Source organism: Ezakiella massiliensis (assembly GCF_059862345.1).
The window spans coordinates 287,174-344,844 of record NZ_JCBCEO010000001.1 but is presented as its reverse complement, the minus strand read 5'-3'; the positions used below and the strand labels follow the sequence as shown (position 1 = coordinate 344,844).

Here is a 57,671-nt window from a genome sequence, read left to right as displayed (position 1 = left end):
AAATATTAAATGGCTTTACTAAATAATCATCAGCACCATATTCAAAAGCTAAGATTTTGTTTATCTCATCTTTATTTTTAGTTGTTACTAAAATTGGTATATCCGTTATTGACCTTAATTTTTGAACTAAAACTAAATCAGATGAACCTTCGCTTTCTGGCTCCAAAAGAATCATGTCAAAAGTATTAATTGAAAGCCTATGCTTGGCCTCTTTAAAGGAAGCAGATAAATCTACAGTATAATTATCCTGTGTCAATGAATATTGAAGATTTGTGCTAGAAATAACATCATTATCAACTATTAAAATCCTCAAATCTATACCCCCTTCTTTATAAGAATTCTTTCATCACCAACTCTTTTTGTAACTTTCTTTGAATCAAAATATTCCAATAAAGCTACAGCTGTCTTCCTGTTTGTATCAAGTGCATCACGAAGCATTTTTACATCAATCTTTTCATTGCTATTGAATAATTTTACTAAATCATCCTGAGCTTTTAAAAGATCAGAGTATAACAATACTTCTCCATCTAATTCCACTAATATTTTATCGAAAATAATAGCGGCAATTAAATCCATACCAACTCCCAGCTCATCTTTTTTATAAGTCCTATATTCTTTAGACATTAGTTCTTTTATAGACTCAATTTGCTTATTTTGAGCCTCAGTATATTCACGAACAAACTTAGTTAATTTTATAACATTGCCCACTCTTTCAATCTCAGAGTCATTAATAATTAATTGAATTAGAGTATCTTGATTTTTTGTATCAATTCCCTTAAAAAATCTTGTCCTAATTTCCTCAATTGAAACACCGACATTTAGAGGATTGCTATCATGGAATTTTTCAAGATACTCTATAATATCACTAGTTTTTTGAACAATATAGTTCTTTGCAACTATTATATTATTTACAAAAACAACTAAACCATTATCTTCCAGTTCTTCTACAAGCTTGAAGGAATCTTCATTGTTAACATTTAGAGATTTCGTAAACATATCAAATTCTATTTCGTTTCCATGCTCTTTGATAATAGCAAGAGCAGTTTTAGATAAATCTTCACCTGCTTTATCTTCAAGTAACCTAATGCCTTCTTCTCTAAATCTACGTTTTCTCTTAGGCTTTACTTCAAGAATTTCTCCGCCACCTATAGTAATTACAGGGCTAAAAAATCTTATTATAAATTTATCTTCTCTTCTTGCAACAATTTCTTCTTCAAGTTGCAATTGGCAAAAGCATTCTTCTCCAGGCTTTAGTTCATCCCTATCTAAGAGATTTACTCTAGCAAAAGTTTCCTTGCTTGCTACATGAAATCTAACTCTGGATTTATTTTTTACAGTAAATAAAGAATCTTTTAAGACCTTCAGCTTAACATCAATCAACCTGCTCACAAGCAAATGATCTTTAATAGATATTACTGATCCTCTACTAATATCATCTTTTTTGACATTATTTAAATTTATAGCAACTCTTTGAGAGCTATAACTCTTATCAGTATCCTCACCGTGAACTTGAATTGAGCGAATCTTGCTCTCAATATTTTCCGGATAAATAAACACATCTTGGTTTACTTCAAAAGTTCCTTCAATTTGAGTTCCCGTAATAACTGTACCAATACCTTTTAAGACAAATACCCTATCTATTGGGATAATTCCTGGAGATTCAGATGTAATATCTTCGATAAGCTCAGATTTTTTAGATATCATTTCTTTAAGCTCATCAATGCCTTCATTAGTTTTCGAACTAACCACAACTACTGGTGAATCTTTTAGAAAGGACTCTGAAAGTTGGTCTTTAACATCATCAACAACTAATTCTAGCCAGTCTTTATCTACCATATCAGACTTGGTTATTACAACGATTCCCTCTTTTACTCCCAATAAATCTAAAATATTGATATGCTCAATCGTTTGAGGCATAATTCCTTCATCTGCGGCTATTACGAGTAAAACCATATCCATGCCATGTACACCAGATAGCATATTGGTTACAAACTTTTCATGACCGGGAACATCGATAATGCCGACTCTTATTCCAGTATTTGGATCATCATAATAGGTAAAACCTAAATCAATGGTAATACCTCTCCTGGTCTCTTCTTCCAGCCTGTCTGTATTCCTACCTGTTAAAGCCCTAATTAAGCTCGTCTTACCATGATCGATATGGCCGGCAGTTCCTATTATAAAATGTTTCATAATCTATCCCTCATATCCTCGAAAGCCTTGCAAATAATTTCAATATCATTATCCAACAACGTTCTAGGATCTATAATATATTTGCCATCATTAACTCGTCCAACAATTCCAATTTTATAGTTTCTCATGAATTCATCAATTTTATGTTCAGATATATTTGATGCTGAAATTTGAACTACAAATGTTGGCAATTTTTCAGTTGGAAGACTTCCGCCACCAACTTCACTGTAATCCTCACAAATATTTGCTTGTAATCCTTCGAATTTTAAAGCATCAATCTTATTCTTAATATCTGTAGATCTTTTCTTTAATTCATCAATTGGTAAAGTAAGCATATTTAATGTTGGAATATTTTTATGAGCCTTATCCCTATCAATATATTCTTTCAATACCTCTTCTAAAAGTTTTAAAGTCATCTTATCAACTCTTAGAGCTCTGGTCATAGGATTCTTTTTTAAAGCGTCAATATATTTTTTCTTTCCAACAATTATACCAGCCTGTGGACCACCAAGTAATTTGTCACCACTAAACGTAATGATATCAATTCCAGCATTTATAGAATCCATTACAGTCGGCTCATGCATCAATCCATACTTTTCTAAATCTACAAATACCCCACTACCTAAATCTTCTATTAATGGCAGATTATATTTATCAGCTAATTCTTTTAGCTCAGTTGAAGATACACCCTCAGTAAATCCAACTACCTTGTAGTTAGAAGTATGAACTTTTAGGATAACTTTTGTATCTTCGTTTATTGCTCTTTCGTAATCATATAAATGAGTTTTGTTAGTTGTTCCAATTTCTTTAAGTTTACATCCACTAAATTCCATTACATCAGGAATTCTAAATGATCCACCAATCTCAATTAGCTCACCACGACTAATTATGGCTTCTCCGCCTTTAGCGAATTCAGACAAGACTAAAAATACAGCCGCAGCATTATTATTAACGACCAAAGCAGCTTCTGTACCAGTAATATTTGTAATAAGCTCTTCGATATTGGTATACCTTAATCCTCGTTTACCAGTATGAATATCGTACTCAAGATTAGAATAGTGAGTTAATATATCAACTAAAGATTTCGCCATCCTCTCACTTATAACAGACCTACCTAAATTGGTATGAATTACTGTTCCAGTTGCATTAACAAGCCTTCTAAGCCTTGGAGCTAAATAGTTATTGCAATCATTTACAATATTTACTTCTAAATTTCTAATCTCGGCTTTAATTTCATCCTCACTTTTATTATCCTTGATCATATTTCTTATTCCATTGAGTCTATCATTTATTATCGATTTGATAAACTCAACTGAATATTGATCAGATAGTTTTTTTACTTGATTATTCTCAAGAATCTCATCCATTTTTGGAATCAACCTATACATTAAACTCTCCTTTTATTTTAAATAAATCCTCTTATCAGATTTTGGTATGACTTCACCAATTACTGAACCCTTGTATGGTGAATCATTTAAAACCTTCAAAATCTCTTTAACATTTTTTTCTTCCGTTGCAATTAAGAGGCCACCACTTGTCTCAGGATCAAAAACTAAATCGTCAGTTGTATCTGTGTATAAAGATTCATAGCGATTTGAAAAATATTTCTTATTATCGTAAGCTCCCTTAGGAACAAGTCCCATGCTTGCAAAGGTTCTGGCAGAAGTCATAACATTTAAATCATCAGCATAAAGGTTGCAGGATAAATCTGCTCCCTCCATCATTTCTATTAAGTGACCACCAATACCAAAACCTGTTATATCAGTAAGAGCATTTGCTCCTCCGCCTCTTCTTATAGCATTTAATCCAAATTCATTTAAGGTGCTCATGGACTTTACGGCCTCTTCAATATCAGACTCGTTAGCAATTCCACCCTTTATAGCAGTATTAATAATACCAGCACCAATTGGTTTAGTCATAATTAATAAATCACCAACTTTTGCACCGCTATTAGTAATTAATTCTTCTTTTTTGCAAAATCCATTAACACTAAGTCCATATTTAGGTTCATCATCTTGAACTGTATGGCCACCAACAACCAAGCAATTAGCTTCCATAATCTTGTCATAACCGCCACGTAAAATTTCAGCCAAAATTTCAGGGTCTAAGCAAGATGGGAAGCAAACTATATTCATAGCCATCTTAGGATATCCGCCCATTGCATAGACGTCACTTAAAGAGTTTGCGGCAGCAATTTGTCCAAACAAATATGGGTCATCAACTATCGGTGTAAAAAAATCAAGTGTTGTGATTAAATATTCTCCATTTTGTAAATCGTATACAGCAGCATCATCAGATGTTTCAATACCTACAACAAGTCTATTGTCATTAATCCTATTTTTATTTATACCGCTCAAAACCTGAGCGAGAATGTCTGGTCCGACTTTAGCGGCTCATCCGCTAGTCTTAGCATATGAAGTTAATTTAACATCAAATTTACTCATAAATATTTCCTCCTATTGAAATCATTCCTTTAAAAGAATCAAGTTTTTTCTTTCCTATTCCCGGAACATTTAATAGATCATTAAAATCCTCAAATTCATTCTCTTCCCTATATTTAATAATTGAATCAGCAGTTTTTTCGCCAACTGACGGAAGTTTCATAAGCTCTTCTTTGGACCCAGTATTTAAGTCAACAATAACTTCACTATCCGATGAGCTTGACGAAAGGCTTTTTATATTTACCTTGTCATCCTTATTTGGAATGTAAACTTTACTTCCATCTCTTAATTTTTCAGCTAAATTCACTGCCTCTTGATTGGCATCAACAGTAAATCCTCCTGCTTCATTGACAAGATCTATTACTCTTGAACCAGACTCCATTTCATAAACACCACTCCTTAAAACTTCTCCAGTAATATGGACAAAAATTTTAGAGTTTTCATTATCGGATACAGAATCTACAGATTTGTTATCATTTAAATTAAGTTTTAAATCATATTCGCTTAGGTCTTCTTGATTAGAACAAGAACTAAAAAGAAAACATAATAATAAAATAAATAACCTCTTCATCCGCTATCCTCCTAGTTTTATAATAGCATAATTATGAATAAATTGCAATAAATTTTCGATTTATATTCGACTATATAATTCATAAAAATGATATCTTTATCGTTTCAAAATTATTTTTTAATATTTAAATTAATAAATAATTTTTTTATTTTAAAAGATTTTATTGTTAATTTACGCAAAATATTTATTGACTTACAATAAATATAGGTGTATAATTATTTAAAACAAGGAGGTTATTATGGAAATAAGAAAACTGTCTAAACTTTTAAAAATTATATTAACAGGCTTGTTCATATTAAGCATTATCCTCTATGCTTTTGTCATACCATTGATTGGTAAAACAATTGCAGAGGCAAACCTTGAATTTTCTAGCTGGTACCTACCCTGGCTTATATTTCTAAGTCTTACCGGTGTACCTGTGTTTATGGCATTATTTTATTCAGCAAAAATATCAAAAAATATTTCTAATGACTTAGCTTTTACTGAAGAGAATTCGAAATATTTAAAGCATATTTCAAAGCTAGCCCTAATAGATTCAATATTCTTTTTTCTAGGAAATATTGCCATGCTTTTGTTCAATATGAATCATCCATCTGTCCTTATACTATCTTTTTGGGTGTCTTTTCTTGGCCTAAGCCTATATGTAATATTTTTACTTCTATCATATTTTGTAGGTAAAGCTGCTATACTAAAAGATGAAAACGATCTGACTATTTAAGGAGGACTTATGGAAGGAGAAATCATTTTCAATATCGATGTTATGTTGGCAAAAAGAAAAATGTCTGTAACTGAATTATCAAATAAAATTGGAATTACAATGTCAAATGTTTCAATACTAAAAAATGGAAAGGCTAAGGCAGTAAAGGTCTCAACTCTTGCTAAATTATGCGAGGCTCTAGACTGTCAACCAGGTGATTTATTGGTATATAAAAAAAATAACGAATAAATTTAATGGCTAGAATAACTCTAGCCATTTTATTTTTCTTTTAAATATCCAGTACATACAATATATAAAAGCCATATTTTAAAAAATGCTTTGTGAAGTTATATTTTAAATCTGCAAACAAAAAAAGAAGTGCTTAGAACACTTCCTTATCTTTCTGGTGGAGATGATGGGAGTCGAACCCATGTCCGAAAACCCCTTCTAAAGAACTTCTCCGAGTGCAGAGAATTTTAAAAGTTCTTTTCTCAATATAAATCCACAAAATATTTAAGAATATAGCTTTTATAATAAATTAATATGCCAAAAGCAATGCATATTAATTCAACTCGTCATAATTAAGATCTCAAAACTCGTACGAGAGATAGAGAGTGAGATTCGCCGCAATTAAACTAAGCAGCTAGTGCAAAACTTCTATTGTTGTCTGCATTTAAATTTAGGTGCTCTTTTTTAACGTAGTTTCGCGAACTACGACTCGCTTTTCCTTAGAACAAGATCCCCGTCGAAGCCAAGTCATCCCCAAATAAAACAGAAATTATTCTTCTGTTTTAATGCTGTTACTCATTTGAGCTAGTTGACGTCTGTTGTCATTTAAAGTTTCTATAACTTTTTTTAACTCTTCTTGAGTTTCTAATAACAACTTATCTGAGTAATTTATACTACCAAGAGTCATTTGTTTTGACTTATCTTTTGTTTCGGTCATTAATTTTTGTGCTTGGCTCTTTGCTTCAACCATAACACTATCTTCACTTAAGAGTTTGCTCAATTCGACCTTAGCATCATTGATAACCTTTTCGCCATCAAGTCTTGCTTCATTTAAAATTCTTTCTCTTTCTTCTTTGATCCATGTTGCTTGCTTTATTTCATCAGGCAATTTTAACCTAAGTTCACTAATTAGTTCTAAAATTTCTTCCTTGTCAACAGCAACTTTATTGCTTAAAAATGCTGTTTTTGCACCTTCAACCACATCTTCAATTTCGTTGATAATTTCAATAACGTCCATTTTATACCTCCTTCGAGAATTTTTCTTTGAGTTTTATATTTACATTGACTGGCACAAAATCTTGAAGATTGCCATCAAAATGTGCAATTTCTTTTACAAGACTTGAGCTTAAATAAGAATACTTACTATTAGATACTAAAAATATAGTCTCTATTTCATCATATAATTTTTTATTAGCTAGAGCCATCTGAAGCTCATACTCATAATCACTTACAGCTCTTAAACCCCTAATTATAACATCAGCTTTAACTTCTTTTGCATAATTAATTAAGAGTCCATCGAATGGTTCAACAATAATATTATCATATTCTTTTATATTTTCTTTAATCATTTCGATTCTTTCTTCTGAGCTAAAAAGCGATTTTTTTGATACGTTATTCAAAACAGCTACTCTTAGCTCATCAAAAAGCTTTGCACCCCTAAAAATAATATCGAGGTGACCATTTGTAATTGGATCAAAGCTACCTGGATAAACTGCTCTCATTATTTACCTCTAGAATTATTACCTTTCGTTTTCCATATTTACGAAACTTAATCAATTGGTAACCTTCAAAAGATTCGTTTAAATCATCTACCGTTTCTATAATAATTTTAGTATTATTATCTATTATATCAGATTTATTTAAAAATTCCAATACATCATTTAATAATTCTTTATCATCGTATGGTGGATCAATATAAATATAATCAAAAGCATGGCCAGTATAAGACTTTATAAATCTTAGTGCATCTAATTTATAAACTTTTTGATTGATTATTTTTAGCTTTTCTAGATTCGCATTTATGGACTCTATAGCCTTAAAATTTTTATCAACAAATACTGCCTCTGATGCACCCCTACTTAAAAATTCAATTCCAATTTGTCCACTGCCAGCAAATATATCTAATACACTTGATTGATTTTTTATAGGTCCAATCAGATTAAAAATATTTTCTTTTAGCATATCATCCGTCGGCCTTGTCGTTAGACCTTTTGGTGCACTTAGTTTTGCTCCTCTATGTTTTCCACTTATTACCCTCACTAGCTAATCTCCTGGGCATAATCGCCAATAAATTCTTTGTTATTTACTAATATTTGTTTCCATTCAGTATCATCTTTTGACATTGCATATTTTTCATAATCTCTCTTCGCAATTAATATAAGATCCATGTCTCTTTCAAAGTCCAAGAACTTTAATTTTTGTCTGCCGTGTTGCCTTAAACCTAAAAATTCTCCTGGTCCTCTTAGTCGTAAATCTTCTTTTGCAATTTCAAAACCATCATCAGTCCTCTCCATAGTTTTAATTCTTGCATAGGACTCCTCAGATTTAGAAGTGTTGATTAATAAACAATATGACTTATGCTCGCCTCTGCCAACTCTTCCCCTCAATTGATGGAGTTGTGACAAGCCAAATCTTTCAGCATTCATAATTACCATACAAGTTGCGTTTGGCACATCAATTCCTACCTCGATTACAGTTGTGGATACCAAAATATTTATCTTTCCCTGATAAAATTCAGACATAATTTCATCTTTATCGTCAGTTTTTGTCCTGCCTGTAACAAGGTCTACTCTATAATTTGAAAAAATGTCTTTAAGATCAGCGTGTAAATCTTCTGCTGATTTTAAATTTGTTTTCTCGCTTTCTTCTATAAGAGGACATACAAAATATACCTGTCTGCCTTTTTTTATTTCATTTAATACAAATTCGTATACAGAAGATATTTGACTTTCATTTAAAGCATATGTTTCTATTTTTTGCCTACCCTCAGGCATAGTACGTATTTCGCTGATCTCCATCTCGCCATACAAAATAAGAGCAAGACTTCTAGGAATAGGGGTAGCGCTCATTAATAGTAAATTTATTCCTGCAGTTTTCTCAGCCAATATTCTTCTTTGCATAACTCCAAAACGGTGTTGTTCGTCAATGGCAACAAATCCAATATTTTTAAATTTCACATCATCACTCAGTAGAGAATGTGTCCCAACAATAACATCAATATTTCCCGCTTCAAGTTCTGATAATATTTTTTCTCTTTCTGACTTCTTTATCTTTGATGTTAAAAGAGCTACATTAAAACCAAATCTATCAGTTAAAGCTTTTAACTTTACATAATTTTGCTCAGCGAGAATTGCTGTTGGCGCCATAAAGGCAGCCTGGTAACCAGAGGCTACAGTCTTTACAATTGCATATTGGGCAACAACAGTTTTACCACTTCCGACATCGCCTTGAAGTAATCTTGACATTTTAATGTCTGATTCTAAATCCTCTTTAATTTCTACAAGGCTAGATTTTTGGCCGTCTGTAAGTTTAAATGGTAAAAATCTTAAAAAGTCTCTCTCCTCTTCAGTGTCTTTTAAAGAAACACCAGGATTATTTTTAAATAATTTATTCCCATCTGAAGTTGAGACTAAAATTGAAAAAGCTTCTACATAAGCCATCAATGACATAGCCTTGTTGGCTTCATCCATCGATTCTGGAAAATGAATCATTCTAAGTAGTGTTTTCATTGGCGGAATGTTGTGAGCATCCCTTAATGATTTAGGAGCAAGCTCAAACTCTTGCCACTGATCTAAAGCCTGCGAAATATATGATCTTAAAACTTTGTTGGTTAAATCTTTGGTAAGCGGATAAACTGGTACAATCGATCCGATGTTCTCATCAATTTTTGAAGAAAAAATTGGAGAATTCATCGTAATCTCTGATTTAAAAGTTTTTATCCTTCCAAATAGATAATACCATTCTCCAATTTTAAAATTATTTTTGGCCCAATACTGGTTAAAAAAAGAAATATTAATAACTTGATAACCGTCACTTGCAACAAAATTTACAATAGTCATTTTATTGTTGATACGTTTAATTGGCTCTCTACGTGTTATTTTTACATGAATCAAAGCATCCTCGCCGTCTCTTACTTGATCCAAATTAAGTACAGTTTTTCTATCCTCATAATAATTAGGAGCATAAAAGACAAGGTCATTTAAGTTATTAATATTCAATTTCTCAAGTAACTTAATACGTTTAGGCCCAAGTCCCTTTATGCTCCCAAAGCTCATTATTCAATACTCAACAAATAATAATATACAGGTTGGTCTCCCCTTGCAGATTCAATATCTATATCAGGATAAGCTTCTGAAAGGTTCGCAACATCTTCTTCTAAAGTCGCATCATCAATTTCATCTCCCGCAAATAAAGTTACTATAGATGTATCTTCATCAACAGCTGATTCGATTGCTGCCTTTAAAACGCCATATCTATCGCTATCACTTGCCACAATATCCTTTTCTATTATAGCCATGTAGTCGCCTTTTTTAATTTCCCTTCCATCAATAACTGTATCTCTTACAGCATAAGTTATTGCACCACTTTTAACTTCTTCCAATGATTTGGTCATAGTTTCAGTTATTGTATTCAAATCTAAACTATCATCGTAATTGATGAGAGCTTGTATACCCTGTGGGATTGTCCTTGTAGGAATTACAATTATATTCTTATCAGAAACATCGCAAACATTTTCTGCAGTTAAAATTATATTGGAATTATTTGGCAATATAAAAATATTATCTGCATTGATACTATCAACAGCCTTGATAAAATCCTCAACACTTGGATTCATTGTTTGTCCACCCAATACAACCTTATCTGCACCAAGGTCTAAAAATAAATTTTTAATACCTTCACCTGCAGCAACAGCTATAAAAGCATTCTCCTTGTGTTCTAAGTCTCCAGGATTGATCATTTCTTCTTTAATATGGTCATCATGTCTAGCCCTTACTTCAGCATTTTGAAGCCTCATATTATCAGCTTTAACACCGGTTATATAACCATATTCAAGACCTATTTCAAAAGCCTTGCCTGGATGATTTGTATGAACGTGAATTTTTATAATATCATCATTTTTTACACAAACTAACGAATCACCAAAATCTAAAAGTCTGTGTTTTAATAAATCAAGGTCATCAAAATCCGTATGAATCATAAACTCAGTACAATAACCATACTTAATGCTTTCATCAAACTCTAAATTGATTGTAGGCTCAATAACTGGTGCAGCAATTTCATAATCAATCTCTTTTCCAATAAAACCAAAATAGAATCCTTCCAATATGACCATTAAACCCTTACCACCTGAGTCAACTACGCCAGCTTCTTTTAAAACTGGTAGCAAATTAGGTGTATTATCCAATGATTTTTGTCCTACATCAAGGCAAGCTTTAAAAAATTCAACTGTATCATCAAATTTTCTATGAGATTTTTCAGCGTATTCAGCTATCTCCCTAATTACAGTTAATATTGTTCCTTCTGTAGGCTTCATTACAGCCTTATATGCAACTTCTTTTGCACTTGTTAATGCATGGCTCATTGTACTGACATCTATAGTTTTTTTATCAGCTATACCTTGTGAAAGTCCACGTAAAATTTGAGATAAAATTACGCCTGAGTTTCCTCTTGCTCCCATTAGAGCACCCTTGCTTAATGCTTTTGCAATATCACCACAGTTATCGCTATCTTCAGAGAGAGCATGCTCACTTGCAGATTTTATAGTCAAAAACATATTAATACCAGTATCTCCATCTGGTACTGGAAAAACATTAAGAGCGTTAACCAAATCCTTATTCACATCAAGATTAGCAACAGCATTCTTAATGCCATTTTTAAACATATTTGCATCTATATACTTCATAATACCTCCTATTTGTTCGTTCTTATTCCTTGAACAAATAAGTTTACATCCCTAACTTCTAAACCAGTTTGCTTTTCAACATTAAATCTTACCTTTTCAATAAGATTTTCAGATACAACTGCGATATTTATCCCATATTGTATAATAATATGAATATCTATATTAACAAATGTTTCTTCTGATGTAACTTTAATGCCCTTAGAAAGATTCTTAAAACTCAAAAGTTCAAAAATTCCATCTGTCGCATTTTTAGCAGCCATTCCAACAACTCCGTATGTCTCCATTGCAGAAATACCTGCAATTATAGCAACTGCATTGTCAGAAATAGTAATTTTTCCATAATCGGTAATTATTTTAGCACTCATAATAGACTCCTTTATATGATATTCTTCCCCTCTATTTTATAATATTTTAATATATTATTCAAGTTATTAAAAATATAGCTTGATTTTTAGCTAAATATATTGTAGAATATATATGTTAAATAAGAGGAGGTGTAATTATGGCAAGAGTATGTGATGTATGTGGAAAAGGCAAAGAATTTGGTAACAAAGTTAGCCACTCCAAAAGAAACTCTCGTAGATCTTGGGCTCCTAATCTTAGAAGAATTCGCGTCGTTGAAGACGGAACAGCTAAGAGAATTAAAGTATGCACAAGTTGCTTAGGAAAAGCTGAATTTTAAGAAATTTGAAGAGAGCTATAAGCTCTTTTTTTCTTGCCTAGTTTTATGTTCTAGTGGTTCTATAATAACCATTAAAACCTCGCCATATACTTTTATAAATCCACAATCAATTGTTTCATTGCTCAACGTTAGGCTGCTGTATTTAGATACAGGAGCCTTATTTAAATTCCACTTAAAACCCTTTAGGCTGACTTTACTTTCCATATCTTCACTTGGAACAATACTTACTCTTAGCCCCTTTGGAACTTTTAATAGGTCGCCATCTTTTAAGAACTCAACCCTAGTATTAGGTTCTCTTATTGAAACTTTATAACCTTGTTTCTTAAGATTAACTAATAGATTAATATTAAATAACTCATGAGAAAGTTTTCCACCAAGCACGCCAGAAAAATCAATCCTATCAAAGTTTTTTGCTTCTTCTATAGCAAGTTCTAAGTCAGATTTGTCCTTATCTATTTTAAATTTTTTTAAAGAGGCGCCAGATGATTCAAATTCATTTAATATAGTTTGATTGATTGAATCAAAATCTCCAAGCATTAAATCTGGCATTAGCTTTGCTTTATAAAAAGCTTCCGCTCCTCTATCAACTGCTATCTTAAAATTATATTTATCATAAATTTTTAAAAGATAATTATAATCCTTAAGCATTGCTCCAACAATTAAAGCTTGCATAATTGATCTTTAAAAGCTTTAAGGTTGCTTTTAAAATCACCTTTTAATAATCCAGAGCCACTTACAACCATATCAGCTCCAGCCTTTGTTACATCAAGTACATTAGATGCAACTATTCCTCCATCCACTTCAATTAAAGCATTTGATCCAACTGAATCCAGCATTTGTCTAAGCTCTTTTATCTTTTGAATAGCAGATGGGATAAATTTTTGTCCACCAAAACCTGGATTTACACTCATTACTAAAACCATATCAACAACATCTAATACATATCTAATTGTTTCTGGAGAAGTGCCTGGATTTAAAGCAAGACCAGCTTTCATGCCTAATTCTTTTATTTTATTTAAATCTCTTTCTAAATGTGTTGATGCTTCAGCATGTATTGTTAAATATTCCGTTCCTGTATCTTTAAAAACATCAAAATACCTGTTTGGTTCCATTATCATTAGGTGAGTATCAAGAGCAATATCGTATTTGTCCTTAATTTGTTTAAGAATCATCGGTCCATAGCTAATATTTGGCACGTACATACCATCCATAATATCCATATGCAAGATATCTATGCCTGAATCCATCATCATCTCGATATCATCAGCTAAATTTAGAAAATCACAACTCAGCACACTTGGCGCAATTCTTACCATCTGTTTACCTCCATGTTTTTAACCTCTTCTGCTAATCTTAAATAATTCTCATACCTTCCTCTATCAATAAAGCCATCATTGAGTGCTTTTTTTACTGCACATCCAGGTTCATTAATATGTTTGCAGGTATTGAACTTACATGATCCCTTATATTTTAAAAACTCGGGAAAATAATTCTGCAAATGCTCTCCTTCATTTAAAAGTGGTATATCTAAAGAAGCAAAGCCAGGCGTATCTATTAATTTAAATTCACCAAAATCAAAAATTTCTACATGCCTTGTGGTGTGTCTGCCCCGCCCTAATTTTTTGCTCGTCTCCGCTGTTTTTTGAATGGTGTCCTTGGCCAACTGATTTAAAAAAGTACTTTTGCCTACCCCGCTATTACCTACTGCCATAACCAGCTTTCCTTTAAATCTCTCTTCAATATCACTATAAGACTCATGGTCAATACCAGAAATATATATATCAATTCCGCTCTTTTTATACATATCTTTTATTTCCTCTGTCTTACTTAAATCCAAATCAGATTTTGTTAATAAAACAATAGGCTCACAATTATGAATAAAAGAGTAAACTAATAACTTATCCGTCAAATATTGATCAAATTGAGGATCTTCTATTGATGAAACTATCAAAAATATATCTATGTTTGCAGCCTGGGGTCTTATGAAAGAATTTTTTCTTTCATAAACTTTAGTTATTATGAAGTCATCATCCTGCTTTTCAAATTCAACAATATCTCCAACCAACAACTTCTGTACTGATTTTATTTTTCCAGGGCTATGGAGGATGTATTCTTCCCCATTGTAATCAGCTAAGAACACACCTCCCGCCACTCTTTTAATTTGTGTTTGCATTTACAGTAAATGTCTGTTTAATAACATCATCAAAGTATAGTTCAACTGTTGACCCAACTTTTAAATCACTAAAATCAAGGAATACAAAACCCTTGTCGCTTGGATACACATCCTCATGAATAACAGTTCTCTGGCCATCTACAATATTTACAACTTTAACAGCTGTCTCTTCCTTATCTTCAGGCACATTAAAGGAAAGATTGAAATTAGCTGCATCTTTATTTGTTTCTGTATTTTCCGTCTCAGTTTGTTCATCTTCATCTTCGGTTTCTTCTTCGCCTTTTGATACCACTAAAGTAATTATTGTTCCAGGAGAAAACTCAACACCTTCATCATGAGATTGTGAGATAACAACATCTTTTTTTACATCCTTAGAAGCTTCATAGGTTATATTACCAACTTGAAATTCATTTGCTATAATTAAAGATTTCGCATCTTCTACATTTAATCCCACTAGTTTTGGAACCTTCCTTACACCAAAACTACCTGTTTCTGGAACTGTAAAAACAATAATAGTTTTATCCATAATTTCCGTCCCAGCTTTAGGTGATTGTTTTATAATTACATTCTTTTGACCTTTTGAATCCTTGTCGTATTCAATTTTATATCCTACACCAAGATTTTTTATCTCATCTTCGATTTCATCAAGGCTCTTGCCAACATAATCTTTCATAAATTTGCCAGTAGATTTTGATTCCTCCGAATTATCTTTTTCTGGAGAATTTATTGTAACATAAATTGTAGAACCTTCTTTAATATTAATTCCAGGTTGAGGACGTTGATTTAATATTCCAAAAGCGCGGCTTGTTTCATTAGTTACTCTTTCAATTTCTAAGTTCACTTTAATTTCTGATACTTTTTCCCTGGCCTCTTCGTCTGATAAACCAATTAAATTTGGTGCTGGATGTTCACCAATTCTATTTTTTATATTTGTTTCTCTGATTTTGTTAAAGCCAATATACAAACCTGTAGTTAATAAAAATGCTAACAATATACCAGCAAAAATAGGTAATAAATGAAGCTTCTTAAATATGCTTACGCCTTCATCGTCATAATCATCATATTCATCATCGTCATCTTGATCATAATCATAATCGTAATCTTCATCATCGTCATAGTCGCTGCCATCATAAGCATCTGAAATAGTTTTTTTCTTTTTGCTCTTCATCAATTGTTCAATTTCATCTTTTGGTATTACCCTTGTCATATCAAGCTGCTCATCAATTTCTTCATTTGATAAAAAACTGCGCTTAGAATCGAGTATCCTATTTAAATCTGTGATTATTTCATCGACATTTTGGTATCTTTCAGCCTGACGTTTTTTTACGCATTTTAAAATAATAGCCTCTAAACCATCTGAAATATTAGGATTAAACTTAGATGGCGGAGTTATTTCTTCTTCTAAATGCTTCATGGCAATGGTAATTGGATTTTCCCCATCATATGGTCTCTTTCCAGTAACCATCTCGTATAAAAGAATACCGAAAGAATAAATATCTGTTCTTTGATCAGTATATGCACCGCGGGCTTGTTCTGGTGAAAAATAATGAACAGATCCCATAGCATCCATAGTTGTTGTCATAGTTTGATTTGATGTTGCCCTTGCAATGCCAAAATCAGTTACCTTTACTATTCCATTTTTTGTAATCATAATATTGTGAGGTTTGATATCCCTATGAATAACACCATGTGAGTGAGCTTCTTTTAAAGCTGCTAAAATTTGTCCAGCAATTATAAGAGCTTGATCTTGTTCTATAGGACTTTTTTTAGCGATTAAATCTTTTAATGTCTCCCCATCAATGTATTCCATTATTATAAAATAATGATCTACACCGTCGATTTCTACCTTATGAAAATCATAAATACTAACAATATTTGGATGATTTAATTTTGCTGCAGCTTGGCATTCGTTCATAAACTTCTTAACGAATTCCTCATCGCTTGCATACTCATCTTTTAGTTCCTTGATAGCAACAAGTCTATCAAGTGTATGACACTTGGCTTTATAAACAGTTGCCATACCGCCAACGCCTACAACTTCAAGTATCTCGTATCTATCTAATAACATTGAACCTATTTCCATACTATTCTCCTATCTTAGTCAAAATACAAGTTATATTATCCTTGCCTCCTCTTTCGAGGCACTTGTCAACAATAATATTAACAGTTTCTGAATCATTATCATTCTTAAGCTCTTCTTCTAATTCATCATCAGACAGATATTTTGTGACGCCATCTGTGCATAAAAAAACTTTAAAAGGTACACTTGATTCTATTTTACCAAGGTCTGGTGTTTCTATTGAAGATACACCAACCGCTCTTGTAATATAATTTGAATACGATTCTTCATTGACATCAACACCATTTTTAATTAATTCAGCAGTTAGTGTGTGATCACTTGTAACTTGTTTAAGCTCATCATCATATATATAAATTCTCGAGTCACCAACATGAGCATAATATAAGATATTCTTTTCAATAACTGCTATAGAAAGGGTTGTACCCATTCCCGATAAATCTTCAGATGATTTAGATTTTAAATATATATTTATATTAATATCTTCTACCAACTTCTTCAGTGATTTTAAAATATCTTCGTCCTTGTTAGGTCTCCATTTTTCCACAGCTTTTACAGCCATGCTACTGGCAACTTCACCAGATTTGTGACCACCCATTCCGTCGCATATTGCTAAAATTAATAAATCATCAAATTCCTTTATAAACAATGAATCCTCATTGTTTTTTCTAATATTACCCTTATCTGTTCTTGAGAAATACTGCATATTAATCCTCGCATATAAACTTTCTTCTTAATTGACCGCATGCACCATCAATATCTTGGCCCATGCTATGCCTAAACGTGGCATTTACATTTAAATCATTTAACTTTTGAGTAAATAATTTCGCTGCACCATCTTCGCCCTTATTATTGTATTCTTTTATTGGATTTAATTCCAGTATGTTTATGTGAGCGTGCGTTTTATTTACAAATTCTTTTAATTTTTTAGCGTCTTTATTGCTATCATTCTCACCGCCAATTACCATGTATTCAAAGCTAGGCCTCCTGCCTGTTTCTTTATAAAAATAGGAAACCGCATCCATTAATTCATTTAGTGGATATTTTTTATTTATAGGCATTAACTTTGACCTTTCTTCATCCGTTGTCCTGTGCAAAGAAAGAGCAAGTGTTACTGGCAAGCCTTCATGGGCTAAATCAATTATTTTATCTGTGAGCCCACATGTTGAAACAGTAATCTTCCTTAAAGATTTATTGGCACCCTTTTCATCAGAAATAGTTTTTAAAAATCTAATAAGATTATCGTAATTATCAAGAGGTTCACCCTGACCCATAATAACAATATTATTTATATACTTGCCCTCAAGCTTTTCAATTTCATAAATTTGCCTAATCATTTCGCCAGAACTTAAGTTTCTTGCCTTGCCACCTTTTGTAGATGCACAAAAAACACAACCCATCCTGCACCCAACCTGTGATGAAATACATATGGAATTTCTATCCTTATATTCCATATATACTGACTCAACAAAATTACCATCGCCAAGTTTAAATAAGTATTTTTTAGTCTTACTATCCTTGCTCGTTAAACTTGTTACTGTGCTAATTTCTGTGAAGTTATACTCATCTTTAAGTTTAGCCCTAAGATCCATTGGCAGTGAACTTATTTGATCAAAGCTTTCAACTCTATTCTTATGAATAGCCGAAAAAATTTGACTAGACCTAAATTTCGGCAAATTGAATTGATCTAATTCTGACTTTAATTCTTCATGTGTAAAATTATCTATATCTTTTTTAATAAGCAAGCGTAAAATCCCTCACTATCTTTACTAGGAAAAACTGTTGTATCTTTGATGATACTTAAATTATTTTCTCCTGCTACCCTATCTACTATATCTCTATTTTCTCTTTTTAATATTGAACACGTCGAGTAAATTATATATTTATCTTTTTTAGTTTGATTTACAGCATTCTTGAGTATTTCAATTTGCTTGACATTTAACTCTTCAATCATTTTATAATTTATCTTGTATTTTAACTCTGGCTTCCTAGAAATAACACCTGAGCCGCTGCACAAAACATCACATAAAACTAAATCGTATTCATTACCATCAAAATTTCTGGCATCATGAACACCACAAGTCACATTTGTTAGTCCCCAGCGTCTAATATTATTTTCCAACAAAGTAACCCTATTCTTATATATATCACTTGCTTTTATCTTGGCATTTGGAAACTTATCAGCTAGCAAAAGGGTTTTACCGCCCGGCGCTGCGCACATATCAAATATTGTCTCAAAATTATTATCAGGTGCAAGTTCCCTTACTGCTGATGTAGAATAGTCCATAATTGTGTAATCGCCATTTCTAAAAAAATTTGTAAGCACGCTGTGTCTATAGTTTTGTATTATTAAAAAATCCTCTTTTTCTTTGAATTTTATCTCATTAGATTCAAGCCTAGATTTGATTTTAGCCATATTTTTTCTTACATAAATATGCACTTTTGGCGGAATAAAAGTTGCCTTTAAAATTTCAAGCGTGTTTGCCTTATTTTCCTTAATCATTGACAAGAGCTCGCTATTAATAGAGTACTCATACTCCCAACCCCTGTCATAAACTTTATTTAAAAGGTCATCTCCCATTCGCTGAGCTGATCTTAAAATCCCATTAACAAAGCCAGCAGCTCCTTTATTTAACATTTTTTTAGCTAATTCAACAACTTCATATATAGCTGCATAATCTTTCGTATTGGAATAAAATAACTGATAAAGGCCCATATAAATTAAAATAATAGCTTTCTCATCTATTTTTTTTATATCTTTATTTGATAAAATTTTTAGCATTTCTTCCAGGGTAAATTTTCTTTCAATAACTCCATAAACCAAATCTGTTACAAAAGGTCTTGAATCAAGCTGGTTGTTTTTTAATAATAAATTAGAATAGCCATCATCATAAATGACTCTATATATGATATCAAAAGCAACTTCTCTATCGTTTATTTTCAAATCTTCCTTCAATATTATTTCCTCTTAAAAAATCAGATGTTTTCATTTTCTTTTTACCTGGAGCTTGTATTTCATCAATTATAACTGATCCATCACTTGTTCCTATATGCAAATTGCCATCAGAAACTTTAATAAATCCTGGATCTAATTTAAGTTCAGAAAGCCTAGCTGAAAATAATTTATATCTATCATCTCCATTATAAGCATAAGCACCAATGTGTGAGCTCAAGGCATTGATTTTATTTTTTATATCCTTACTTTTAAAATTAAAATCGACCAGTGCATCCTCTTTAGAAATTTTACCTACATAAGTTTCACCGGGTCCTTGTGGTTGCGCCTTTAATTCTCCACTCTCTATCCCAGATAAAACATTTACAATAGTCTCTTTTGATAAATTACACAGTCTTTGATTTAAAGAGTCAAAAGTTTCATTTTCACCAATACTTAGTTCAAAAACTTTATAAATATCACCCGCATCAAGAGCTTTAACCATTTTCATATATGTTATTCCAGTCTTATCTTTACCATCCTTTATAACACTTTCTATTGGACTAGCTCCCCTGTATTTGGGCAAAAGCGATGCATGAATATTAATAGGAGCAAGCTTTGGAAGGCCCAAAATATATTGAGGCAAAATTGCTCCATAAGCTACGACTACAAAAAAATCTGCGTTCAAGTCTTTAATCCAGGACTCATCATTTTGACTTAAAAAATCTTTTTCAAAAACCTCGATATTGTTTTCTTCAGCATATTTTTTTACTGGAGTGCTTATAATTTTATTTCCCCTGCCTCTAACTTTATCAGATCGTGTTATTACACCAACGATTTCGTTTTTAGATTCGTGCAAAGTTTCTAAAATCTCCGCCCCAAATTGTGTTGAAGAAAAAAATAAAATTTTACTCATCTATAAATCACTCTCTATTAAATCTTCATCATCAAAAAGTTGATTTTCATAAATTTTATCTGTATAGAGGATACCATTGGTGTGATCAACCTCATGACAAATAATTCTTGCCACAAAGTCTTCAGCTTCGAAATCAAGGTCTTTGCCATATGCATCCATAGCTTTAACTTGGATCTTTTGAGGGCGTTCAACTTTTCCGTGTTTACCAGGAACGCTCAAGCAGCCTTCTAGTCCAACTTCTGCGCCATCGCATTCAACGATTTCAGGATTTATTAAAACCATTGCCTCTTCATCTTCTTCTGGCTTTACAAGTATAATTCTTCTTAATGCACCAACTTGAACAGCTGCAAGGCCTACTCCATTTGATTCATCAAGTGTTTCTCTCATATCTTCTATTAATGTTATAATATTTTCATTTATATCTTTTACTGTCTTTGATTGTTTTCTTAAAATAGGATCTCCATCAATCCTTAATTTTCTAATTGCCATGTAACCTCCTACATCATACTAATTGGGTCAACACTTACATTTATTTCTTTACTATTAAAATTTCTTAAAAATTCTATAATCTTACTTACATATTTATCTGTCGACTTAATAATAAATTGCCAGCGATATTCATTTTTTATTTTCGCAATTGGCGAAGGATTCGGATGCAAAACCTTTGCTGTGATATCATTATCAATAACAAATTTTGTGAGTTTATGATATACATCCATCAGATCATTATGAGCAATCATATTATCCGTTGAATTTTTTTGCACCAATATGATTTTGGTAAAAGGAGGATATAGAAACTCTTTTCTTACCTTCATCTCCGTCTTAAAAAATTCTTCATATTCACCATTTACGCTTAATTTAATTGCAAAATGTTCTGGTTGATAAGTCTGAAGAATAACGCGTCCTTCATCCTCTCCTCGACCAGCTCTTCCACTCACCTGCCTAACAAGTGAATACATCCACTCGCAAGCCCTGTAATCAGGAATTTTTAAAAGCATATCAGCGGCAATTATTCCAACTAAAGTAACATTTTTAAAGTCTAATCCCTTAGCTATCATCTGTGTGCCAATTAATATATCAATGTCTCCAGAATTCATTCTCTGATATATATCATAATGAGAATTTTTTCTGGACATTGTATCCCTATCCATCCTCTCAACTCGAGCTTGAGGAAAGAGTTTTTTAGTTATATATTCAACCTGCTCTGTCCCAATTCCAAAATCTTTTATTTTATCAGAACCACAGTTGGGGCACTTTTCTGGTAAGGCTATTGACTTTCCGCAATAATGGCACACAAGCCTATTCATATTTTTATGATAAGTCATACTTACATCACAGTCTTCACATTTAATAGCTTCTCCACATGTTCTGCAACTTACAAAACCCGAATAACCCCTACGATTTAAAAAAAGCATTGTTTGTTTTTTATTTTTTAAATTATCGAGTATAGCTTCATAAAGTTTTAATGAAAAAATAGATGTATTTCCATTATTGAGCTCAAGGGCCATATCTGCAACTTCAATCTTTGGTAAAGCCTTTCCATTTGCCCTTTCCTTCATCTCATACAACTTATAAATACCCTTGCTTGTCTTGTAATAAGAATCAAGGCAAGGAGTTGCAGATCCTAAAATTAGCATTGCCTTGTTTATGTCAGCCATAAACTCTGCAATATCTACAGTTTTGTATTTAGGTGTATGGCTAGAAACATAAGAATTATCGTGCTCTTCATCTATAATAATTATCCCCAAGTTTTGAACCGGAGAAAAAATTGCAGACCTAGCTCCAACAACTATTCTAATATCACCATTTTTAATCCTCATCCACTGATCATATCTTTCTTTTTGTGTTAATTTGGAGTGGATGATGGCAACTTCTTCATTAAAGCGTCCTTTAAATCTAGCTACTGTTTGTGGAGTAAGACCAATTTCAGGGACAAGTATAATTGCAGATTTATTATTCTTAAGGACCTCTTCTACAATCTGTAAATACACTTCAGTTTTACCTGATCCAGTGACTCCGTTTATTAAAAACTTATTGTTTCCTGATTTATAGTCTTTGAATATACCGTCAACAACTTTTTTTTGTGTTTCATTTAACTGATGTTTTTTATATCGAGAAACTTTTTTGCCTATAAATTTTTGTATAACTACTCTCTCACCAATATAGCCATTTTTTATTAATGTTTTTATTGGACTATCGCTAATTGATAGTCTTTTCATAATGTCGGATCGACTGTAATTACCTGATTTAACAATATTATATACAGCCATCTGCTTCTCAGAAAGATCATCGGCCTCCTTCTTCGCATACAAGATTTTTTTAGTATACATAGAAGGCTGATTTTTTAAAGAGTATGAGTATTTAAACTCTCCAGTATCAAGCTTTTCTCTAATCTCCTCACGGCTAAGCTTTGACTCATCAACTAATTCTAAAGTCCTAGCCGAATACAAATCTTTTTGTATTGAATTTAAATCCATTGGTGGAAGAAATAACTTTAAACTTTCAATCTTATTTGAAAATGTTTTTTCAGAAATAAAAGATGCCGTGTCAATATCTTTTTGAGTGATAAGTGGCTCTTCATCTAAAATTTCTAAGATAGGTTTTAATTCTATATCACTATCATCTTCATCACAAATTTCAACGATAATACCGATTATTTTTGAATTGCCCCTTCCAAAAGGTACGACAACACGTGCACCTACAAATGCATTCATTCCCTCAGGTATTATATATGAAAATTCACGATTCAATGAATCAATATTTCTATTAATTAAAACCCTTGCAATCATAAATTCTCCTCTACAAAATCAATCATCAGCCTTGCAAAGCTATTTTTATCAGTATCTTTAATTTCTAATTTTTTATTGTCTTTAGATAAAACAGTTCCGCTATTTCTATCAGATCCAAAGGCTGAGTTTTCTCCCTTTATATTGTTAATTACGATAAAATCCATATCTTTTTTAACAAGTTTTTCTTTACCGTATTCAATGTGGTTTTCACTCTCTGCAGCAAAGCCAATCACTTTCATATCGCCTTTGATGGGAGCAATAGTTTTTAAAATATCTTTTGTCCTAACTAGTTTAAATTCTAGTGAATCAGCTTTTTTTATTTTTTCTTCTAAATAAGAATCAAACTCATAATCCAAGGGTGCTGCTGCCATAAATAAGGCTACAGAATCTTTAATCTCGTCTTTAACAGCCTCTAACATATCTGAAGTCGTGCTAATGTCGGTATATTTATAAAAATTATCTTCTGGCTTAAACCTGCTTATATAAACCACATTTGCACCGCGTCTTTTTAGTTCACGGGCAATCGCAAGTCCCATTTTTCCGCTTGAGCGATTTGTAAATATTCTTACTGGATCGAGTTGTGAAACAGTAGATCCGCTTGTTACAACAACCTTTTTATTTGCAAATAATGAGTCTTGCTTGTTGTTAGCTATAATTTCATTTAATATGCTTTCTGGTGATGGTAGTTTGCCAATTCCTACATCATTACATGCTAGTAGTCCTGTGTCTGGCTCTATAAAATAATAATCAAGATCTTTTAAATATTTTATATTTTCAAGATTGGTCTTATCCAAATACATCTTTGTATTCATTGCCGGAGCAATAAATGTTTTGGCCTCACTTGCAGAAATAGCATTTAATAGAAGGTTATCACAAATTCCTGCTCTTAATTTGGCAATGAAATTCTTTGTAGCTGGAGCTACGATAATATAATCAGCTTCGCCCAAGTATATATGAGGAATTTTCCCATCTTGCATTTCAAAACCATCTACATATACGTCTCTGCCAGTTATGCTTGAAAAAGCAAGTGGAGTCACGAAATGAAGAGCGTTTTCAGTTAAACAGACGTCTACATAGGCGCCCATTTTTTTCAGTCTACTGGCAATTTCAATCGCTTTATAAGCTGCTACACCGCCAGTAACACCAAGTAAAACACGTTTATCTTTAAACATTAATCATGGTCCTTATATTCTATTTTGCCCTCTCTAACTTCTTCAAGTGCAATAGTAATTGGATTTTCGTCTTCATGGCCTTCAACCTTAATCATTGATCCGTCCACTATTTGCCTTGCTCTCTTTGCTACAACAGATACTAGTGTGTACCTGCTAACATTTTTACCTAAAACATCTGTTGATGGGTTATACATAATTATTCACCTAACACTTTCTCTTTTAAATTTTTAAATCTTTTTACCTTGTGCAGCTCTGCATTAATAATATCCTCAATGTCCTTAGCAGCTTCTTCGACTTCCTCATTTATAATAAAATAGTCATATTTATCTATTTGTTCGATTTCCTTATAAGCATTATTAAAACGAATCCTCAAAGACTCTTCGGTTTCAGAACCTCTGCCTATAATCCTCTTTTTTAGCTCTTCCATGCTGGGTGGAAGTAAAAACATTAAAACTGCATCATCGTATGCTTTTTTTACTTGCATGGCTCCTGCCACATCAATCTCGAGTAAGACTGTATTACCCTTTTCTATTTGTCCAAAGACAAAGTCCTTTGGCGTTCCATAAATATTTTGATGCACATGAGCGTATTCAAGCATCTTATCATTTTCAATTAATTCATTAAATTCATCTTCGCTAATAAAAAAATAACTTTTTCCATCAACCTCACCCTCTCTAGGCTGCCTTGTGGTTGCTGATATAGATAAAACTATTTCCTTGTTATTTTTTAATAATTCTTTGCAAACCGTTCCCTTGCCAGCACCAGATGGACCTGACAAAACAACTAGAAGCCCTTTGCTCAAAATTTTCACCACCATTTCTTTTTAACTAATAAACTTTATACGCCTATTATATAAGAAGGAATTTTATAAAACAATAGAATGTTTCGAAAACTTAACAATATACTTTTTATTCTATGATATAATTGCCTTGAGGTGAATTATGTCATTAAACGGACCAGCAATTAGACTTTTAACAAAAGAATTAAACGATAGCTTGCTTGGAGCAAGGGTCGATAAAATATATCAGGAAAACAAAGATGTATCAATCCATCTTAGAGCAGGTAGAGAAAATAAAATTTTATATTTTTCTTTTTCCTCTGATACTCCTGCTGTATATATGACTGATAAAAAACAGGATTATCCACAAGAGCCCCCATCATTTTGTATGTTACTTAGGAAATATCTAGTAGGAGCTCGCGTTTTAAAAATTGAACAAGTAAGAATGGATAGAATAATATCAATTACTTTCTCAACCTCTGCTGACATATACTCAACAGATCAAATTAAAATGCAATTTGAAAGCATGGGGAAATATTCTAACCTTATTATTGTAGATGCCAACAATAACGAAATCATCGATTCACTGATAAGGGTTTATCCAGATATGAGTAGTGTACGGCTTGTACTTCCAAAAGAAGAATACAAACTACCAGAGGCTAATGGCTTGTACCCACTGAGTGCAAGTCAAGATGATATAAAAAACAAGCTCGAAGAATCTAAACTTCAAAATTTAAAAACATCCATATTTAAATCCTTTGAAGGTTTAAACCCCGATATATCGACTTATATACTTCACACAGCAAATATTAACGAAGATATTAACTACGCTAATCTCGATCAAAACGGGAGAGAGCATTTGATCATTACAATCTATAATGTCTTTCAAGATATCTTAAACTATAATTTGATGGCTATTGTTTACAAGAAAAACGATATCCCCTTCAAGTTGTCAGCCTTTGATTTAAGTCCATCTTTTACAAATGGTAAAGAGTTCGATACAATGAACGATGCAGTAAGATATTTTTACGAAACAAAATCAACTTACAAAATTATATCATCCAGAACTCACGATTTAAGGAAAAAAATTAACCACAAAATAAGTAGCCTGGAAAAAACCTTAAATATACAAAAGAAAGACTACCTTAAATCTAAAGATCGCGAAGATATAAAAATTAAAGCTGATCTTTTAGCTGCAAATATATATAAAATTTCTAGAGGCGATAAATTTATAGAAGTAAATAATTTTTATAGCGAAGATAATGAGCTAATTAAAATTCCTATTGATGAAACCCTATCGCCTAAGCAAAATGTCGATAAGCTTTATAATAGATATAACAAGATGAAAAATCGTGAACTAAACCTAAAAAAACGCATGCCTCAAATTGAGAATGAAATTTATTATTTAAAATCAGCTATTATAAATCTTGACCAAGCCGAAACATCGGATGAAATTAACCAAATAAAAGAAGAGTTAAAACAAAGCGGATTCTTAAAACAAGGTACATCTAAGAAGAAAATCAGAAATCCAAAAATATCTTTTAGAGAATATAAATCACCGAGCGGTTTTAGAGTTTTGGCTGGCAGGAATAATATACAAAATGACCAATTAACTTTTAAAGTCTCCCACAAAGAAAACCTCTGGTTTCACTTGCGCAATGAACCTGGCACTCATGTCATTCTAGAATGTCATAACAAAGACTATAGTGAAGATGATATAATCTATGCTGCTAATGTCGCTGGCGTCTTATCGGGTAAAACTGTGAAATGTGATATTGACTATACAGAAGTAAAAAATGTAAAAAAAATAAAAAATCAAAATCCTGGCCTAGTTAATTATTATAATTATAAGACAATAACAATAGATCCAGACGAAAATAATATGTAATAAAAAAAGTCCCTCGCGGGACTTTTTATTTTTATACTTATTTGTATAAAATATGAGCTTGGCAAAGATCTTTTACTCTTGCCTTTAATTTTTCTCTATCATAGCTTGTATCAAGTGTATCAGCGATAATATATCCAACTTCTCTCATGTCATCTTCATTGAATCCACGAGTTGTCATAGCTGGTGTACCAATTCTGATACCACTTGTAACAAATGGTGATTCTGTTTCATTTGGAATTGTGTTCTTGTTAGCAGCAATACCAATTTCACCTAACATTTTTTCAGCTTCTTTACCTGTAAAGCCTTTTGCCTTAACATCGATTAAGATTAAGTGGTTATCTGTACCACCTGAAACAAGTCTAAATCCTTTTTCTGTGAGTGCTTCTGCAAGAGCTTTTGCATTCTTTAGAACTTGTTCTTGATATGTTTTAAATTCAGGTTTCAATGCTTCACCAAATGCAACTGCCTTAGCAGCAATAACGTGCATTAAAGGTCCACCTTGTGTTCCTGGGAATACAGCCTTATCAATTGCTTTTGCATTTTCAGCTTTTGTTAAGATAGCACCACCTCTAGGTCCACGAAGTGTTTTGTGTGTTGTGGTTGTTACATAATCAGCATATGGTACTGGTGATGGATGTAAACCAGCTGCAACTAGACCAGCGATGTGAGCCATATCAACCATGAATAAAGCACCTACTGAATCAGCAATTTCTCTAAACTTTTTAAAGTCAATAATTCTTGGATAAGCACTTGCACCTGCAACGATTAGCTTTGGTTTTTCTTTTGAAGCAATGTCAGCAACTTGGTCATAGTTAATTTGTTCTGTCTTGCTATCTACACCGTAAGCTGCAAAATCAAAGTATTTTCCGCTGATATTAACTGGTGAACCGTGTGTTAAGTGTCCACCTTCGGAAAGATTCATACCCATAACCTTGTCACCAGGTTCGATGCATGAGAAGTAAACAGCCATGTTAGCGTTTGCACCTGAGTGTGGTTGAACGTTTGCGTGGTCAGCTTCAAATAGTTTGCATAATCTATCTCTAGCTAAATCTTCTGCAATATCTACTACTTCGCAGCCACCGTAATATCTTTTTCTTGGGTATCCTTCTGCATATTTATTTGTTAGGTAGCTTCCCATGGCTTCCATAACTGCTTCTGATACAAAGTTTTCGCTAGCAATTAATTCGATGTGTGATTGCTGACGAACCTTTTCGTCCATTACAACGCCATAAATCTCAGCGTCAGTTTGTTTTAAGTGTGAAAAATCCATTTAAACCTCCTTTGTAGATGACAGTTAAATCTTACTGCCTACACTCTAATTGTAACATATTGAAATTTGTATTTCAACTTAATTGTTACTCTATTTTAATTTAATTATAGAAATTTTATTAGTATGCTTATTTTTAGCATCTATAAAATATATACATAGATACGAAAGAGCTATTCCTAAGACTCCTAAAAAAAATGATTTTAGTTCACTTAATTTTAGTACATAGCCTAAGAGTATGCCGATTATAAAACCTAAAAATGGTATTGCGTATAGAATAGCACTTGCCTTTAGGCCCAAAGAATCATCCATAACAACCTCAACCATCTCTCCTGCCTTTGCATCTATTGAATTAATAACCTCAATTCTATGATCTACTGTTTCGCATCCGCCTCCACAGGCTTTACAATTTCCCCCGCAAGCAGAAGTACGAACTAGAGATACAAAAGCTTTATTGCCATTAGTTGATAAAACTTTTCCTATTACTTGCATTCTTCCTCCATTATCATATTCATAAGTTCCGCAGCCGCCCTAACTCCCATGTAGTTAGGTGATGGAGCAATCGTTCCAACCACTCCATAAACTTTTATAGTATCACCTTCATAATAAAGACACTTTATTTTTTTATGAAGACTTTTATCTATAAATTTCCTAAATCTTTTTGCTAGATTACAATAAGTTGTTTTATCAAGAGTAGAAAATTTTAATGATGATATATCCGTCCTATTGCCTGCGCCCATGGCAGAAATAAATTTTATTTTATTTTTAATTGCATACTCGGCAATTAATTTTTTGGCATTAATATCATCGCATAAGTCTAATATATAGTCGCTGTCTGCTAAAAGCTCCTCATAATTACTCTCTTCAAGCATACAGGGCATGCAAATAAGATTTAAATCAGGATTAATATCTTTAAATCTCTCTTTTAAAACATCTACTTTTAACTTTCCAATAGAACTATAACTTGAACCAATCTGGCGATTCAAATTGCTCTCCTCGTACTTGTCAAAATCAATTATTTTTAGATTATTAACCCCTGATCTGGCGAGCATTTCACAAGCAATTCCGCCCACTCCGCCAACGCCAACAACAGTTATTCTAACACTAGCAAGTTTATTAAAATTTTCTTCTCCTACAAGGCTTACTGTTCTACTATTTCTCTTTGACATTTACCTTTAAGCTTACTTCCTCTAATTGTTTATCGCTAATTGCTGATGGAGCCATGCTCATTAAATCAGATGCTGATTGAGTCTTTGGAAAGGCAATTACGTCTCTAATGTTAGATGTGTCTGTGAATATTTGCACCCATCTATCAAGTCCAAGGGCAATTCCACCATGAGGTGGTGTACCATAGCTTAGAGCCTCTATAAAGAAACCAAATTGCTTTAAAGCTTCTTCTTTTGTAAATCCAATTGCTTCAAACATTTTATCTTGAACATCTGAGTTGTGAATTCTGATACTTCCTCCACCTGCCTCTTCACCATTGATAACAATATCATAGGTCTTTGATGAGCAATTTGCAGGATCAGTTAACATCTTATCAATGTCCTCATCTTTTGGTGATGTAAATGGATGGTGAACAGCCACATATCTATCGCTTTCTTCATCATACTCTAAAAGCGGGAAGTCCACAACCCAAAGAATAGAATATTTATCTTTATCAATCATTCCGTTTTCTTTGGCAATAAAGTTTCTAAGATTTCCTAAGGCAGCACATGTAACTTCATATTTATCAGCAACTAATAAAACCATATCGCCTTTGTTAGAGCCCATAAATTCAAATATTGCATTCTTTTCGTCTTCATTTACAAACTTATCAATTGAAGATGATTTTTCATCGTCATATCTAAAGTAAATTAGGCCCTTTGCTCCAAAGTCTTTAACGAACTCTTCTAACTTCTTAAATTTCTTTTTGCTGATAAGTTCGTCACCCTTTGGAACGTTAATTGCCCTTATAACATTTCCAGATGAAATTGTAGATTGGAAAATTTGAAATTCACTCTTAGCAAACACTTCATTTACATTCTTTAGTTCCATATCAAAACGAAGATCAGGTTTGTCTACTCCGAATCTTTCCATAGCTTCTGAATATTTCATCCTTTGTAATGGAAGTTCAAGATCGTAATTTATAATTTCTTTAAAGAGTTTCTGGAATAATTCTTCATGGACATCCATAACATCATCCATATCCACAAAGCTCATTTCAACGTCAACTTGAGTAAACTCAGGTTGCCTATTAGCACGCAAGTCTTCGTCTCTAAAGCACTTTGCTATTTGATAATACTTATCCATACCTGCAACCATGAGCAGCTGCTTATAAATTTGTGGACTTTGTGGCAGAGCGTAAAATTCACCTGAGTGAATACGACTTGGAACAAGATAGTCTCTTGCACCTTCTGGTGTGCTCTTGCCTAAGATTGGAGTTTCAATTTCATTAAAGCCATGGTCATTATAAAAGTTGCGGATGATATTGCACATCTTTGATCTAACTTTCAATATCTTTTGTAGGCGTGGTTTTCTCAAATCCAAATATTTATATTTTAATCTCATCTCTTCTGAGACATTATCATCATCTTTAATATAAATTGGGGGAGTGTTGGCCCTGTCTAAAATCCTTAATTCTTTAGCGTCAACTTCTATATCTCCTGTTGGCATATCAGGATTTTTTGAAGATCTTTCACGAACTTCGCCTCTAATAGCTACTACATATTCGCTTTTTAATTCCCCCGCTTTTTGGAAGAGTTCTTGGTCTGTATCATTAAAAACTACTTGTGATATACCTGAGATATCACGCACATCTGTGAAAATTAGTTTACCTAAATTTCTTGAGCGTTGAACCCACCCCATAAGTACAACTTCTTTTCCTATGTCTTCTTGTCTTAATGTGCCTGCATAATTACTGCGGCGCAAGTTGCCCATTGTTTCCATTATATCCTCCTAATTTTTTATATTATTAACCATCTTACGGGCCTCTTCTTTTAACTTATTGAGCTCCTTGTAATGGTTTATATAATAATCTATATCCCTAAATCCAAACACCCTTTTTACAATTCCATCATCAGATGTAAACTTGCTAACTGCACCCATACCAAAGGCCAGTACATCGCACTTATCATCCATGCTTAAAATATTGTATAGATTAAGGTCTTGGCTTTTAGTAAAACCTATATTTTCATTATTGCCAACCTGACGCTTCTGCCTATATAAATAATATGGCTTGTATCCTGATTCTCTTAATCTATCATAAGAGTAGTCAAAACATTGGTCCATTTTATTATTAATTGCAAATTTTTGGTCATGGTTTATATAGTAAGACCCATTTTTTAAAGCCAGACTGTGTATTGTAATATCATCTGGCTGCAAATTGAGCAATTTATCTATCGTTTCTTTAATATCATTTATAGTTTCATTTTCAAGACCTATTATTATATCTGTATTGATATTAAAACCATAATTTTTGCATATTTTAAATGATGAATAAAAATCTTCAACCTTATGCTTTCTTCCAATTTTATCTAAAGTCTCTTGCTTCAGAGTTTGTGGATTAACACTGATTCTGTTTACATTATTATCTCTCAAAGCTTTTAGTAAATCTTCATTTATCGTATCAGGTCTACCTGCTTCAAAAGTAATTTCTTTTATATCCCCAAATTTTTCTCTAACAATTGAAAAAATTCTATCTATATCTTTTTTCCCAAGTATGGATGGAGTCCCTCCACCTATATACAAAGAAACTGGTTTTTTGGGATTCATGTATCCATTATAGTCTTCAATCTCTTTCAGCAAATAATCTACATATTCACTTGGACTATAGCGTAGCCTTCCCTCCATGCTCATAACCGAAAACGAACAGTACTTACACCTGGTCGGGCAAAAAGGTATATGGATGTATACTATAAAAGAATCATCCCTGAGCTTTAAGATTGGCTTTTGAGTTTCCAATATATCATCGATAAGATTATATTTATCTTCTTTAACCATTAGGTCATCAATAAAAAGTTTTTTTATGTCAGCATCCTTATATTGGTCTCTTATTTGCTCCAAATATCTAACTGGCCTTATACCAGTTAAGATTCCCCAAGGTAAATCTACATTTGTTATTAATTTTACCAATTTATATATGGCCAGCTTAATAGTAGTTTCACTATCTAAATTTTCTACTGGCAATTGGATTTCTTTAGATATGTCTTCGTTGATCCACTTACCAGTAACAAGATTATTATCAAGCTCTAAATACAATTTTGTATCAGGTTTGTATGCATCTATATCTTCAAAAGCTATGGAAGATCGTAACATATTTAAATGAGTTGGTCTTAGCTCAAATCCACTTGTTACGATTTCAATCATAGTAAACTTTTAATATATGGATTGTTTTCTCTCTCGAATTTGATATCGCTTTGAGGACCATGTCCAGGACAAACAACTGTATCATCTGGATATTTTGTGGCAATAAACTTTAATGAATCCTCTATCTTACTTTGGTTGCCAGAATATAAATCTGTCCTACCACAGCTCATCTTAAACAAAGTATCACCAGTAAATAAATAACCATTGCCATATAATACAAAGCTTCCTTCAGTGTGACCAGGTGAATGTTTTGCCTTCAAAGTTATTGGAGTAAATTCAAGCTCATCTCCATCCTTAAAATAATGATCACACTCTAGCGTAATAGGTCCGAGCAAAGTTGTCGTTGAAAGATTGTGGTCAGGATCATCAAATAAATCCCTCTCTTCAGTAGCTCCATAAACTTTTGCGCCAGTTTCTTCCCTAAGCTTATTAACCCCACCTATATGATCAAAGTGCCCATGAGTTAATACAATTGCTTCTAAAGTTAAATCATTTTCATTTAAAATTTTAACCACATCTTCACTATCACCACCACAATCAATAACGATTGCCTTTTTATTTTCATCAAAAATAATATAAGTGTTAGCTCCGTAAATACCTAAATTTTTTCTTATTACTTCCATATATTCCTCCACACTTCATTATACTGGTTTTATTATTAATTTTCAAGATTAACCTCTATTATTAGACTTATATAATAGAATCAATTATAATATAGCTATGGAATTTTCAAAATCACAATTAGAAGCAATCAATCACAAAAATGGTCCTTGTCTAGTTCTGGCAGTTCCTGGTGCTGGCAAGACAACCATCATAATAAATAGAATACTTAAACTCATAGAGGAGGAAAAAGTTTCTCCATCAGAAATACTTGCCCTCACCTTTTCCAGAGCGAGTGCAAATGATATGCGTAAACGCTTGAAGCAATTTTCTAGGTACACGACTTTTAAAAATATAAGGACTATTCATTCTCTTTGTTTTGAGATTGTTGCCACTTATAATAAATCTAAAAGCATACCCTTTAATATGATTGAAGATGAGAGATACAAGGCCTTTAGATATAAGGCAATAAACGACACTTATAAGGATATATATTTTTCTAACATCGACATCGAATCATATCTTAGAATATTATCCGCGATTTCAACAATCAAGTGCAAAAACCTAAAAGAAATAACCTTGCAAGTTGAAGATGAATTGGGTGTTAAGAATTTAAAAAAGTTTTATGATAATTATGAAAAAGTTCTAAGGGATAATTACCTTTATGATTTTGATGATCTTTTACTAGAAGCAAGGAAAATATTTGAAAATGATAAGAAATTCAAAAATGCTTTTAAAAGTAGATTTAAATATATCTTACTAGATGAGGCCCAAGACACATCTGATATACAATGGGATATTATAAAACTCTTGCTAAGCAAAAATAATAATCTTTTTGTAGTTGCCGATGATGATCAAAGCATCTATAAATTTAGAGGCGCAAGCCCTTATATGCTTATGAGGTTTGAACACGAATTTGCAAATGCAAAAATAATATATTTAGAAACAAATTACAGGTCCTACTATGAAATTGTAAATTCGGCTAACCGCCTAATAAAAAACAATAAATATAGGTACGAAAAAGAGTTGCTTTCAAATCGTGGGAAAAAATCTAAGGTTAAAGTAAATATTTTAAAAACTCGCCATGACCAATACGAGAGTGTCGTCAAAGATATTAAAGCTGCTAAGGGTAAAAAAGCTATTATATATCGCAACAATCTTTCAAGCATAGGCGTTATTGACGCACTTGATAAAAATCTATTATCTTTTAACTTAAAAGACCACAATATTGACTTCTTTAAATCTAGTGTCTATAGGGATGTTTGTGAAATTATTTCTTTTATCTTAAGCCCAAATGATTTCGATCTTTATTCAAAGATTTACTATAAACTTCAAGGATATGTATCAAGGGCAGAAATAGAAGAAGCCCGCTACAATTCTCAAGAAAACGCCATAGATAAAGTACTTGCAATTCCAAACCTGCCCGAATATAAAGCAGAACTCTTGAATGATTTGAAGCTACACTTAAGAATGGCGGCTGCAAACTTTAAAAATAAAGGCCTGGATATAATTTTAAATAATTGTGATTATGTAAACTTTTTAAAGCAATCTAAAAGAGAGCAAGCTCGAAGTTTAGATAGCTTACTCAGGGTCTATAATACTCTGATTTCAATTTCAAAAGATACGACTATAGAAGAATTTCTACCAAGACTTGAACAAATTAAAAAACTTTGCTTAATTGAAAACTCTTCTGATATAGAACTCTTAACAATGCATTCGTCCAAGGGCCTAGAGTTTGACAATGTTTTTATAATTGACCTTATTGAAAGTGAAATACCAGGGTCGAATATATTAACAAACGACTTAGAAGAAGAAAGGCGCCTCTTATATGTGGGCATGACTCGGGCAAAAGAAAACCTATTCATGTACGCATATAAAAACGACGCCAATAAAAAAGTAAAAATATCCAGTTTTTTTGAGGACCTAAGATAAACTATTTATCAAAAACAGATCCGTCAATAAATTCTCTAAGAATTGATGTGTTTGGAATTAAATCGTCATCATCAATTGAATTAAAATAACTTAGGGTTTCTATCAATCTAGTGGCCCTTACAAAGTTATTATCATCTTCTGGCACGCTTTGAAGCAAACTTAATGCGTGCTTTTTAATTGCTGCAATTTCATAAATTAAACTTGTGTTAATTACAATGTCAGCATCTTCTTGGTAAGGGAATACATAAATATCCTCGCCTTCTCTAACATTCTTCCATTCTGATAAGGCTGAAGAAACATCTCTTCCCCTTGTGCGAACATCCCTTACCATCCTTCTTAAAAATCTAACATCCGTCGTGGATAGTCTATTAAGCGCATCAATATTCATAGTGGTAAGAGCTGACAGATAAATTTTAAATTTATTTCTCTCTGGGATTTCTCTACTTAAAATTGGATTGAGGGCATGTATACCTTCTATAATTATAATATCACGTGGCCCTAATTTTATTTTATCTCCAGTTTTTTCCGTTTTTCCTTCTATAAAGTCAAATGAAATCCTGTCGATCTCTTTTCCTTCAATTAATTGCATTATGTCTTGATTTAACTTATGGATATCAACAGCATCTATAGATTCGAAATCGTATTCTCCGTTTTCTTTTTTAGGTGTTAAAGACCTCTCAACAAAATAATCATCGGTCGAAATTTCAACTGTGTTTACTCCTCTCATTGCAAAATAAACTATTAATTTCTGAGCCGTTGTTGTCTTCCCCGAGCTTGAAGGCCCACTAATTAACACAATCCTCTTAGCTTCATCTTTTAAAACTTCGCTAACTGTATTGTCATATTTTTTATCCATATGTGCTTCGGATATTAAAATTAAGTCTCTAGCTTTGCCGGAAGCAATCATCTCATTCATTTGACCTACATAATTAACGCCTAAAATTTTAGCAAATTTTGTTTCATCCGAAAAAACTTTAATTAAGCTCGGTTGTTCTTTCTCATTCCTTGCATCATAGCCATTACTATTTCCAGGAAATACAATTAGCATACCCGGATAATAATATTTCAGTTCAAAATCTTTAATATAACCAGTAGATGGTGCCAAAATTCCTTCGAATCTATCAACATAATCTCCGCACCTATGAAGTTTTACTTCTTTTAAATTGTTGGTTTCAATTAACTTAACCTTATCAAGTCTATTTTGGCTTTCGAAATATTTAATCGCTTTTTCTCTTGGCCATATTTCTTCTGTTATATCTATATCGCTATTAATTATGTTAAGCATTTCTTCTCTTATCTTTTTTAAATCGCTTTGTGTAAAAGGAATGCCAAACTCCTCTTCTACATATATAGAAGAACCTATGAAGCTGTCAATAATAGATTGCCTTTCTGGAAAAAGCTTGACCTGTGCCATATGATATACAAGTATTAATGTAGATGTGTATACCCTAGTTCCAAGTGAATTTGCTATATCAACTAATATAACATTTTCGTCGCCCTGTAACTTGTAATTTAAATTTTTAATTCTTCCATCGACTATAGCTCCCAAAAAAATAAAATCACTTTCATTTTTTATATTATTTTCTTTAACTAAATCTTTTATGGACATTTCTCTTGCAATGTCTATCGAATTAACGTTTTTATTATGTGGTAATCTTAATTTAATAGTCATATTTCCTCCTATATTTATCATACCCAAACAAGATTTTTATACACATTTTCTTGTAAAAGCTTTACTTGAGTGTTATAATACACATACGGAGGAAAAAATGGAACCACTTATAAAATTAAATGACCTTTACAAAATTTATAAGATGGGTGAAGAAAAAATATATGCTCTTAGAGGTGTTGACCTCGAAATTTATAAGAGCGAATGTATTTGCTTGGTCGGTCCTTCTGGGAGCGGCAAGTCCACTCTTCTTAATTTATGTGCAGGTCTTGAAAAACCTACAAAGGGTGAAGTCATAATAGGCGGTATTCATTTGGAAAATTTAAGCGAATCCAATATGACAAAATTTAGACAGCTTAATGTTGGCTTTGTATTCCAAGCATATAATTTAATTCCCACATTAAATGCGGTTGAAAATGTCGGACTTGGCTTAACTTTCAAAGGAATCCCCAAACACAAGAGAGATAAAATGAGTATTGATATACTTAAAAAAGTTGGACTGGGTAAACGTCTTTTTCACAAACCTAGTGAAATGAGCGGCGGTCAACAACAAAGAGTTAGTATAGCAAGAGCTTTTGTAGATAAACCAAAAATAATTTTTGCAGATGAGCCGACTGGTAATCTTGACTCAAAGACAAGTATGGAAGTTATTCAGCTAATGACAAAAATGGTTCGTGATGCTGGTGGCACATTAATAGTTGTCACTCACGACCCGGAAACTTCAATTTACTCAGATAGAATTGTCCATTTTAAAGATGGTAAGATTGAAAATATTGTTAGTCAAAAGCCTGAGCCAATACCAGATATAGGGTTAAATGCAAATGGCGATGAATTAAAAGATTTAAAATAGGGAGAAGAAAATGAAGAACAAATTTATATTATTTTTATCAATTTTATTAGTATTTAGTACAATTACAACAGTAGCTAAGGGTGATGAAAAAGAAGAACTACCACCCCAGCAATTCTCAGCTAAGGCCAGAATTGATGGAGACAGTTATATAGAAGTTGAGCCTGGACAAACAGGAGTTATAAGTGCCCTCGTAACTGTAACTACTGATATCAAAAATGATCAGCCAATTATAGTTAGCGGTAATGCTACTTCATCTGATACAACAAGTATTTACTTGGAAAACTCATATGATGAAATGACTGCAAACACATATGGATCATACAGGAATAATTACTACTATGGACCACGTAACAGATTTCAAAACTCTAATTATAAGGAAGATACAGTTGGTTTAACCTTTAGAATAAAAGTACCTGATACAGCCAGAGCTGGTAGCTACCCAGTTACAGTTAATGTTTTTGTAGATGGAGCAAGTGCTGGTCAATTTTCCGCAACTGTTAGAGTAAAAAGCAACGGTAAAGCTGCTTTTTCTAAGCTAGATTTAAGTGAAGTAACAGTCTTCCCTAACCCACATGATGTTTCACCTGGGCAAATGGTAGTCGCTACTGTAAATGTAAAAAATAATACTGAATACCCTGTTTATAATGCAGAAGTTAAACTCGAAGGTATGCAACAAGATGGCTTTACCCTTCTAAGAGATTTTAATGCTCGCACTATAGACACCTTAAACCCTGGGCAAGAAAAATCTTTTGCCTTTGAACTTGGAAGTGCAAAAAATATTAAGCCAGGTAACTATGAGTTCAAAGTTACACTTAACTATCCAAACGCAGCAAAGGAAGGTGAAGCTTCAAACACAAGAAGCTTCTTTCTGACAGTCGGCTCAAATCCTGATAAAGCTTCTGCTCTTATCATCGAAAATTTAAATGTGCCCTCAAAAACAATTTATCCAGGCAACCAAGCTAAAATTACCTTTGATGTTACAAACAAAGGCCAATCTGTTGCAGAAAGAGTCTATATTAAATCATCAGTTGATGGTAGCGGTTTAGTTTCTAGGTCCGTAGGACAATTTTTTGAAGAAAAAATTAATCCTGGTGAATCAAAACATTATGAATTTACCTACTTTGCTACACCAGCAAGTACAACCCAAAACTACCCTATCAGCTTTAAAGTTGAATACAATGATTCATATACAAATAAAGAAGAACCAATAGTTACAGAGCAAGTCGCAGGCATATTTGTATCTAATCCTCAAAAAGACGATGAAGGCAAAGATAAAAAACCTAGCACACCTAAACTAATTATTGAAAAATATTCATTTGAACCACGTTTACCTGAAGCTGGTAACGAGTTTGAAATGACTTTAAATTTCCAAAATACAAACTCCAAGCACGAAATAAGAAATATCAAGATTACCCTTTCAAGCATGGAAACAACTAGCGATAATTCAAATACAGCTGGTTCAAATATCTTTACTCCAGTTGATTCTTCAAACACATTTTTCATTGACAGCATTAAACCTGGTCAAATGGTTGAGAAGAAAATAAAGATGTATACTGTTCCTGATGCTAAGGCAAAAACATACCAAGTAACTGCAAATTTCGAATATGAAGACACACAAAATAATGAATATAAGGCTTCAGAAAATATTGGTATTCCTGTTATTCAAAAATCTAGACTTGAAATTGGAGAAGTCCAAACTCAAGAATCATTTAATGCAGGCGATGGCGCTCCACTTAGTGTTGTATTTTATAATACAGGTAAGGTTACTCTTTACAATATGATGGTTAGAGCTGAATCTGACGATCCATCTGTTGAAATACAAAACCCAACTTACTATATCGGTAACTTTGTTTCTGGTTCAACTGAAAGCCATGATTGTCAGATCAACTCTTTCGAGCCAGGTACAAAAAAAGTTAAATTAATATTCTCTTATGAGGACTCAACAGGTACTAAGCAAGAAGAGGTTAAAGAAATAACCTACGAAGTATCTGAAGCTCCACAATTTGACCCTAACGATATGGGACCTGACGGAATGGGTCCCAATGGAATGGGGCCAGGCATGGAAGAAGAAGGCTTTATGGGTAAAGTTAAAAACCTTGCAAAAAAATGGTATTTTTGGACAATTCTTGCAGCTATTGCAATCGCTGTTATAGTTATTATCAGGAGGAGCCATCACAAAAAACGTGATAAGGAGCTGACCTTAGATGAGTAATATCGATTTACTTTTGATGAGTGTTCGTAACCTATGGAGACGAAAGCTCAGAACTATTTTAACTATATTAGGTGTAACAATTGGCTGTGCATCAATTGTCGTTATGCTTAGCCTTGGTCTTGGTATGAAAGCAAATACCCAAAGACAACTTGAAGAAATGGGCGCATTGGATGTTATCAACATAATGCCCTATCCTATTTATAATAATGAAACGGGGGCTGCCAAGGACCCTGCCCCTCTAAATGATAAGGCTTTAAATACTATCAAACAATTAGAACATGTTGTTTCTGTTATGCCAATGCTTCGAGTTGATGATGCACAAATTTTTTCGAAAAAATATCAGACTTATGCAGAAATAGTTGGAGTTGATCCAAATGTTCTGGGTGATTTCGATATAAAACCAGTATGGGGTAAGTTATTAACAGAAAATGATACCAATGCTGCAGTTTTTGGCGGAGGCATTAAGAGGTCTTGGTATAACCCAAAATCTACAAATAGGGGAATCATTTCTAATAATGAATCCCCTGTTAACCTGGAAAAAGACAAAATTGAAATAGGTATTGGTTATGATTTTAGCGAAGATGATAGACCATCTTTTAAAAAGACCTTTAAAATAATTCCTATAGGTGAGCTAGATGAACAAGACTTCGAATACGGGTACAATATCTTCATTAACATGGAGTTTGCAGAAAAGATTAATCGTGAAGCCAAAAGGATGAAAGACCAAAACAAGGCTGAAGGTGGCTATAGTTTTAGCAGAGGATCATCTGCCAGCAAGTATTCACAAATTCTAGTTAAAGTTGATGATATTAAAAACGTAAAAGATGTTAATGACTCTTTGGAGAAATTAAATTTTAACGCTCAAAGCAAAATGAAATATGTAGAACCTATGATAAAATCAGTAGAAAACCAACAAAAAATCCTTGGTGGCATTGGAGCTGTAAGTTTATTGGTTGCAGCAATTGGTATTGCCAATACTATGGTTATGAGTATCTATGAGCGTATAAAAGAAATTGGAATAATGAAAGTTATTGGCGCTAGTGTTCAAGATATTAAAAAAATATTCCTAACAGAAGCTGCCCTTATCGGTCTTTTCGGTGGTGGAGTTGGCATTGGTTTTAGCTATATAATAAGCGCTATTATTAACAGCTACGCTTCTAAGCCTTCAGATGGTTCTGGTATGGGTATGATGGGTGACATGATGGGCGGAATGCCTGGAGAAGCAAACAAAATTTCTATCATTCCCCTCTGGCTGGTCCTTGCTGCACTTGCTTTTTCATCTGTCATTGGACTAGTTAGTGGATTCTATCCAGCTACCAAAGCTACTCGCCTTTCTCCACTTGAAGCAATTAGAACCCAATAATATAATTATTTTAATTAAGACTTAAGTATGGCTTTTTTAATAAGGCCATACTTTTTTATTTAAATATTTTTTTCAAATAAAAAAACTACCTTTATAATTTTCATCCAATTACAATGGTAGTTTCTTTAATTTTATTCACTTGACATAGTCTTTGATTCAATATCATATATGTTGTCTATTCTTATACAAGGCCCAGAATCTAAGCTTATAGTTCTCTCATAATCGTCAATATTCTTAATTTTTCCAGATGCAGATAAATATTTGCCCCCCTTCTTTAACTTGTCTGCTTCAAAATAAATCAATCTTATTGGTGTATTTATATTTCTTAAACACTCGTTAAGCTTAAAGTCTAATCTATCCAGCTCACTTTCACTTAAATCTATTTTTCTATTAGTATATCTTGCTGTCTCAGCTATGGCCTCTTCATAACCAGTAAGGGCTGCAAATGGAGCAAATTGTGCTGCCCTATTTATAAGAGGCATTTTCATGTGTGCCTTTGATATAGGCCTATCCATATCAATTATATTCTCATACTTAAGATTCATGACTTATGCCCTCCAATCTGCCTATTCCTTTCTATACCAGTAGCTCCCTCTCTAAAATTAAGACCCTTTAAAATAGAATTCTTTCCGTATTTATTTTTAATATCTATAACAGCTTTTTGTATCTTTTCTTCCTTGTCAATATTCAATTTATTTACTGTACTACCTTCTATTGCCCTATTCTCCAAGTTAAAAATATCCATCTGCCTTCCATGAGTTGTTTTTTCGAGTTCATCCTTATAACAAGTATTATTAGCCACTATATTTAATTTTCTAATATAGAGCTCCTTGTTTACTATTCTATCAAAAAGCTCCTTAGCAGAGTCAATAAAAACTTTAGATGACGAAGTATACATATTTAAATTTCTTACACCATGAGATTTTTTAGGAATTTTTCTTCCATAGTGATCCATCTTTATTTCGCCATTATAATTAATTTCTTTGTCTTCTAAGCTCGACCTATCATAGCCAATAGTAATATCGATCTGATTGCTGACTAGACCTTTTGAATACAAATCAAGTGCTAAACTATCAGCCATCTCTCCAATAACAATCTTAGCTTGATCGTACTTATAAGGTTCATGTAAGACTTGTCCGCTGCTCCTACTTGTGTTTTGTGGTCTGTATTTTTTTACATCAGAAATTGTACACGGCTCATAGCCCCAAGCGTGATCTATTAAAAGCTCAGCATTTATTCCAAACTCTTTGTATAGGACATCCTCATAATCAATAGAAAACTCAGCTATATCTCCCATAGTAAAAAGTCCATACTTTGCAAGTCTCTTTTGATAACCGCTTCCTACCCTCCAAAAATCAGTTAGTGGTCTGTGATCCCACAAATACTTTCTATAACTATCCACATCCAAAACCTTAACCCTAACTCCGTGAGAATTTGGCTTTGTATGCTTTGCAAGTATATCCATAGCAACCTTACACAAATACATATTCGTTCCCACACCTGCAGTTGCCGTTATACCAGTTTCTTTTAAAACATCATTTACAATATGGGATGCCAAGTCTTCCCCATCCATCCCATATAATTTCAAATAATTTGTCGCATCGATAAATACTTCATCAATAGAATATACATGTATGTCCTCAGCTGATATCCAATTTAGATATATCTTATATATAGACTTACTAATTTCAATATATTTAGCCATATGAGGAGGTGCGACAATATAATCTACTCCAACCTTCGGAGATTTATTTATTTCATCAATATTGTATGACATATATTCAAAGTCTTTTAGACCCGATCTTTCTAGCCTATCAATATTTAAATTTCTTATTATCTGGATAGCTTCAAATAAGCGCGGCCTTCCAGGGACACCCAAAGATTTTAAAGGTGGGGATACAGCAAGACATATTGTCTTATCAGTCCTAGAATTATCAGCAACAAGTAAATTATATTTTAAAGGATCCAATCCCCTTTCAATACATTCGCAGGATGCGTAAAAAGATTTTAGATCAATAGCTATGTATGTTTTTTTATCGCTCATAAAACTACCTCCGCATATATTATATACGATTTTAAACTTCGTTTCAACTCTTTTAACTTCTTTTTTATAAAATAATATAAAAAATAAAATAAAAAAAGCGCTTATAGCGCTAAAAAAATTTATGTAGCTGAGAAAAATCTCAGCTTATTTTGCTAAAGCTCTTCCAAGCTCTCTGCACTTTTCAAGGGCTTCATCATCCGGATAGTCATAAGCAATTAATCCTGGTACAACAAGTTTGCAGCCTGTTTGATTAATTTCTTCTGTCCAATAGTCCATCCATTGTCCCTCGTTCCATTCGTATGAACCAAAAATTGCAACTTTCTTACCGCTAATAACTTTATTAGCTTCATCCATAAAAGGTCTGAAAGAATCCTCTTCTAGCTCTTCATCACCCATTGCTGAACAACCAAATGCAACCGCTTCTGCACCTGTTACATCTTCAATTTTTGCGTCATCAACAAAAATTAATTTTGCTTCTTTGCCTGCAGATTCAATTCCTTCCACAACTGCCTTTGCCATGGCTTCAGTATTACCTGTGCCTGACCAATAAATAACATTAATTGTCATAAGAACACCTCCTTAATATATTATAACACATTTTATTAAAAAAGTTAGTCTCCGCTAACAAAAATAAACAAAAATTTTAAATAAATAAAAACTCGGGAATATTTCCCGAGTTAATCTTATTTATTTTCTGTAACTTGTACTTCTTTTTCTTTAGCTTCTGTGCTATTGCTATCCGCTTCTTTAGCTTCAACAGGTTTAACCACTGGGCGTGGTCTTTCTGGTCTATCGTCTTGAATAGCTTTTGTAGGACATGTTTTAACGCAAATCTTACAATTTACACATTTTTCATAATCAATATGAGCCAAAGAGTTTTCAAATGTAATAGCTTCTTTAGGACACTTTTTAACACATAGTGTGCATCCAATACATCCGACCTTACATGCTTCTTTAACAACTTTACCCTTATCATTTGAGGCACACTTGACAACTGTATGCTTATTATAAGGCATAAGTTCAATAATATGTTTAGGGCAAATTTCAATACATTTCTTACATGCCACACACTTATCTTTTATAATAACTGCAACGCCATCTACCATTTCTATAGCATCAAATGGGCAAATATCCTTACAAGTTCCGCATCCTAAACAGCCATAAGAACATTTCTTATTTCCGCCACCAATTTGAGCCATATATCTGCAATCCTTAACACCGTGATAATTATATTTATCAACAGCGTTATTGCAAGTTCCATTGCATCTAACAACAGCAACTTGTCTTTCAACATCAAGAGCTTCTGATCCAAGAACTTCTGCAACTTTTGCGGCAACACTTGGTCCGCCAATTGTACATGCATTGGATGGAGCTGTACCGTTTGCAATAGCATTTGCCAATCCTTCACAACCAGGAAATCCGCATGCACCGCAGTTAGCTCCAGGTAGAACTCCTAAAATATTTCCAACCAATGGATCCATTTCAACTGCAAATATTTTTGAAGCGATGCTAAGTAGTGCGCCAAAAATAAAACCTAAAATTCCAAGGACGGCAATTGCTTTTAAAATTTCTGTAAACATCATTACCTCCTATATTAAACCTGCAAAACCTGTGAAAGCAATACTCATTAGTCCAGCGGCTATTAGAGCCATTGGAAATCCCTTCAATGCTTCAGGTACATTTGCAAGTTCAAGTCTTTCTCTGAGAGCACTTAATAATAATAGTGCTAATGCAAATCCAATTGAAGCGCCTAGAGCACTTGCAATAGTTTGGAAAATGTTGTATTCATTTTGAATATTAACAATTGCAACACCAAGTACGACGCAGTTTGTTGTAATTAGTGGTAAGAAAACGCCCATCGCTTGATATAGTGAAGGACTGAGTTTTTTAATTACCATTTCAACAAATTGTACTAAGCTGGCAATAACCAAAATAAATACAATTGTTTGTAAGTATCCAAGCCCAAATGGATCTAGGATAAATCTTTGTATTACCCAAGTAAGTGCAGAGCTAATTGTCATAACGAATGTTACAGCCAAGCCCATACCTCCTGCAGTTTCAACCTTACCTGAAACTCCAAGGAAAGGACATATGCCAAGGAACTGACTAAATACGTAGTTATTTACAAAAATAGTCGAAATAATTATTTGAAAAATATTCATTATTCAGCCTCCTTATCACTTGTGTTCTTTTTTCTATTCCTTATAGTATTAAGGGCAAAAATCATTAATCCAAGAATAATGAAAGCACCAGCTGGCATAACGAATAATCCCATTGGATTAAAGCCTTCAAAAATTGTATATCCAAATATTTTACCTGAACCAATGATTTCTCTTATTGCAGCTAATATTATAATAGCCACACCATATCCAAGCCCACTAAAGAATCCATCTACAATTGAAGGAAGTAAAGTATTTTTACTTGCAAAGCTTTCTGCCCTTGCAAGGATCAAACAGTTTACAACGATTAGTGGAATAAATAATCCTAGGGAAGCATATACATCTTGAACAAAAGCGTTTAAGAACATATCTACAATCGTAACAAATGTTGCAATTACAACAATGTAAATAGGAATTCTGATCTTATCAGGAATAACATTTCTAAGTAATGATATTGAAATGTTACTCAACGTTGTAACAAATACAACTGCTGCTGTCATTGCAAGAGCATTTTCAACATTAATTGAAACAGCTAGTACAGAGCAAAGTCCTATCAATTGAACCAAGACTGGATTATTATTAAATAATGCATCTTTTATAATTTTTTTATAGTCCATTGTTCAACTCCTTATAAATATCTAAAGCTATATTTACAGCATCTGTAACACCTCTGGAGCTTACAGTTGAACCTGAAATTGCTTGAATTTCACTAGCACCAGGATTTTCTTTCTTAACAGCTATTGGCTCTCTAACGGATTTGCCTGAATATTGAGCTTCGAAATCTTTATTTTCAACAACTTTGGTTCCAATTTCAGGTGTTTCCTTGTGCTTTAGAATTTTAATAGCTTTAATTTCATCGCCTATAAGAGCAGTGATTACTGTTATATCTCCACCGTATCCTCCGCCATTGGTTGTGAGTAGATATCCAATTTCATCGCCGCCTTTAATTGCTTTTACAATGCTTGTAACCTTTGAGTTTATTGCCTTATATTTATTTAATTCTTCGCTAGTAAATTCAACAAATTCATCAGCTTCTGGAATCAATTCTTGATAAGCTTCCTGTGCTTCTCTTGCTTCTCTTTCAGCAATAATTGGTTCTGTTACACTATTTACATAGCCTAGAACACCAGCTGCAACCAAAGCAAAAACAAGAAGTATTAAACCAAGTTTTAATGTTTCTTTCATTTCGTTTTTACCTCCCCAAATACCTTAGGAACAGTAAGTCTATCGATTAGAGGTACTGCAGTATTCATAATTAAAATAGAATAGCTAACGCCCTCAGCCATACCACCTTTTAATCTAATTAAGGCAGTTAATAGACCGCAGCCCGCTGCAAATATAATTTTTCCAATTGGAGTTGTAGGCGCTGTTACAAAGTCTGTAGCCATAAAACATGCACCAAGCAATAGTCCACCACCGAATAGATGGTATAGTAAAAATTCTCCTCTTATACCCATTGCAAATAATACTAACATAGTAGTTGCAATATATATAAGAGTAATTTTATAGTCTAAGACCTTTCTTATAACTAAATAAATAAATCCAATCAGTATGCAAATACTTGCTGTTTCACCTAAAACACCGCTTATATTTCCAATTATAACGTCTTTTAATGCAGGTAATTGTCCTTCTCCAGCTTTTAGAATTTGAAGTGTGGTTGCACCTGTAATTCCATCTGGTCCAATATAATTGGTCATTATTGCTGGCCAGCTCATCATTAAAGCTGCACGACCTGCTAAAGCTGGGTTCATGAAGTTTGAACCAATTCCTCCAAAGAGTTCTTTAGCAATAATAATTGCAAAAGCTGAACCTACAATTGGAATCCAATAAGGAACATTGGCCGGTAAGTTGAAAGCAAGTAATAAACCTGTTACAACTGCTGATAAGTCACCGATTAAAACTTTCTTATGGAATGCTTTTTGAATTAAGGCTTCAAAACAAACAGCACTGAGTACTGAAATAAGTATAATCATAGCTGCGTGAAGGCCAAATTTATATACTGAGAACAAGAGTTGTGGAGTTAATGCAATTATAACATCTAGCATCATCTTTCTAGTTGTCCTAGTAGTTCTCAAATGTGGAGCCAAGGCAACAGTCCAACTGCCATCTTTAGCTTCAAATTGTTCAGCCAAACTCATTTTTTCAAATTCAGCGTCTGTAATTTCTGCTTTTATATTTGAGTCTTCCTTTTTAACTACATTAGTTTCTTTAGGAGCAGCTGACTCTACATTTACTTTATTAATATCTTTTTCAGTCATAACTACCTCCTATCTAGCCTTTCTCGATGCAGCTCTTAGTTCACGTTTTGCTGCGACAACCATTTCTGTCAGTGGCCTATGTGCTGGGCAAATGTAAGAACATGAACCGCATGCTATACATGCTTGAGCATTGTACTTTGCTGTATCTTCAAACCTATTATGGATTGCAAGGGCAGCAATATTTAGAGGCATTAAATGTACAGGACATCCATGAATACATTTACCACATCTAATACATGGGCTCATCTCATATTTTGCAGCATCATTTTCTGCAAGTACAAGAAGACCTGATGTATTTTTTTGAATTGGAGTAGACACATCAAATTGTGAGAATCCTGTCATTGGTCCACCAGCTACAATAGCTTTTGGATTACCGTTAAAGCCCCCTGCCATTTCTATTAAGTCAGAAATTTTGGTTCCAACTCTGGCCAAAATATTTTTTGGAGTCTTTATACCATCACCAGTTACTGTTACAACTCTTTCATAAGAAGGAATTCCTCTTAAAACAGCATCTGCAATAGCTGCAGAAGTACCAACGTTGGTAACAAGTGTATTTACATTGCCTGTTCTTCCGCCTTGAGGAACTTTACGATTTAAAATAGAGTCAACCATTCTATATGAGTCACCTTGAGGAAACTTTGTAATAAGATCAGCTACATGAAGATTTGCCGAAGAGCTCAATTTAGCTTCTAAAGACTCTATGGCATCTTTTTTGTTGTCTTCTATCCCTATGTAACCGTTGGTTGCGTTAGTAACCTTCATAATAATCTTTAAGCCTTCAATAATTTTATCGCCCCATTCAAGCATCATTCTATGGTCACAAGTTAAATAAGGCTCACATTCTGCCCCATTTAAAATTATAGAGTCGATGCCCTTAAGTGCGCCGGAAAGTTTGTTATGTGCAGGGAATGCTGCCCCACCCATACCGATTACACCAGCTTTTTTGACAGCTTCGATTATTTCATCAATAGAAAAATCTTCAATTTTTTTGTCACATTCTTGAAATTCAAATTCATCTTTAAAATTGTTTTCAATTGTAACGCAAGTTGCACTAGAACCATCAAGGGTAAATCTCTTTTCGATTTTTTTAACAACCCCCGATACGCTGGAGTGAACAGGTGCGTATAATGACGCCTCCACATCTCCAATAACCGTACCAATCTTTACCTCGTCGCCAACTTTTACTGTTGGCTCACAAGGAGCACCAACGTGTTGTGTAAGTGGAATAATCACTTCAGCAACAGCTTTTGCCTTTTCAATTGGAGCGTGCTCGGAAAGTTCTTTAAACTCTGGTATATGTATACCGCCCTTGAAGGTAAGATGTTTTAAATTCATATTTATCACCTTCGCCTTTCATAAAAATTATAGCATAAGACCTGGTCAAATTCAAGGAAAAAACGGCATTTATAGGGCTTGTGTAAAATTTTGTTGAATTTGTGATTTGAATCACCAAAAAACGCAAACTAAAATTTTTAGTTTGCGTCTTCATCAATGGTTTCATTTTCTTTAGTTGTAAAATATGCAGTGCTAAGTGACTTATAAGGAAAAATAATATTTGGTTTTATATCCCCCACTATAGCATTTGAATATATAAGGGCATTCATCTTGTAGACAAGGGGAATAAAAATATTCTCTCTATTAATAGTCTCATCTATACTGTTGGTAACTAAGATTAAATCTGATTCGTTGTGTGTAGATTTGATATCTTCATTTAGTTTGCTAATAGTTTCTGATTGATAAGGAAATATACCTGAATTTAAATTGTAGGAATAATCTGGAATAATATTTACAGCCATTGATGATAAGGCAATGTCGTAACCACCAGCCTTTAGATTCTCCAAATAAGTATTAAAATCCTCGTCAGAATTTCCAACAAACTCAACTTTTATTCCCAAATTGTACAAAGATTCTGCAATCAGAGTTGCAATTTTAAGCTGATATTCATTTTTCCAATAGAAATAAAATTTAAGAGTTGGTTTCTCACCAGACAGTAATTCTTTTGCTTTGTCAATATTTGTAATATCTTGGCCTACCCTGCAAAAATAACTGTTGGGATTAATAAATCCAGTTGTTTTAATTCCTTGATCATCTAAGGCAATCTTAATAATTCTTTCCTTGTCAATGGAACTTTTTATAGCCTCCCTATAATTTGGATTTGCTAATTCTCCCTCAGGATTTAAAAATAAAAAATACATTTCATTGGAAGGATAAGTTTGGGCATTAAAATGCTCATTATTAAAAAACCTATAAAAGTTTTGTCCCCATGATGTGGATACATGAATCCTACCAGTTTCAAGAGAAGTGTAAATCAAATCTTTGTCATCATGATAAACCCCTCTAATTCTAGAAATACTTGGCATTTCGTCATGATAATTTTCGTATGCTTGCAAAATTATTTCTTTTTTATTCTCATAGCTATCAACCATATATGGTCCGGTTCCCAAAGGGATTTTTTTACTTAGAGTTCCCTCTTTTACTATTGGGAAAATTAAATATTCCTTTAAAAATGGTCCTACTCCATTATAACTAATCTCAATTGTTGTATTATCAATTATTTTTCCACTCAAAGGAAATTCTCTAGAAATATTGTTGACTACAAGATTATAATAGGGTCCTTTAGCGGAGTTTTGAAAATGTTCTAGAGAATACAAGACATCTCTTACTGTCAAAGCTGATCCATCATGAAAAGTTATGCCATCTTTGATGCTAATGGTCATCTTGTTATTATCCAAATTATATGAGCTAGCCAATAAAGTTTGTGGCCTAAGATTATCATCTAGAGTAAATAAGCCTTCAAAAATTAAACTAGATAAATAAAAATAAGACATATTTTCTGTTGTAAGAGGATCTAAGGATTCAAAGGGTGTCAGAGGAATGCTTATCTCCCCTGTCTCTGCAAGGAGGTAGTTAAGCTTTTCATCCTCAACAGAGACTTCTTTTTGAGTGCACGAAGATAAAAACAGCATAAGTATGCAAAGTATAAATATGTTTATCCTTTTCATTTTACAAACTCCTTAATAAATTTTTTTATAGCAGGAACTACTCCATCTTCTGCCTTTGTTAATTTCATAAAATATTCTTGCATATTCTGTGGAACCCTATAGTCCTTGCTAATTAAAAATTCATATCCCTTCCTAGCCTTCTTAACTCTTTTTATATAGTTCCTGGTTTCATCATAAGGAACCCAAGAATAAGTGTCATCATTTACATCTTCAAGGCCTTCGTCAATCCATCTTTTAACCACACTTGGTCCAGCATTGTAAGCGAGTATTGCCCTGTCAGTACTGCCGAATCTTTCAATTAAATTCTTTAGATAATAGGCACCAATCTCCATATTTTTTTCTGGAGTAAAAATATCATTTATTCCGACTTCAATCCCATACTTTTGTGATGTGTACTCTATTGTTTCAGGTATCACCTGCATTAGGCCAAGGGCATTTTTCTTGGAAACTGCATTTGGATCAAACCCGCTCTCTGTTTTTATAATTGCAAGAACCAAAGATTTGTCTACTCCAACTTCTGCACAAACTTGATCGGCAACCTTTTCATATTTTATCGGGTAATTGTATGATAAATAAAAGTTTACGCCAACATATAGAACTGCCAGCGTAAGCATTAGTTTAATTAAAAATTTAATATTTTTTATCAAGATATTCTATTATCCTTTCTTGAAATCTTTCTATACTTTCGTTGTTATCGATTATAGTATGTGCTTTTTTTATTGCAAATTCATCTGAAACAAAGTATCTGTCCCTATCGATAATATCTTGGTCTGTCATATTTCTGCTAGATTTAAGACGCCTATATCTTATATCCTTGTCAACATTTATATAAATTACTTCATCAGGTATAAAACCGCATTTATTAGCTATACCCATAGATTCAAAATAAAGCGGTATTTCAAAAAATATATCTTTGTCAGATTTGATACTAGCATAATAATCATAAAGCTTATAGTAGACGAAATCCTCGATTTCTTTTTTTAGATCTTGATTTTTGAAAAAAACATCCCTGTAGTCTATGCCTTCGCCGCAAATCTTTCTTGTAATTTCATCTATATCTTTTATGTTATTTGAAATTATTTCCTTTGCGTCATCATCTGCAGACCTTAATCCAAATTGATTTTTATCTTTTAAGATCTTGATAAAACTGCTCTTTCCAGATCCAATTTTACCTGTTATTACTATTTTTTTAGGCTTCATACCAATCCTTTGCAATGCTATAATCAACCTTCAAATCAACACCCATATCAGTAACCGTTTCCATGATGTGTTTAACATCTTTTGCAAGCTTATCTACTTCATCATCAGCCGCTTCTAAAATCAATTCGTCATGAATGGTTAAAATAAGTTTAGATTTCATTTTATTTTCCCTTAAATAATCAAAAACTTTTACCATGGCAATTTTAATTATATCTGCAGCTGTCCCTTGGATTGGAGTATTAAGAGCAATTCTTTCACCAAAACTACGAATGTTAAAATTTTTGCTATTTAATTCAGGTATAGCCCTTCTGCGATTAAACAAAGTCGTTACATAACCATCTTTTTTAGCACCTTCGACCACATCGTCCATATATTTTTTTACATTAGGAAATTGTCTCCAGTAGTTGTCGATGTATTCTTTGGCAGAGTCCCTACCAATATCCAAATTCCGACTGAGTCCATAGTCGCTTATGCCATAGACGATACCAAAGTTAACAGCCTTGGCATGGTAGCGTTCCATGTCTGTTACTTCATCATAAGGAATATCAAAAACTTCACTTGCAGTCTTCCTATGAATGTCTAAGTCCCCATGAAAGCCTTCAATCATTTTTTCTTCCTTGCTAACCGCAGCTAACACCCTAAGTTCAATTTGTGAATAGTCTAGGTCAAGTAATTGATGTCCATCTTTTGCAACAAAAGCCTTCCTCAGCATCCTTCCCTTTTCAGTCCTTGTAGGAATATTTTGTAGGTTAGGTTCTGTTGAGGAAATTCTACCTGTTGCTGTTTTTACTTGGTTAAATGTAGACCTAAGCCTCCCATCTTCATCAATTATATCGACAATACCATCTACATATGTGCTCTTTAATTTACTATCCTGCCTATATTCAAGAATTAGCTTTGGAAGCAGATGCTTGTCACTTAATTTTTCCAATACTTCTTGGTCTGTAGAAAAACCCGTTTTTGTTTTCTTAATAACAGGCAATTCAAGTTTATTAAACAATATTTCGCCTAGCTGCTTAGGAGAATTAATATTAAATTCTTCTCCGGCTAGTTCAAATATCTTCTCTTCCATCTGGTCTAGATCCGCTTGGAATTGCTTGCCCAAATCTTCTAGTATAGATTTTTTCACCTCTACTCCGTCGTATTCCATATTTGCAAGCACATAGGTTAAAGGAAGTTCAATATCATTTAATAGATCGGTCATATCCATGGATTTTATCCTGTCTTCTAAAACGGGATAAAGCTTATAAATTTGTGCTAGACCCACAGCATATGAATTGAAGAGTTCATCCTTATCAAATTCTTCTATTTTAGTCTTCTTGTTTTTAGAAAAAAGATCTTCATAGTTTGTAGCTGATGAAAAATATCTCCCATACACAGCAGAAATAGTTTCTCCATTTGAAGTAGGATCAACTAAATAATCGCCCACTACAACATCAAATTTAAAACCGTTTTTATTGATGCCTTTCTTTATTAAATGATATAGGTCCTCTTTGATATTTCCACCTATAAAATCATATTTTTCATCAAAAATTTCATAGAAATCATTCGCTGACTCAGAAATATAAGCTCTTTCTCCATCGAATATTCCATAAGCTAAAGGCTCTTCATTGTGGTAGGAGTTTCTGAAAAATTGCTTGACAGCCAGAGTCTTTGAAGCAAATTTAATATTTTTAAAAGAATCGACTATCTTATATTCGACTTCAATTTTATCATCCTTGCTTTCTCCACTTGTAAAATCTTGAAATTCAAGGTCAGAGAAAATTTCATTTACTCTTTCGGTGTTAGGGTCTCTAAGTTTAAAGTAGTCTTTACTCTCAACCTCAACATCGCACTTTATTCTCCCAAGTTCCTTCGAAAGATAGGCAGCATCTTTACCATTTGCAATTCTTTCGGTAGTTTTATTTTTCTTCATATTGTCAATATTATCATAGACGCCATCAAGGGTTTTATACTCATGAAGAAGTTTTTTTGCAGTGACTTCACCAATTCCATCTATGCCAGGTATATCATCAGACTTATCTCCCATGAGGGCCTTTAAATCAATAAGCTGGTCTGGTGTAAGTCCGTAGTCATCCATAATCATTTGCCTATCATAGTCAACTGTTTCAGATATTCCCCTCTTTGTATAGATAACTTTTACATTGTCATCTACAAGTTGCAAATAGTCCCTATCTCCAGTAACTAAAACGACATTGTAGTTATCAGAATATTTCTTTGATAAACTTCCGGCCAAGTCATCAGCTTCATAGCCTTGAACTTCATAAGTCCTAATTCCCATTTCATCTAAAAGATCTTTTAAAATTGAAATTTGATAGCTTAATTCTGGCGGAAATTTCTTTCTTGTTGACTTATATCCATCATACATTTTATGCCTAAAGGTTGGTCCCTTTGGGTCAAATAAAACAGCAACAAGCTCTGGTTTGTATTCTTCAACCAGCCTCTTGTACATTCTTATAAATCCATATATAGCATTTGTCTGTATACCTTTTTTATTCGTTAAAGGCGGCAGAGCATAAAAAGCCCTGTTAACCAATGACGATCCATCTATTATTAAGAAATTATTCATTTTATCACCTAGATTAATTATAACATATAAAAATAAACATTTCTACACAAAAAAAGCATGCCCTGGGCATGCTTTTGTTATTGAACCATAAATATTGTATTTAAATTTCTTCCGGCAGCTTTTACGAATTTCCCATTTACATATAAGGCACTTGAAGCTCCGCCATCTAAATTCATTGCGTCTTTACATCCTAATGCTATCATCACTTCAGCGAGCTTTTCCATAGTGGCAACACATGTCACCATAACGAGCTCGTTATTTGCTGTAAGACCAATTGCAGATCTCTGAGCAGAGTTTGTATTTATCTTCGCTTCTTTAAAAGCCTTTTTATTTTCTGCTGCTACATTTTTCCCATTCTTTACAACCATAGGTCCAGCAGCAATCATGTCGGATATATCTGAATATTTTATATCCTTATCTCCAGCTTTAAAAGTTGAGCTGCCAGTTTGATCCACAAGTTCTAGGCCAACAGTTCTACCTGCTTTAAATCTTTGGTCAACAAAATTTTTGTCAGCTGCTTGTGGTCCATAATAAATTACGTATCCATTCTCAGGTATTGTAATTTTCCCTGCCGGCGAATAAGTTTTACCAACAACATTATTGACAACCTCTACTATCCAACCACCATTTAAAACTATGTCCTTGTTTCTGTATTTTGTAAATATATAAACACCTGATTGGTCATTAGGATTTTGGTTTACATACCATACGCTAAAAATATTAAAATCCATTGCTTGTGTATTATTATTCCACTCATTTTTAGTCTTGCCATCAAGGCTTCCTTTATAAGAAAGTGTGAGAGTATCAAAGTGGACCTTGTAATCATCATATACCATTAGGCTTGCAGTATTGCCAACCATATGAATAACTTGTTTACCTTTGATAATCGTTGCCATTGGCTCCAAGGTTTTATAAGCGTCAAAGTAGTTAGCATTTATAGCAGCCTTTGCACCATAAGTTTTTACCATGGATTGAAAGGACTCAGCGCCAATTAACTTATCATTGTTTTTGGCAACCCTAAGTTTAACGCCCTCTTCTAACTTTACTTTTACAACATTAGCCCTTACACCGCTAACAGTTTTGGATTCATATGTTGGCGCTCCGGCTAAAGAAATACTTGTCAGCATTATTAAAGATAAAATAATACAAAGAACTCTTTTCATATTTCCTCCTAAAAAAATATCTGTTTTATTTAATTAATAGTAACATAGATTTATTTTTATATCAAGTTTAAAACATAGATATTTGATTTGTATCTTGCATACCTTCCAAGATTCCATGATCTTTCATATATGCGACACTTGTCTTATTTAGTCGAGTCCTCTTCATCAAGTCATCCAAACTTAAAAATTTAGAAATATTTCTCTCTTCAACTATACTTTCAGCAACCCCATCTCCTAAGTTTGGAATTACAGTTAAAGGTGGAATTATTGCTCCCTCAGCTTTTAAAAATTTAAAAGGCTCTGACTTATAAATATCAGCTGGCTTGCAAGTTATACCTCTAAGATACATTTCTCTTGCAACAATTAATAATTTTAAGTCATTTTGTTCTTTTTGTGTAGGTCTTTCAAGAGATTTTATAATTTTTATTTTTTCATTTATTTTCTCTAAACCACCTGTAATTGCAGAATAGTCAAAGTCAATCTTTTTAGTTGTAAAGAAAGTTGCATAAAAGGCTTCAGGATAATGAAGTTTGTACCAAGCAAGCCTGTAACTTAACATTACATATGCAACAGCATGAGCTTTTGGGAACATGTATTTAATTTTATTACATGAATCTATATACCATTCAGGCAAACCATGATCTCTCATCTTGACTTCATCTTCTTCAGTGAGTGGTTTTCCCTTTCTAACTTTTTCCATGGTAAAGAAAGAAAAATCATTTTCCATACCAGCATGTAATAGATAAGTCATAATATCTTCCCTGGTTGCGATAACGTCCTTTAGTTCACACACTCCTTGTTCAATCAAGTCCTTTGCATTATTTAAATAAACATCCGTTCCATGTGATAGGCCTGAAATTCTGACAAGGTCAGCAAAGTTTTTAGGATTTGTATCATCAAGCATGCTTACAACAAAGTCAGTTCCAAATTCTGGAATAGCTAGAGTACTTGTGCTGCACCCCAAAATTTCTGGGTCTAATTTCAAAGGCTTAGTAGATGAAAACATGGATAAAATTTCTGGGTCATCAAATTTTATACTTTTATGGCTAACGCCAGTCATATCTTCCAGCATCCTAATCATTGTAGGACCATCGTGACCAAGTATATCTAGCTTTAATATATTCGAGTGAATAGCCTTATAAGCAAAGTGTGTTGTAAACACGCCTGAATTAGCATCATCTGCTGGATATTGTATAGGTGAAAAATCATGGATATCTTTATTCTTAGGAACAATCATAATGCCTCCTGGGTGTTGGCCTGTTGTTCTCTTTATACCAATCATTTTGTCAACTAATCTATAAACCTCAGCATCGGATACATGTTCACCTTTCTCTTCAAAATAATTTTTAACATATCCATAGCCAACTTTAAATTGAATTGTTCCAATAGTCCCTGCCCTAAAGACATAATTGTGGCCAAATAATTCTTCTACATAAGCGTGGGCCTTTGGTTGGTATTCACCGGCAAAGTTAAGGTCGATATCTGGTTCCTTATCACCATTAAATCCTAAGAAAGTTTCAAAAGGAATATTGTAGCCATCTTTTTTCATTTCAATGCCGCAGTGTGGACAATCTTTATTTGGCATATCAACGCCTACATTATACTTGCCGCTTTCATCAAATTCGCTGTACTTACACTTTGTGCATACATAATGTGGTGGCAGGGGATTAACTTCTGTAATGCCGCTCATAGTTGCAGCAAAACTTGATCCAACACTACCACGAGAACCAACTATATATCCATCATCTTCCGATTTTTTAACAAGTCTCTCTGCAATAATATACATAACTGCATAACCGTTTGAAATTATAGAATT

General features: G+C 33.1%; 54 protein-coding genes and 1 other RNA gene (2 of these 55 running past the window's edge). 8 read left to right on the top strand and 47 right to left on the bottom strand.

The features are described from left to right. The 5 genes in view from AC6FXG_RS01585 to AC6FXG_RS01565 are tightly spaced (at most 12 nt apart) and all read right to left on the bottom strand, a layout consistent with a single transcriptional unit that may run on beyond the window. Window positions 1–313, bottom strand: partial view of a response regulator transcription factor gene (locus AC6FXG_RS01585; RefSeq protein ID WP_500571291.1) — the start only. The gene continues 395 nt to the left of window position 1, outside the view; the window shows 313 of its 708 coding nt (coding positions 1–313); it begins with the start codon at window positions 311–313; its stop codon lies off the left edge, out of view. A gap of 2 nt (window positions 314–315) precedes the next feature. Beyond that, window positions 316–2,193, bottom strand: coding sequence for a selenocysteine-specific translation elongation factor (gene selB / locus AC6FXG_RS01580; RefSeq protein WP_500571290.1), 1,878 nt, complete (start codon window positions 2,191–2,193; stop codon window positions 316–318). Beyond that, window positions 2,190–3,581, bottom strand: a complete 1,392-nt coding sequence (selA, locus tag AC6FXG_RS01575) for an L-seryl-tRNA(Sec) selenium transferase (protein ID WP_500571289.1) — start codon at window positions 3,579–3,581, stop codon at window positions 2,190–2,192. Before selA ends, selB begins: the two co-directional genes overlap by 4 nt. Before the next feature lie 12 nt (window positions 3,582–3,593). Continuing rightward, a complete protein-coding gene (gene selD, locus AC6FXG_RS01570; protein WP_500571288.1) occupies window positions 3,594–4,637 on the bottom strand; it encodes a selenide, water dikinase SelD in 1,044 nt (347 codons plus the stop codon). After that, window positions 4,630–5,205 carry a ComEA family DNA-binding protein gene (locus AC6FXG_RS01565; protein ID WP_500571287.1) on the bottom strand — a complete coding sequence of 192 codons (576 nt, stop codon included), beginning with the start codon at window positions 5,203–5,205 and terminating at the stop codon, window positions 4,630–4,632. The genes selD and AC6FXG_RS01565 overlap by 8 nt, the downstream gene beginning before the upstream one ends. A 238-nt stretch (window positions 5,206–5,443) precedes the next feature. On the opposite strand from AC6FXG_RS01565, the gene AC6FXG_RS01560 reads away from it, so the two are divergent. Both AC6FXG_RS01560 and AC6FXG_RS01555 read left to right on the top strand, forming a co-directional pair. Continuing rightward, window positions 5,444–5,923 carry a DUF2975 domain-containing protein gene (locus AC6FXG_RS01560; RefSeq protein ID WP_500571286.1) on the top strand — a complete coding sequence of 160 codons (480 nt, stop codon included), beginning with the start codon at window positions 5,444–5,446 and terminating at the stop codon, window positions 5,921–5,923. A gap of 9 nt (window positions 5,924–5,932) precedes the next feature. Beyond that, window positions 5,933–6,151 (top strand): helix-turn-helix domain-containing protein, encoded by a 219-nt coding sequence (locus tag AC6FXG_RS01555; RefSeq protein ID WP_075573669.1) that lies wholly within the window; start codon window positions 5,933–5,935, stop codon window positions 6,149–6,151. Between the two features lie 155 nt (window positions 6,152–6,306). Here the strand turns inward: AC6FXG_RS01555 and ssrA are convergent. The 7 genes from ssrA to AC6FXG_RS01520 all read right to left on the bottom strand — a co-directional run bounded on the left by ssrA (window position 6,307) and on the right by AC6FXG_RS01520 (window position 12,178). Next, window positions 6,307–6,666: a transfer-messenger RNA gene (ssrA, locus tag AC6FXG_RS01550) on the bottom strand. Window positions 6,667–6,680: 14 nt separating this feature from the next. Then, on the bottom strand, window positions 6,681–7,148 hold the full coding sequence (locus AC6FXG_RS01545) for an ATPase (RefSeq protein ID WP_075573670.1): 468 nt from the start codon (window positions 7,146–7,148) through the stop codon (window positions 6,681–6,683). Window position 7,149: 1 nt separating this feature from the next. After that, window positions 7,150–7,635: a pantetheine-phosphate adenylyltransferase gene (gene coaD, locus AC6FXG_RS01540; protein WP_500571505.1), complete on the bottom strand. Its 486-nt coding sequence runs from the start codon at window positions 7,633–7,635 to the stop codon at window positions 7,150–7,152. After that, window positions 7,610–8,170: a 16S rRNA (guanine(966)-N(2))-methyltransferase RsmD gene (gene rsmD, locus AC6FXG_RS01535; RefSeq protein WP_500571285.1), complete on the bottom strand. Its 561-nt coding sequence runs from the start codon at window positions 8,168–8,170 to the stop codon at window positions 7,610–7,612. The genes coaD and rsmD overlap by 26 nt, the downstream gene beginning before the upstream one ends. After that, window positions 8,170–10,185 (bottom strand): ATP-dependent DNA helicase RecG, encoded by a 2,016-nt coding sequence (gene recG / locus AC6FXG_RS01530; RefSeq protein WP_500571284.1) that lies wholly within the window; start codon window positions 10,183–10,185, stop codon window positions 8,170–8,172. The genes rsmD and recG overlap by 1 nt, the downstream gene beginning before the upstream one ends. Beyond that, window positions 10,185–11,813 (bottom strand): DAK2 domain-containing protein, encoded by a 1,629-nt coding sequence (locus AC6FXG_RS01525; protein WP_500571283.1) that lies wholly within the window; start codon window positions 11,811–11,813, stop codon window positions 10,185–10,187. Before AC6FXG_RS01525 ends, recG begins: the two co-directional genes overlap by 1 nt. Window positions 11,814–11,821: 8 nt before the next feature. Beyond that, window positions 11,822–12,178, bottom strand: a complete 357-nt coding sequence (locus AC6FXG_RS01520; protein WP_075573675.1) for an Asp23/Gls24 family envelope stress response protein — start codon at window positions 12,176–12,178, stop codon at window positions 11,822–11,824. A gap of 137 nt (window positions 12,179–12,315) precedes the next feature. Between AC6FXG_RS01520 and rpmB the strand changes: the two genes are divergently transcribed. After that, window positions 12,316–12,495 carry a 50S ribosomal protein L28 gene (gene rpmB, locus AC6FXG_RS01515; protein ID WP_075573676.1) on the top strand — a complete coding sequence of 60 codons (180 nt, stop codon included), beginning with the start codon at window positions 12,316–12,318 and terminating at the stop codon, window positions 12,493–12,495. A 15-nt stretch (window positions 12,496–12,510) separates the two neighbouring features. Here rpmB and AC6FXG_RS01510 read toward each other — a convergent pair whose 3' ends face one another. Genes AC6FXG_RS01510 through gmk form a run of 13 tightly spaced genes read right to left on the bottom strand, consistent with a single transcriptional unit; the run spans window position 12,511 to window position 25,356 of the window. Beyond that, window positions 12,511–13,167 (bottom strand): thiamine diphosphokinase, encoded by a 657-nt coding sequence (locus AC6FXG_RS01510; protein ID WP_500571282.1) that lies wholly within the window; start codon window positions 13,165–13,167, stop codon window positions 12,511–12,513. Beyond that, complete coding sequence (gene rpe / locus AC6FXG_RS01505) at window positions 13,155–13,811, bottom strand: ribulose-phosphate 3-epimerase (RefSeq protein ID WP_500571281.1); 657 nt, start codon at window positions 13,809–13,811, stop codon at window positions 13,155–13,157. Before rpe ends, AC6FXG_RS01510 begins: the two co-directional genes overlap by 13 nt. Further along, window positions 13,805–14,668, bottom strand: a complete 864-nt coding sequence (gene rsgA, locus AC6FXG_RS01500) for a ribosome small subunit-dependent GTPase A (RefSeq protein ID WP_500571280.1) — start codon at window positions 14,666–14,668, stop codon at window positions 13,805–13,807. Before rsgA ends, rpe begins: the two co-directional genes overlap by 7 nt. Next, on the bottom strand, window positions 14,652–16,751 hold the full coding sequence (gene pknB / locus AC6FXG_RS01495) for a Stk1 family PASTA domain-containing Ser/Thr kinase (protein ID WP_500571279.1): 2,100 nt from the start codon (window positions 16,749–16,751) through the stop codon (window positions 14,652–14,654). Before pknB ends, rsgA begins: the two co-directional genes overlap by 17 nt. 1 nt (window position 16,752) lies before the next feature. Next, entirely contained in the window at window positions 16,753–17,451 is a 699-nt protein-coding gene (locus AC6FXG_RS01490) for a protein phosphatase 2C domain-containing protein (RefSeq protein ID WP_500571278.1), read from the bottom strand. Window position 17,452: 1 nt separating this feature from the next. Continuing rightward, a complete protein-coding gene (rlmN, locus tag AC6FXG_RS01485; RefSeq protein WP_500571277.1) occupies window positions 17,453–18,490 on the bottom strand; it encodes a dual-specificity RNA methyltransferase RlmN in 1,038 nt (345 codons plus the stop codon). After that, window positions 18,469–19,701 carry a transcription antitermination factor NusB gene (locus AC6FXG_RS01480; RefSeq protein ID WP_500571276.1) on the bottom strand — a complete coding sequence of 411 codons (1,233 nt, stop codon included), beginning with the start codon at window positions 19,699–19,701 and terminating at the stop codon, window positions 18,469–18,471. Before AC6FXG_RS01480 ends, rlmN begins: the two co-directional genes overlap by 22 nt. Beyond that, window positions 19,673–20,593, bottom strand: a complete 921-nt coding sequence (gene fmt, locus AC6FXG_RS01475; protein ID WP_500571275.1) for a methionyl-tRNA formyltransferase — start codon at window positions 20,591–20,593, stop codon at window positions 19,673–19,675. The genes AC6FXG_RS01480 and fmt overlap by 29 nt, the downstream gene beginning before the upstream one ends. Continuing rightward, window positions 20,594–21,082, bottom strand: coding sequence for a peptide deformylase (gene def, locus AC6FXG_RS01470; protein ID WP_500571274.1), 489 nt, complete (start codon window positions 21,080–21,082; stop codon window positions 20,594–20,596). 8 nt (window positions 21,083–21,090) lie between these two features. Next, window positions 21,091–23,382, bottom strand: a complete 2,292-nt coding sequence (priA, locus tag AC6FXG_RS01465; protein ID WP_500571273.1) for a primosomal protein N' — start codon at window positions 23,380–23,382, stop codon at window positions 21,091–21,093. Then, window positions 23,379–24,554 carry a bifunctional phosphopantothenoylcysteine decarboxylase/phosphopantothenate--cysteine ligase CoaBC gene (gene coaBC / locus AC6FXG_RS01460; protein ID WP_500571272.1) on the bottom strand — a complete coding sequence of 392 codons (1,176 nt, stop codon included), beginning with the start codon at window positions 24,552–24,554 and terminating at the stop codon, window positions 23,379–23,381. Before coaBC ends, priA begins: the two co-directional genes overlap by 4 nt. Then, window positions 24,554–24,748, bottom strand: coding sequence for a DNA-directed RNA polymerase subunit omega (rpoZ, locus tag AC6FXG_RS01455; protein WP_075573687.1), 195 nt, complete (start codon window positions 24,746–24,748; stop codon window positions 24,554–24,556). The genes coaBC and rpoZ overlap by 1 nt, the downstream gene beginning before the upstream one ends. Window positions 24,749–24,750: 2 nt before the next feature. Beyond that, window positions 24,751–25,356, bottom strand: a complete 606-nt coding sequence (gmk, locus tag AC6FXG_RS01450; RefSeq protein WP_500571271.1) for a guanylate kinase — start codon at window positions 25,354–25,356, stop codon at window positions 24,751–24,753. Between the two features lie 139 nt (window positions 25,357–25,495). Here gmk and AC6FXG_RS01445 point away from each other — a divergent pair, with 139 nt between their 5' ends. Further along, window positions 25,496–27,220, top strand: coding sequence for an Rqc2 family fibronectin-binding protein (locus AC6FXG_RS01445; RefSeq protein WP_500571270.1), 1,725 nt, complete (start codon window positions 25,496–25,498; stop codon window positions 27,218–27,220). Window positions 27,221–27,257: 37 nt separating this feature from the next. Here the strand turns inward: AC6FXG_RS01445 and glyA are convergent, their stop codons facing one another. The 6 genes from glyA to AC6FXG_RS01415 all read right to left on the bottom strand — a co-directional run bounded on the left by glyA (window position 27,258) and on the right by AC6FXG_RS01415 (window position 33,457). Continuing rightward, window positions 27,258–28,490: a serine hydroxymethyltransferase gene (gene glyA, locus AC6FXG_RS01440; RefSeq protein ID WP_075573690.1), complete on the bottom strand. Its 1,233-nt coding sequence runs from the start codon at window positions 28,488–28,490 to the stop codon at window positions 27,258–27,260. 90 nt (window positions 28,491–28,580) lie between these two features. Next, entirely contained in the window at window positions 28,581–28,979 is a 399-nt protein-coding gene (locus AC6FXG_RS01435; RefSeq protein WP_075573691.1) for a SoxR reducing system RseC family protein, read from the bottom strand. Further along, a complete protein-coding gene (locus AC6FXG_RS01430) occupies window positions 28,970–29,656 on the bottom strand; it encodes a tRNA threonylcarbamoyladenosine dehydratase (protein WP_500571269.1) in 687 nt (228 codons plus the stop codon). Before AC6FXG_RS01430 ends, AC6FXG_RS01435 begins: the two co-directional genes overlap by 10 nt. Beyond that, on the bottom strand, window positions 29,640–31,415 hold the full coding sequence (gene aspS, locus AC6FXG_RS01425) for an aspartate--tRNA ligase (RefSeq protein ID WP_500571268.1): 1,776 nt from the start codon (window positions 31,413–31,415) through the stop codon (window positions 29,640–29,642). The genes AC6FXG_RS01430 and aspS overlap by 17 nt, the downstream gene beginning before the upstream one ends. A gap of 9 nt (window positions 31,416–31,424) precedes the next feature. Next, on the bottom strand, window positions 31,425–32,834 hold the full coding sequence (gene hemZ, locus AC6FXG_RS01420; RefSeq protein WP_500571267.1) for a coproporphyrinogen dehydrogenase HemZ: 1,410 nt from the start codon (window positions 32,832–32,834) through the stop codon (window positions 31,425–31,427). After that, entirely contained in the window at window positions 32,831–33,457 is a 627-nt protein-coding gene (locus AC6FXG_RS01415) for an MBL fold metallo-hydrolase (protein WP_500571266.1), read from the bottom strand. The genes hemZ and AC6FXG_RS01415 overlap by 4 nt, the downstream gene beginning before the upstream one ends. Window positions 33,458–33,554: 97 nt before the next feature. Between AC6FXG_RS01415 and AC6FXG_RS01410 the strand changes: the two genes are divergently transcribed. Next, entirely contained in the window at window positions 33,555–35,366 is a 1,812-nt protein-coding gene (locus AC6FXG_RS01410; RefSeq protein ID WP_500571265.1) for an ATP-dependent helicase, read from the top strand. 1 nt (window position 35,367) lies between these two features. Here the strand turns inward: AC6FXG_RS01410 and AC6FXG_RS01405 are convergent, their stop codons facing one another. Then, a complete protein-coding gene (locus AC6FXG_RS01405; protein ID WP_500571264.1) occupies window positions 35,368–37,038 on the bottom strand; it encodes an nSTAND3 domain-containing NTPase in 1,671 nt (556 codons plus the stop codon). 97 nt (window positions 37,039–37,135) lie between these two features. On the opposite strand from AC6FXG_RS01405, the gene AC6FXG_RS01400 reads away from it, so the two are divergent. Genes AC6FXG_RS01400 through AC6FXG_RS01390 form a run of 3 tightly spaced genes read left to right on the top strand, consistent with a single transcriptional unit; the run spans window position 37,136 to window position 41,460 of the window. Continuing rightward, window positions 37,136–37,885, top strand: coding sequence for an ABC transporter ATP-binding protein (locus AC6FXG_RS01400; protein ID WP_500571263.1), 750 nt, complete (start codon window positions 37,136–37,138; stop codon window positions 37,883–37,885). A 10-nt stretch (window positions 37,886–37,895) separates the two neighbouring features. After that, on the top strand, window positions 37,896–40,097 hold the full coding sequence (locus AC6FXG_RS01395; RefSeq protein ID WP_500571262.1) for a COG1361 S-layer family protein: 2,202 nt from the start codon (window positions 37,896–37,898) through the stop codon (window positions 40,095–40,097). Then, complete coding sequence (locus AC6FXG_RS01390; protein ID WP_500571261.1) at window positions 40,090–41,460, top strand: ABC transporter permease; 1,371 nt, start codon at window positions 40,090–40,092, stop codon at window positions 41,458–41,460. The genes AC6FXG_RS01395 and AC6FXG_RS01390 overlap by 8 nt, the downstream gene beginning before the upstream one ends. Window positions 41,461–41,591: 131 nt before the next feature. Here the strand turns inward: AC6FXG_RS01390 and AC6FXG_RS01385 are convergent, their stop codons facing one another. The 15 genes from AC6FXG_RS01385 to AC6FXG_RS01315 form a co-directional block, all read right to left on the bottom strand. Then, window positions 41,592–42,005 carry a YolD-like family protein gene (locus tag AC6FXG_RS01385; protein ID WP_075573701.1) on the bottom strand — a complete coding sequence of 138 codons (414 nt, stop codon included), beginning with the start codon at window positions 42,003–42,005 and terminating at the stop codon, window positions 41,592–41,594. Further along, entirely contained in the window at window positions 42,002–43,504 is a 1,503-nt protein-coding gene (locus AC6FXG_RS01380) for a Y-family DNA polymerase (RefSeq protein ID WP_500571260.1), read from the bottom strand. Before AC6FXG_RS01380 ends, AC6FXG_RS01385 begins: the two co-directional genes overlap by 4 nt. A 144-nt stretch (window positions 43,505–43,648) precedes the next feature. Then, complete coding sequence (locus tag AC6FXG_RS01375) at window positions 43,649–44,071, bottom strand: flavodoxin (RefSeq protein WP_075573703.1); 423 nt, start codon at window positions 44,069–44,071, stop codon at window positions 43,649–43,651. A 116-nt stretch (window positions 44,072–44,187) separates the two neighbouring features. Further along, on the bottom strand, window positions 44,188–45,087 hold the full coding sequence (gene rnfB / locus AC6FXG_RS01370) for an RnfABCDGE type electron transport complex subunit B (protein WP_075573704.1): 900 nt from the start codon (window positions 45,085–45,087) through the stop codon (window positions 44,188–44,190). A gap of 6 nt (window positions 45,088–45,093) precedes the next feature. Beyond that, on the bottom strand, window positions 45,094–45,666 hold the full coding sequence (gene rsxA / locus AC6FXG_RS01365; protein WP_075573705.1) for an electron transport complex subunit RsxA: 573 nt from the start codon (window positions 45,664–45,666) through the stop codon (window positions 45,094–45,096). Continuing rightward, window positions 45,666–46,280 carry an electron transport complex subunit RsxE gene (rsxE, locus tag AC6FXG_RS01360; protein WP_075573706.1) on the bottom strand — a complete coding sequence of 205 codons (615 nt, stop codon included), beginning with the start codon at window positions 46,278–46,280 and terminating at the stop codon, window positions 45,666–45,668. The genes rsxA and rsxE overlap by 1 nt, the downstream gene beginning before the upstream one ends. Further along, window positions 46,270–46,848, bottom strand: a complete 579-nt coding sequence (locus AC6FXG_RS01355; protein ID WP_075573707.1) for an RnfABCDGE type electron transport complex subunit G — start codon at window positions 46,846–46,848, stop codon at window positions 46,270–46,272. Before AC6FXG_RS01355 ends, rsxE begins: the two co-directional genes overlap by 11 nt. After that, window positions 46,845–47,801 (bottom strand): RnfABCDGE type electron transport complex subunit D, encoded by a 957-nt coding sequence (locus AC6FXG_RS01350; protein WP_500571504.1) that lies wholly within the window; start codon window positions 47,799–47,801, stop codon window positions 46,845–46,847. Before AC6FXG_RS01350 ends, AC6FXG_RS01355 begins: the two co-directional genes overlap by 4 nt. 129 nt (window positions 47,802–47,930) lie before the next feature. Then, window positions 47,931–49,256, bottom strand: coding sequence for an electron transport complex subunit RsxC (gene rsxC / locus AC6FXG_RS01345; protein ID WP_500571259.1), 1,326 nt, complete (start codon window positions 49,254–49,256; stop codon window positions 47,931–47,933). A 137-nt stretch (window positions 49,257–49,393) separates the two neighbouring features. Further along, window positions 49,394–50,923, bottom strand: a complete 1,530-nt coding sequence (locus AC6FXG_RS01340) for an ABC transporter substrate-binding protein (RefSeq protein ID WP_075573709.1) — start codon at window positions 50,921–50,923, stop codon at window positions 49,394–49,396. Further along, window positions 50,920–51,570 carry a lytic transglycosylase domain-containing protein gene (locus tag AC6FXG_RS01335; RefSeq protein ID WP_500571258.1) on the bottom strand — a complete coding sequence of 217 codons (651 nt, stop codon included), beginning with the start codon at window positions 51,568–51,570 and terminating at the stop codon, window positions 50,920–50,922. The genes AC6FXG_RS01340 and AC6FXG_RS01335 overlap by 4 nt, the downstream gene beginning before the upstream one ends. Continuing rightward, window positions 51,554–52,123, bottom strand: coding sequence for a dephospho-CoA kinase (locus AC6FXG_RS01330; RefSeq protein ID WP_500571257.1), 570 nt, complete (start codon window positions 52,121–52,123; stop codon window positions 51,554–51,556). Before AC6FXG_RS01330 ends, AC6FXG_RS01335 begins: the two co-directional genes overlap by 17 nt. Continuing rightward, entirely contained in the window at window positions 52,113–54,692 is a 2,580-nt protein-coding gene (gene polA, locus AC6FXG_RS01325; protein ID WP_500571256.1) for a DNA polymerase I, read from the bottom strand. Before polA ends, AC6FXG_RS01330 begins: the two co-directional genes overlap by 11 nt. 77 nt (window positions 54,693–54,769) lie before the next feature. Further along, complete coding sequence (locus tag AC6FXG_RS01320) at window positions 54,770–55,855, bottom strand: phosphodiester glycosidase family protein (RefSeq protein ID WP_500571255.1); 1,086 nt, start codon at window positions 55,853–55,855, stop codon at window positions 54,770–54,772. A gap of 67 nt (window positions 55,856–55,922) precedes the next feature. After that, window positions 55,923–57,671, bottom strand: the end of a protein-coding gene (locus AC6FXG_RS01315) for a PolC-type DNA polymerase III (protein ID WP_500571254.1). The gene runs 2,295 nt beyond the window's last position; only the last 1,749 of its 4,044 coding nucleotides appear in the window; its start codon lies beyond the right edge, outside the window; it ends in the stop codon at window positions 55,923–55,925.

Excerpts from the sequence above, each read along its gene's own strand:
- rpoZ (WP_075573687.1), bottom strand. The coding sequence starts at position 24,748 with ATGTATAACCCATCAACAGATGTTTTAGGTAAAAATGTTAGCAGGTAC.
- rnfB (WP_075573704.1), bottom strand. The coding sequence starts at position 45,087 with ATGATGTTTACAGAAATTTTAAAAGCAATTGCCGTCCTTGGAATTTTA.
- polA (WP_500571256.1), bottom strand. The coding sequence starts at position 54,692 with ATGAATAATTTCTTAATAATAGATGGATCGTCATTGGTTAACAGGGCT.
- AC6FXG_RS01525 (WP_500571283.1), bottom strand. The coding sequence starts at position 11,813 with ATGAAGTATATAGATGCAAATATGTTTAAAAATGGCATTAAGAATGCT.
- recG (WP_500571284.1), bottom strand. The coding sequence starts at position 10,185 with ATGAGCTTTGGGAGCATAAAGGGACTTGGGCCTAAACGTATTAAGTTA.
- coaBC (WP_500571272.1), bottom strand. The coding sequence starts at position 24,554 with ATGTTTAAAGATAAACGTGTTTTACTTGGTGTTACTGGCGGTGTAGCA.
- selB (WP_500571290.1), bottom strand. The coding sequence starts at position 2,193 with ATGAAACATTTTATAATAGGAACTGCCGGCCATATCGATCATGGTAAG.
- pknB (WP_500571279.1), bottom strand. The coding sequence starts at position 16,751 with ATGGAAATAGGTTCAATGTTATTAGATAGATACGAGATACTTGAAGTT.
- AC6FXG_RS01490 (WP_500571278.1), bottom strand. The coding sequence starts at position 17,451 with ATGCAGTATTTCTCAAGAACAGATAAGGGTAATATTAGAAAAAACAAT.
- AC6FXG_RS01560 (WP_500571286.1), top strand. The coding sequence starts at position 5,444 with ATGGAAATAAGAAAACTGTCTAAACTTTTAAAAATTATATTAACAGGC.
- rsgA (WP_500571280.1), bottom strand. The coding sequence starts at position 14,668 with ATGCAAACACAAATTAAAAGAGTGGCGGGAGGTGTGTTCTTAGCTGAT.
- aspS (WP_500571268.1), bottom strand. The coding sequence starts at position 31,415 with ATGGAAACAATGGGCAACTTGCGCCGCAGTAATTATGCAGGCACATTA.
- rpe (WP_500571281.1), bottom strand. The coding sequence starts at position 13,811 with ATGGTAAGAATTGCGCCAAGTGTGCTGAGTTGTGATTTTCTAAATTTA.
- AC6FXG_RS01350 (WP_500571504.1), bottom strand. The coding sequence starts at position 47,801 with ATGAGTTTGGCTGAACAATTTGAAGCTAAAGATGGCAGTTGGACTGTT.
- AC6FXG_RS01385 (WP_075573701.1), bottom strand. The coding sequence starts at position 42,005 with ATGAATCTTAAGTATGAGAATATAATTGATATGGATAGGCCTATATCA.
- AC6FXG_RS01410 (WP_500571265.1), top strand. The coding sequence starts at position 33,555 with ATGGAATTTTCAAAATCACAATTAGAAGCAATCAATCACAAAAATGGT.
- AC6FXG_RS01565 (WP_500571287.1), bottom strand. The coding sequence starts at position 5,205 with ATGAAGAGGTTATTTATTTTATTATTATGTTTTCTTTTTAGTTCTTGT.
- AC6FXG_RS01520 (WP_075573675.1), bottom strand. The coding sequence starts at position 12,178 with ATGAGTGCTAAAATAATTACCGATTATGGAAAAATTACTATTTCTGAC.
- priA (WP_500571273.1), bottom strand. The coding sequence starts at position 23,382 with ATGATTGCAAGGGTTTTAATTAATAGAAATATTGATTCATTGAATCGT.
- hemZ (WP_500571267.1), bottom strand. The coding sequence starts at position 32,834 with ATGATTGAAATCGTAACAAGTGGATTTGAGCTAAGACCAACTCATTTA.
- AC6FXG_RS01415 (WP_500571266.1), bottom strand. The coding sequence starts at position 33,457 with ATGGAAGTAATAAGAAAAAATTTAGGTATTTACGGAGCTAACACTTAT.
- AC6FXG_RS01395 (WP_500571262.1), top strand. The coding sequence starts at position 37,896 with ATGAAGAACAAATTTATATTATTTTTATCAATTTTATTAGTATTTAGT.
- AC6FXG_RS01545 (WP_075573670.1), bottom strand. The coding sequence starts at position 7,148 with ATGGACGTTATTGAAATTATCAACGAAATTGAAGATGTGGTTGAAGGT.
- AC6FXG_RS01375 (WP_075573703.1), bottom strand. The coding sequence starts at position 44,071 with ATGACAATTAATGTTATTTATTGGTCAGGCACAGGTAATACTGAAGCC.
- AC6FXG_RS01445 (WP_500571270.1), top strand. The coding sequence starts at position 25,496 with ATGTCATTAAACGGACCAGCAATTAGACTTTTAACAAAAGAATTAAAC.
- AC6FXG_RS01340 (WP_075573709.1), bottom strand. The coding sequence starts at position 50,923 with ATGAAAAGGATAAACATATTTATACTTTGCATACTTATGCTGTTTTTA.
- AC6FXG_RS01380 (WP_500571260.1), bottom strand. The coding sequence starts at position 43,504 with ATGAGCGATAAAAAAACATACATAGCTATTGATCTAAAATCTTTTTAC.
- AC6FXG_RS01355 (WP_075573707.1), bottom strand. The coding sequence starts at position 46,848 with ATGAAAGAAACATTAAAACTTGGTTTAATACTTCTTGTTTTTGCTTTG.
- AC6FXG_RS01320 (WP_500571255.1), bottom strand. The coding sequence starts at position 55,855 with ATGAAAAGAGTTCTTTGTATTATTTTATCTTTAATAATGCTGACAAGT.
- selA (WP_500571289.1), bottom strand. The coding sequence starts at position 3,581 with ATGTATAGGTTGATTCCAAAAATGGATGAGATTCTTGAGAATAATCAA.
- fmt (WP_500571275.1), bottom strand. The coding sequence starts at position 20,593 with ATGAGTAAAATTTTATTTTTTTCTTCAACACAATTTGGGGCGGAGATT.
- AC6FXG_RS01555 (WP_075573669.1), top strand. The coding sequence starts at position 5,933 with ATGGAAGGAGAAATCATTTTCAATATCGATGTTATGTTGGCAAAAAGA.
- rsxE (WP_075573706.1), bottom strand. The coding sequence starts at position 46,280 with ATGGACTATAAAAAAATTATAAAAGATGCATTATTTAATAATAATCCA.
- AC6FXG_RS01405 (WP_500571264.1), bottom strand. The coding sequence starts at position 37,038 with ATGACTATTAAATTAAGATTACCACATAATAAAAACGTTAATTCGATA.
- glyA (WP_075573690.1), bottom strand. The coding sequence starts at position 28,490 with ATGGATTTTTCACACTTAAAACAAACTGACGCTGAGATTTATGGCGTT.
- AC6FXG_RS01390 (WP_500571261.1), top strand. The coding sequence starts at position 40,090 with ATGAGTAATATCGATTTACTTTTGATGAGTGTTCGTAACCTATGGAGA.
- rpmB (WP_075573676.1), top strand. The coding sequence starts at position 12,316 with ATGGCAAGAGTATGTGATGTATGTGGAAAAGGCAAAGAATTTGGTAAC.
- AC6FXG_RS01330 (WP_500571257.1), bottom strand. The coding sequence starts at position 52,123 with ATGAAGCCTAAAAAAATAGTAATAACAGGTAAAATTGGATCTGGAAAG.
- def (WP_500571274.1), bottom strand. The coding sequence starts at position 21,082 with ATGGCAATTAGAAAATTAAGGATTGATGGAGATCCTATTTTAAGAAAA.
- rsxC (WP_500571259.1), bottom strand. The coding sequence starts at position 49,256 with ATGAATTTAAAACATCTTACCTTCAAGGGCGGTATACATATACCAGAG.
- AC6FXG_RS01510 (WP_500571282.1), bottom strand. The coding sequence starts at position 13,167 with ATGCAAGCTTTAATTGTTGGAGCAATGCTTAAGGATTATAATTATCTT.
- rsxA (WP_075573705.1), bottom strand. The coding sequence starts at position 45,666 with ATGAATATTTTTCAAATAATTATTTCGACTATTTTTGTAAATAACTAC.
- AC6FXG_RS01435 (WP_075573691.1), bottom strand. The coding sequence starts at position 28,979 with ATGCAAGTAATAGGAAAAGTTTTATCAACTAATGGCAATAAAGCTTTT.
- AC6FXG_RS01430 (WP_500571269.1), bottom strand. The coding sequence starts at position 29,656 with ATGTCAAAGAGAAATAGTAGAACAGTAAGCCTTGTAGGAGAAGAAAAT.
- AC6FXG_RS01400 (WP_500571263.1), top strand. The coding sequence starts at position 37,136 with ATGGAACCACTTATAAAATTAAATGACCTTTACAAAATTTATAAGATG.